Below are 53,335 nucleotides of genomic sequence, written 5' to 3'. Positions count from 1 at the left end.
CGGATTGTTCGAAAGCTTGTCCCGGGTCCCTTGACGAGGTCCATTAGAGTTCGGCATAGTCGTACGGCCCTCTTACTTCGTGATGGTTATAAAACGCACGTTCCGCCGTCGCGCCGGTTTCGAGCCGAGTCGGGCCGGCGAGAGCCCGGTGGCGCCCGCCGATCGTCACGGTTCCGAACGCGGGTTCGGCGGGACCTCGAGTCGTCGTCGCCGGATCGCCGAGCCGAACCCGGTCGCGCCTGCGACGAGCAGGACGCCGCCGACGCCCGCGAGAACGATCGTCTCGACCGGTGCCGACAGCAGCCCCGTCACGTAATAGCCTCCCAGAGATCCGACGAGGAACGCGAGGTGGATCGCGACGACGCTGGCGAGCACCCAGCCGTGACCGACGGCCGCGTACAGCCCGGCGACCGCGACGGTCTCTCCGACGGCGTGTCCCGTCAGCAACGCCAATCCGACCAGTCCGAGCGCGGCGCTCGCGGCGTATTCGTCAGTATAACCTACCTTCGCCGTGTCGGTCCGAGTATGGACGACGACCAATTCCGGTTCGAGACCCGATCGATCCACGCCGGGCAGGAACCCGACGCGGACACCGGCGCGCTGATGACGCCGATCCACGCCAACTCCACCTACGAGCAGGACGCCCCCGGCGAGCACCGCGGCTACGAATACTCCCGGACCGGCAACCCCACTCGGACGGACCTCGAGGAAAACCTCGCCTCACTCGAGAACGCCGACTACGGCCGGGCCTTCGCCAGCGGAATGGCCTCGATCAACACGGTGCTCAACCTGCTCGAGTCCGGCGACCACGTCGTGACGGGCAACGACGTCTACGGCGGCACCCACCGCATCTTTACCCAGGTGTACGAGGACTACGATATCGAGTTCTCGTTCGTCGACATGACCGACCTCGACGCGATCGAGGCGGCGTTCCAGGAGAACACGGAACTGCTGTGGCTCGAGACCCCGACCAACCCGCTCATGTCGATCGTCGACGTCGAGGGCGCTTCCGAGATCGCCCACGCCCACGACGCGCTGTGTGCGATCGACAACACGTTCGCGACGCCGTACCTCCAGCGGCCGCTGGAGCTGGGCGCCGATATCGTCTCGCACTCGCTGACGAAGTACCTCGGCGGCCACTCCGACGTCGTCGGGGGCGCTCTGCTGACGAACGACGAGGAACTGGACGAGCAGTTCGGCTTCTACCAGAACGCCGTGGGCGCCACACCCGGTCCCTTCGACTCCTTCCTCGTCCTCCGGGGGACGAAGACCCTCCCCGTCCGGATGGATCGCCACTGCGAGAACGCCCGCGCCATCGCGGAGTGGCTCGACGATCACCCGGACGTCGATCGGGTCTACTACCCCGGCCTCGAGTCCCATCCCGGCCACGAGATCGCCCGCGAGCAGATGGACGACTTCGGCGGCATGCTGAGCTTCGAACTCGACGCGAGCCTCGAGGAGACGAGCGAGGTCGTCTCGAACACCGAGGTCTTCACCCTCGCGGAGAGCCTGGGCGGCGTCGAGAGCCTGATCGAACAGCCCGCGCCGATGACCCACGCCGCCATCCCCCGCGAGGAGCGACTCGAGGCCGGGCTCACGGACGGGCTCGTCCGGGTCTCGGTGGGGATCGAGCACGCCGACGACCTGATCGCCGACCTCGAGACGGCGATCGAGTCGGCGCTGTCCTCGCAGTAGGGTGTAGGACACGTTCGTTGTCGCACGAAGTCGCTGTTAGTACAGGTGAAATACCCCTCACGCCAAGTTACCCCACTTTTTCTGCGGTGGCGCGCGCTGGTGAGCGGTTCGAGCAGCAGCGAGAACCGCTCACTGACGCTGCGCGAGGGACGAGCGAGCACAGCGAGTGAGTCGGCTGGGGAGGGCGTGGCGCTCCCCTGTGGTCGTGTGAGCAGGACCTGCTCCCGGAGCGAACACCCCGAAAGCCCCTGGTCCGCTCGAGGGCTGCGGCTCGCTGCGGGCCACCCTCGCTCCGCTCGGCCGGTGCTTACGTCGCCGCTCCTCGAGCGGACCTCCGTCTCGCTCCGCGAGACGTCTCGGCGGACGCAACGCTTTCCTATCGTCTCGCCGAACCGCGAGTTATGACAGACGAGGATCCCGGCGTCTCCCTCCTGCCGATCACCGTCGACTACGGCGGGCGCGAGCTGACGGTCATCCCGACGGCCGTCGAGACCGACCGCGGGCTGGTCCTGATCGACGTCGGTCCACCGGGGGCGGTCGACGGGCTCCGAACTCACCTCCGCGGGCTGGGGTTCGAACTCGAGGACGTCTGGCTCGTCCTCGTCACCCACCACGACGGCGACCACGTCGGCGGGCTCGCGGAGCTGCTCGAGCACACCGATGCGGTCGTCGCGACCCACCCCGAAGAGGCGCCGTACGTCCGCGGCGAGCGGGACCCGATCAAGGGCGACGGCGACGACTACCGCCCGGTCGGGGTCGACCTCGAGCTCGTCGGTGGCGCCCGCGTGCCCACCGTCGCCGGCCCGATGGAGCTCGTCGAGACCCCCGGACACGCGCCGGGCCACGTCTCCCTCTACTTCCCCGACCACGACCTGCTGCTGGCGGGCGACGCGCTCGTCGCGGACGGCGACGAACCGCTCTCCGGCCCGAAACCGGAATTCACGCCCGATATGGAACGGGCGACGGCGTCGGTCGGCCGGCTCGCCGACCTCGAGGTCGAACAGGTCGTCTGCTTCCACGGCGGTCACGCCGCGGCCGACGACGAGCGGATCGCGGAGATCCACGCCGCCCTTCGGGAGTGACGATCACTCCTGGACGACGTGACCCTCGAGGTAGTTTTCGATCCTGTCGTTGCTCGACTGCACTCGTTTACAGAAGGTGAGGACTCGGTCGCCGTCCTCCCGGCGATCGCTCTCGATCTCGAGGGTCAGCCCCTGATCGCGGAGGTGCTCGAGCAGGACCTCGACGGTCTCGTGGCTGGCGCGGACGGTGTGGTGCTCGCCGACCGAACCCCCGTTGTCGACTGTTTCGATGGCCTCGCGCATCGACAGCAGGATCGCCTCCCCGAGTTCGCGGGCGCGCTCGCGGGCGTCCTCGTCACCCTCGTCCACCTCGATCGTCCGGAACCCCTCTCGCAGCAGCCGCCGGAACATGAACGGCTGTCCGTAGTCGAACGGCAGCGAGAACGCGTACGCGAGGTCGCTCCGGGTCGAGGCCGACGTCGTGTACTTCAGCAGCGTCGTCGCGTCGGGCGAGCGTAACACGACGCCCTCCCGGCTCTCGGCCTCGAGTTCCTCGACGATCCCAAGAACGTCGCCCGCGGCCTCCTCGACGTCGTAGCTGCCGAACAGCCGGGTCTGGGGGACGTCGTACCGATCGTAGCGCTCGCGGCGCTCTCCGACGGGGAGGGGCTCGCCGGACTGTCGATCCCGCCAGTCGAACGCCCGGAACGCGAGCGAGTCGACGTCGGGGTAGTCGTGAGCGGTATAGGGGTTCTCCGGGCCGATTATCTCGCCACAGACCATCGCCTCGGGATGGTCGTCGAACAGCGCTTCGAGGTCGACCAGGCGCTCGAGGATCCGCGTAGTAAAGGGACAGACCATCCCGCTGCGGGTAAACGCCAGGCGCTCGCCCTCGAGGCGAACGACGCGGACGTTGTAGCCGTTGAGCTTCTCCTCGACGACGACTCGATCCTCGAACTGGGTCGGAATCCCGGTCTCGAGGACGAGGGTACGAGGAACCTTCGGGAACCCGCGGACGACCTCGCCGTCGATCAGGACGGTCCCCCGCTCGACCCCGCGGCGGTAGTCCGGGACGTGGCGGTACTCCCAACCCTCGTAGCTGCGGTCCTCGAGATGATCCTCGAGGCCCTCGAACGCGGAGTCGCCGATCCCGAGCTCCCTGTGGTACTCGGTGTCACCCATCACGAACGGCTACCACACCGAGGGGGATAACTGCCGGGGCGCTCGAGAGGTACGGCTGGCGTTCCGGGCGAGGGGCTCGAAGCGGAATTCTCATCGGCACGGGGCGACAACTCGCGGCCATGCGAATCGAACTCCGCGTCTGCCAGCACTGTCTCGAGGGCGACCACGGCAACGAACGGCGCACCGAGGTTATCAACGACATGGTCGCCTGCGCGGAGCGGATCCGCGAGCACAAGGACGTCATCGACCTCGAGGAGGTCGTCATCCGGAAGGTCACTGAGACGGACCCGGGAAAACCCGAGTCGCTACCGGTCGTCTCGGCGACGATCCAGGACGACCAGATCGTACTCAACGACCTTCAGCTCGTCACCGAGGGGCCCGACGGGAACATGCTCATCTACGTCGACCCTCAGGACATCATGACCGTCCTCGCGGGCAACGTCGACGAGATCAGCAAGGCCGTCCACGAGGACGTCACCGTCGACCTTTCCTCAACCAGCGCGGAGATGATCTCGGAGGCCGACCTCGGTGCGCGGGGTCCGAACGCCGACGAACCCTGATCCGGCTGCGAACCCAGCTATTTCTCCCTCGAGGACGTACCCCCGTTCATGTCCGTCGACGCGTTCAAGCAGCGGTTCGTCCTCGACACGTCACTGTTTCTCACCGAGGAGATCCGCCGCGACGGCGAGTCGCTCGAGGACGCAGTGCTCCGGCTGCTCGAGCTGATCGCGAACGCCCGCCTCAACCTCGGCATCTCCTGTTACGTCCCGCCGACGATCCACGACGAGCTGACGACGATGCTCGAGGCCCGCGACGTGAGCGAGGAGGTCTACTCGAAGCTCAACACCTGGGTGATCCGCAAACACCCAGACCGCTACGCCGTCTCGATTCCAGCAAACGTCGTCTACAGCTTCGTCGCCGAGATGAGCGGTCGGGTCGACCGCGGACTGCGGGTCTCCGAGAAGGCGGTTCGTCGCGCCGAGGACAGCGCCGACGAACTCCTCGAGGACCACGAGCACAAGACCGAGGTCGACGCGGTGATCTCCGAACTGCGCGAAAAGTACCGCAACGCGATGCGCACCGGCGTGCTCGATTCTCGCGAGGACTTCGACCTGCTGATCCTCGCCCGCGAACTCGAGGCCGGCGTCGTCACCGAGGACCGGGGGATCATCGACTGGACGGAGGACTTCGGGCTGCGGTACATCCGCGGGCGGGAGTTCCCGGCCCTGCTCGAGCAGTACCTCACGGCGGTCGATCCCGACTCGAAGCGGACGATCGATTGAGCGATCGGCCGTCGCGCTCGGTTGCGCTCACCCCGACCGGGACCGTTCCCGCACCAGCAACCAGCAGGCACAGCAGAAGCCGACGGCCACCGTGACCGCGAGAATGCCGAAGGCGATCCGGTAGCCGAACTCGGTGTAGGCGACGGTGCCCTCGACGGTCTCGCCGGTCTGGTAGGCGTCGAGCGCGATCCCCATCGCCGTCGGCAGGATCGTGCCGCCGACGAACCCCGCCGTGTTGACGGTCGCGGTCGCGATTCCGCTCGCGCTCGGGGGGTATCGTTCCTTGACGACCGACAGCGACAGCATCGCGGCGCCGAAGAGGAACCCGCAGGCCAGATAGGAGACGGCGACGACCGCCAGCGGCGGTCGACCGAAGACGGGGACGGCCGCGAGCGCGACCGCGAACAGCCCGATTCCGACGGTCATCGGCAGCAGCCGTTGCTCGATCCGATCCGAGAACCAGCCGATCGTCGTCGGGCCGAGCAACACGCCGACCGACGCGAGCAGGGTGAAGTAGGAGGCCGTCGTCACGTCGAGTTCGTAGACGACGACGATGTAGGGGACGCCCCACATCCCGACGAGGGTTAGCATCGCCCCGTTGCCGGCGAAAAAGACGATCGACAGCAGCCACTGGTCGAGATCCCGCGCGAGCGTCCGCAGATGGTCGCCCAGCTCCGCGAGCGTGATGTCGGGCTGTTCGGGGACGCCCTCGATCGGCTCGAGCCCCGCCGCGGCGGGAGACTGGCGGGCGAAGACGAAGACGGCGCCAGCCGCGACGATGCCGACGACCCCGAGCGAGAGGATCGTCGACCGCCAGCCGAACTGGCCGACGGTGACGGCCAGCGGTGTCGTCGCGAGGATCGCGCCGAGGCCGGCGATACTCCCCGTGAGTCCGGCCATCGTCGCGAACTCGTCCGGGCGGTACCAGTTGGCACAGAAACGAAGGATCGAGACGAAGATGACGCCGCTGCCGAGCCCGATGAGCGCCCGCGAGGCGAACGCCGCGAAGTAACTATCGCTCAGGGCGAAGCCGACCGCGCCCAGGCTCAGGACGACGCCGCCGACCGAGCCGACGTAGCGGGGGCCGAGCCGGTCGGCGAGGACACCCGTGGGAATCTGGATGGCCGCGTAGATGAGAAAGAACGAGGCGTGGAGGGTTCCCAGCTGGGCCGCGGTCGTCTCGAAGTCGACCGTCAGCTCCTCGGAGATGACGGCCGTCGAGAGCCGGTGGAGGTTGACCAGCAGGAAGACGGTCGCCAGCGCGGCCCACGCGAGCCACCGGCGTTTCGTCGGGTCCGACAGAACGTTCACGCCGGAGGGGTTTCTCGAGGGATGAAGTAAGCGTTCGGAGACCCGTCGATCTTGCCGATTCGCGAGCGCGGCCGCTCCCGGGTTTGCGGTCGAAAAACGACTCTCGCTCGAGCCCGATTAGATGCGGCCGACGTTCTCGACGCCGACGCTCTCGACGCCCTCGACGTCCGAGAAGTTCTCCTCGACGGCCTCCGTGCCGCCCGAGCCGTCGGGGACGATGACGGTCGGGTAGAGGGCGATGAGGCCGAACGCGACGTCCTCGCGCTCGACACCGTTGATCTTGGCGCCCTCGGGGAGGGCGCTCTCGAGGCGCTCCTGGAGCGCGTCCAGGTCGATCTCGGGGCTGTCCGGCATGACCTTGATTTTGGCAGCGACTTTTCCCATTGTTATGGTCCGGTGAATCCGCAGTCGGGACACTCGTAGAGGTTGCTCTGCTTGCGACATTTGGCACAGCGGAAGACGCGCGTGCCGCAGTCGGGACACTTGAACGCGGCGGCGTTCGTGCCCGCGATGTTGATTCCACAGGAGACACAGGAGCGTCTGTCCTGCCCGTCCGTCGTACTCATACCCCTCCCTTTTTGCCCGTCGTTTTTAACCCTTGCGAGGTCGAACTCGTCGGCGGAACCTCCGCACAGCGGGAGTGAATCGCCCGCTTCCGCCGAAAGTGGGCCCGTCGAACTCAACATTCAAATTCGTGTAGCTCCAACCCTCGTCGAATGCGCCTCGACGACTACATCGAGAGCTTAGAGCCCGACGAGGAGGCCGAGCGGCGGCGGCTCGCGAAGGAGAAATCCTACGCGATCACCGACCACCTCGAGGAGTTCGAGCGCAACTTCGAGCGGGCGCTGTCGGGCGATACGCTCGTGGGGTCGACCGCGCCCTCGATCTTCGTCGGGCGGTCGAACTACCCCGACATCCCGATCGGGGTGCTCTCGCCGGTCGGGGACGAGGCTGCGGCCGAGGAGTACGTCACCGACGGCGAGTGGTACCGACAGGGGTACGGCATCGACGACGTGCTCCAGCGCCGGACCGGCCTGCTGAACTCCAACAAGCGCGCGACCGTCGACTCCCCGAGCATCGCCAGTCGGCTGGCGCCGACCGTCCACGACAGCTGGGACGGGTTCGTCGGCGTGCAACGCGAGGTCGCCATCGCGGATCGGCCCGTCGACCTCGAGATCGGTCTCGACGACAAACCGGATCTCGGCCTCGAGCCGGGAACGGACGTCGCGACCCCGCGGGGTCCCCGAGCGAACGCTCGAAACGCCGAACTGCGGGAGAACCCCCACGTTCCGCGCCCGATCAAGAAGACCCTCGAGGACGACGACTGGCAGGCCCAGGGCGCGATGACCTACCTCTACCGGCGTGGGTTCGACGTCTACGAGATCAACTCGATCCTCTCGGCGGGCGCCCTCGGCGAGCGCGACCAGCGCCGGCTCGTCCCGACCCGGTGGTCGATCACGGCCGTCGACGACACGGTCGGACAGTTCCTGCGCGGTCGCATCCGGAACGAGCCGAGCGTCGACGAGGTGCAGGTCCGGGTCAACGAGTACATGGGGAACCGATACTGGATCGTCCTCGCTCCCGGAAGCTGGGAGTTCGAACTCGTCGAGATGAAGGCCCCGGGCAGCATCTGGAACCCCAACCCCGACGACGAGGTCTGGCTCCAGAGCGCCAGCGAGGGGTACGAGGGGCGGACGAGCTACGTCGAGGAGACCGCGGGCGCCTACTACGCCGCCCGGCTGGGCGTCCTCGAGTATCTCGAGTCGATCGGTCGCCAGGCGAAGTGTCTCGTCCTCCGGGAGGTCAGCGACGACTACTGGGCACCGGTCGGCGTCTGGCAGGTCCGGGAGAGCGTCCGCAACGCCTTCGACGGCGTTCCGGGGGAGGCCAGTGACCTGGCCCTCGAGGATCGGGAAGCCCTCGCCGGCGAGTACGGCGAGGCCGAGACGTTCCACGATGCGATCGCCGGCCTCGCCCCGCAGCTACCGATCTCCGCGGCTCGGCTCCGACGCAAGTCCGAACTCGCCGCGGGACTCCAGTCGAACCTGAGCGCCTTCTCGAGCACCGACGGCTGATCGGTGCGCCCGGCCCCCGACCGGATTCCGGAACCGTCCCTTCTAAACCGACACCGGACGTGGAGGAACTATGTGGCTCTCGCTGCTCGGTCTCGAGCTCCTCCCGATCCTGGCGGTTCTCGCTCTTCTCGTCGGGGTCCCCGCCTTCGTCGTCGTCGTCCTCGCGGTCGTCTCGGGGTACATCCGACACGACGCGGAGCGACGGCTGGCTGCCCTCGAGGACGGCGACACCGACGACTCCGGCGACGAGTCGGACGGCCGGGAGTGACGGCTGCCGGAACTCCGATCGCTCGCTCGTTTTCCGCGTGGTACCACCCCCTCGAGTCGCGCGTTGAGACTGTGTGATCCGATAGCTGATCGCATGCTTTACAGTAATGCTTCGGTCTGCTTTTATTCCCGGAGAGCATAACGCGGCCGATGCCACGCGACTTCACACCGACGACGATCGACGACCTCGATCCGGATCGACGGCCCTCCGCTCGACTCGCCCTCGTACCGGTGTTCGCGGTCGTCGCCTTCCTCGGAATCGGGTCGGCGCTGCTGGGACTGGATCCCCACGCGCCGCTGCTGTGGAGCATCGTCTTCGTCGGCGCCTTCGGCTACTACCTCGGTTACTCCTGGGACGACCTCTACGACGGGATCGCCAACGGACTCCTGATGGGACTGCAGGCGATCCTGATCATCTTCACGATCTACGCGCTGATCGCGACCTGGGTCGACGCCGGGACGATTCCGGCGATGATGTACTACGGCCTCGAGTTGCTGACGCCGACGGTGTTTCTCCCCGTTGCGGCCGCCCTCGCGGCCGTCGTCGCGTTCGCCATCGGCTCCTCCTGGACCACCGTCGGCACCCTCGGCGTCGCGTTCGTCGGGATCGGCTCCGGACTCGGGGTCCCCGCCCCGATGACCGTCGGCGCGGTCATCTCGGGCGCCTACGCGGGCGACAAGCAGTCGCCGCTGTCGGATACGACCAACCTCGCGGCCGGCGTGACCAACACGCCGCTGTACGACCACATCTACCGCATGCGGACCGGAACCGCGATCGCGTTCGGGATCGCCGTCCTCGCGTTCGCCGGCCTGGGCCTCCGCGCTGGCGGCGCGGTTCCCGAAGGCCAGATCGTCGAGATCCAGACCGCCCTCGTCGACACCTACGCGATCTCGCCGCTGGTCTTCCTTCCGCTGATCGTGACCTTCGGGCTCGCGCTGTACGGCTTCCCGGCGCTGCCGACTCTCGTCGTCGGCACGGTCGCCGGCGTCGTCACGTCGATCCTCGTCCAGGGTGCCGGGTTCGTTCCCGCCTGGGAGGTCTTCATGGGCGGGACCGCTCCGGAAACCGGCTCGGAACTCGTCGACGGCCTGCTCGAGACCGGCGGCCTCACTGGCTCAGCCTGGACGATCACGGTCGTCGTCGCTGCGCTCGCGCTGGGCGGCTTGCTCGAGAAGACCGGCGTCCTGGCGGTGCTGGCCCACCGACTCTCGCAGGGCGTCACGAGTTCCGGCAGCCTGATCGCCGGAACCGGCCTCTCCGCGATCCTGATCAACGGGCTCACCGCCCAGCAGTACATGAGCATCGTCCTGCCCGGCGTGACCCTCCGCAATCTCTACGAGGAGTTCGACCTCGACAGCGACGAACTCTCGCGGGCGATCGAGGCCGCCGGGACGCCGACCGGCGCCCTGATCCCGTGGCACGCCGGCGGCGTCTTCATGGCCGGTGCGACCGGCGTTCCGACCCTCGAGTACGCGCCGTACTACCTGTTCGGGCTGCTGTCGCCGCTCGTCCTGTTCGCGATGGCGACGACTGGCCTGGGGATTCCCACGACGGGGCGCTCGGAGTCAGCCCAGCCCGCCGACTGACCGTCGCACGGACTACTGTATACGTCGGTTCCGACGCAGCCACGACCGTCCTGCGGTTGCGCCGGGAATCGGTGCCGCAACCGTATCATACGGTTTACTGTACGTCATTTCCGGCGCAACCGCGACCCGGGCGGCGGTTGCGCCGGTAAATCGTTACAGGAATCCGTATCAGTCGTCTGCGGTGCCAGGATCGGTGGCTGGAACGTCACGTGGCGCCGACTCGAGGCGAACGTCGTCGGCCGTGAGCGCGGTCTCGTTGAAGACGTTCAGCCCGGCTTTGAAGACGGCGAGCAGGACGGGTCCGAGGAACAGTCCCATGATTCCGAGCAGGTAGATGCCGCCGACGACGCCGATCAGGACGACGGCGGGGTGGAGTCCGGTGCGGCGGTCGACGAAGATCGCTCGCAGGTAGTTGTCGACGACCGACAGCACGGCGAGTCCGTACAGCAACAACGCGACTGCGGGGAGGGGACCCGCCGTCATCATGAGGTAGGCGACGGCGGGACCCCAGACGAGCCAGACGCCGATCGCCGGGAGGAAGGAGACGACGATCATGACGATGGTCCAGAAGGCGACGTTCGGGACCCCGAGCAGGTAGAGGCCGAGCCCGCCGAGCAGCCCCTCGACGACGGCGACGAAGACGTGGCTCTTGATCACCGCCCAGGTGACGACGTCGACCTCCGCGAACAGTTCGTCGCGCACCTCGTCCTCGAGCGGGGCCACGTTCCCCAGCCAGCCGACGAACGTCCGGCCGTCCGCGAGCAGGTAGTACAGCAGGAACACGAGCACCAGCAGTCCGAGCCCGAGGCGAACGCTCGCGTCGAGCAGTCCGACCAGCTCCCCCAGCGCGACGTCGACGACGCTGTCGAACGCGCCGTTTACCTCGGCGAGGAGCTGCGCCCGGGTCGCCGCGACCAGTTCGGGATCGATCCCGAGTCCGACCGCCCACTCGCTGGCCGTCTCGATAGCCGCGGTCTCGTCGAACCGATTCAGGAAGGAAAACACCGTCTGGACGGTGACGATCGACAGATAGAGGATCGGGATGACGGCGGCGACGATGGCGACGCCGGTGAGGGCGAGCGCCGACGGTCGCGAACCGATCCGTCGCTCGAGACGCTCGTGGGCGGGGTAGAGCACGAACGCGAGCAGCCCGGCTGCCAGTACGTACTGCAACAGCGGCGCGAGGATGAGCGTCGTGACCGCCGCGAGGGCGAGAAGCAGGAGGGCGAAGAACGTGGTTCTGACGTCCATACCCTACACACACCACGAATGTATGTAAATCTTGACTTTTAAGAAAAACAATGTAATGTCCGACGGTCGTCGGACGCCGTCTGCGGTCTCGAGGCGGCTCAGTCCGTCGTCTCGGCGTCGACGGAGTCGAACTTCTCGAAGGCCTCCTCGGTGAGATCGCCCGTCGTGTCGACGATGTCGGCCCACTCCTCGTTGTCGGGGGCGATGTCGAGCAGGCGCGCGATCTTCATGATCGAGAGGTGGTACACTCGCTGGCGGCCCGGTTCCTCCTCCCAGACGATCATGTTACACGGGAAGAGGCCGCCCATCCGCATCGTCTGGTCGAGCGCCCGGTCGGCGATCTTGGGATTGCAGGCACCCAGCACGTAGTAGGGATCGCGGTCGGCGTCGACCTTCTCGTTCAGGAGTTCGGAGGGAGAGAACTCGACGGGGATGCCGAAGCCGACCTCCTCGCAGACCTCGCGGACGTGTTCGATCGCCTCCTCGTGGTCCATCTCGAGGACGGCCTGTTTCTCGCCGACGTCGTCGGGATCGATCTCGGACGGGTCGATTGGCAGACTCATACGCGGACAGTTGGACGGGAGTCACTAAAGCCCCACCGCCGCGGCTGCCGTGTCTCCCTCAGATCGGGACCGGCAGCCACTCGAGGTACTGTAGAAACCGCGTCGGATCGAACAGCGGATCGTGCAGAACCAGCCAGTCGAGCAGGACGAGTCCGGCGCCGTGGGCGATCACCGACGGGAGGATGGAGTTCGACTTGTAGTCGACGGCCCCGAAGAGGACGTCCGTCGGCCCCGAGAGCAGGAACTCCAGTGGCGGTTTCGACATGTGGTGGATCATGTAGACGACGGGGCTGATCAGGACGGCCTTGAACCCGATCTCCCGGACGCCGACGCAGAGCAGTCCCCGGTAGTAGGTCTCGGCGGCCAGCGCCAGCGCGAACAGCTGGATCGCGTGAGGGATGAACTCGCCGGGTGCGGCCGAGGTCTCCCACATCGGGTAGAACGCCCGGATGGTCGGGAGCGTCGATCCCACGAGATAGAACGGGAGGACGAAAAGCGAGAGCAAGACGGCGTTGCGAACGGCGGTCCGGTTGACGGTCCAGCCGATGTGGTTGCCGTGGGTGATTCCGAGGGCGAGCGGGCCCCCGATCAGCAGGAGGCCGTCGACGACGACGCGGCGCTCGAGCTCGCCGGGAACCAGCTGCATCCACAGCAGGGTGAGGATTGCCCCGGTCAGCAGCGACTTCTGGAACCAGCTGAGCCCGTCGAGCCGGTCCGGAAGCCAGTCGACCCCGCCCCGTTCGCCCTCGGCCGACACGGGTGTGGTTACTCCTCGGCGGTCGGGACCGGACCGGTGCCGATGACCGCCCGGACGTGACGTTCGAACTCCTGGTGGCGCTGGAAGTAGGTCTCCTCGACCTCCTCGAGTATCGTCGAGAGCTCCCGCGGACCGTCGGGCGTTCGGATGACGCTGTCGCCCTCGAGGCGGTCGATCTCGCTCTTTTCTCTGGGCCAGAAGAGCCGCGAACTGATGCGGGCCAGCGGCGCTCCCTCGACGGGCGTTCGGTCGCCGAGTTCGACGGCGGGCTCGTCTTCTTCCTCGTCGTCGCTCATGACCGGGAGTTTTCGAGCCCGGCGATTCAACCTTTCGCTTCCGCGGGTCGCAACCACCCTAGTATCTGACTTATGTCTGACGTTATTGTTTTGTAGATGAAGTTCAAATATACATTCATGAACAGCTTGACGGAAGTGTATCGGGGCGACGCGCGGGCGGGGCCGGGTCGCCGCCGGCGGTACGCGGGGACGGCCCTCGTCGCCGTCGGCGCCGCCCTCGCCGTCCTCGGGGTCGTCGTCGCGGCGACCGAACTCCTCGACGGGATCGTCGCCGCGCTCACCGACTGGGAGATGGCGATCCAGTACGCGACCGTCCGGATCGCGGGCGCCCTCGCCGGGATCGGCGTTCCGGTCGCCCTCGTCGGCCTCTTTCTCGTCCTGCCGGCGAGCCGTCGCGTCCGGGCGACCGGTGGGGTCGGCGCCGGGCTCTGCCTGCTCGGCGTCGCGCTGTTCTGGCTCGCCTACCCCTACCACTGGCGCGGATTCGGCGCGGACCTGACCCTCGAGGTCGCCGTCGTCTACCTGCTCGGACTGTTCGCCGCGGTGTGGTGTCTGTTCGTCGGCGTGGTCACCTTCAAGACCCGCAACGACCCCGGCGGGGCCCTCGAGCTGAACGTCACCCGCCACAACCGAACGATCGTAAAGCGGCCCGACGACGATGCCGCGGGCGGACTCGGCGGGATCGGCGTTCTCGGCGCCGAACCCGACGGGGAGATCGAGCCCCGGACCGATGCACGTCGGGACGGCGGTCCGGCCGAGACCGCCTCGGCGGCGGCCGCTACCGAGGGAACCGACGCCGAACTGATCGATAGCGGGGACGACCGATCCCGGTCGCCGACGGACCGCTACTGCGGGAACTGCGGCGACTTCGAGTACGCCCGCGAACGGTCGACGGGGGAGATGGTCCCCTACTGCACCCGCCACGAGGGGGCGATGACGGGAATGGACGCCTGCGAGGAGTGGACGCCGAACCGCCGGTAATTCTCACAGCCAGATGCCGAGTTCCGCGACGTCGAACCCGCGACGGGGCAGTTCGTAGAGCAGGAGGACGGCGACCGCGAGCTCGAGCCCCGTCACGAACAGCGTTACCAGATCGGTTCGTCCGCTGCTGACCGGGACCCCGGTCGGCAGGTCGAACTCCCGGCTCGAGAGCGGGTAAAACAGCGCGATACCGCGCCTGCTTCCCGTGACGTCGAGGACGTAGTGGGTCAGGACGCCGATCCAGACGTACTCGAGGTTCCCGAAGACGAACGGGAAGGCGACGAACAGCGCCAGCACGGGGAGGTTGTGCAGCGTCTTGCGGTGGCGGCCGAAGGCGGTGTCGACGTCCGGAAAGAGCGCGCCCAGCGTCACCGGGACCGTGATCGCGACGACCGACTCGAGGGTCCCCAGATCCCCCGCCGGCTCGAGCAGGATTCCGAGCCCGACGCTCAGCAGGACGGCGTTGAGAACGTGTCCCCGTTTGTTCATTAGGGGGACGTCGCGGGGGGACCCTCGAATAGTTTTCTCTCGCGGACGGTCAGCGTCGGCGACGGGTCGCTACTCCCGACCCTCCGAAACGGCGGCGAGCAGGTCCTCGAGCGCCCGGTCGACGGTCTTTGCCCGCACCTCCGCGCGGTCGCCGTCGAACTCGTACCGGGAGACCGTCGCGAACGAGGACTGGGTTCCCCAGGGTCCGGCGTAGGAGACGCCGATGTAGACCGTGCCGACCGGATCGTCCTCGGTACCGCCGGTGGGGCCGGCGACACCGGTGGTCGCGACCCCCCAGGTCGTATCGGCCACGTCGCGGATTCCCTGGGCCATCTCGCGGGCGACCGGCTCCGAGACGGCGCCGTGCTCGTCCAAGGCCTCGCGGCTGACCCCGAGGTGGCGGCGCTTGGCGTCGTAGGCATAAGTCGTCAGCCCCGAGTCGAAGTAGTCGCTGGCCCCCGGAACCGCGGTGATCGCCGCGCCGATCAGCCCGCCCGTACAGGACTCGGCGACGGCGAGGCTGTCGCCGGCGTCCCGCATCGCGTCGGCGACGTCCATCGGCAGCTCGCGGTCGATGTCGTCGTTCATACTCGACTCGAGGCGTCCGGCGGGTTTCAAATCCCGGGTTGCGTCGGCGCGGGTCCCCTCGAGGTCGGCTCGAGCGCGCGACGAAAGAACGACGATGTGCGAGCACCCAGTGGGCCGCATGGAGTACGAGACGCCGCTGTTCTTTCGCGTGATGCAGTACGCCGACCGGGCCGACCGGGACGTCATCGACATGGTCAGCGGGAACCCCGACTGGGAGCCCCCGGGGGCGCTGCGCGAGGGACTGCGCGACTACGCCGACCTCGAGCCCGACCAGTTTCAGTATCCGCCCAGCGAGGGGTTACGAGAGCTGCGCGAGGAGATCGCCGCCCGACGGAACGTCGACGCAGAGCAGGTCGTCGTCACCAACGGCGCGGGCGAGGCGAACTACCTCGCGATGGCGCGGGCCCTCGAGCGCGACCGCGGCGACGAGGTCGTGCTGACCGATCCCGTCTACCCCTACTACCCCGGAAAGACGACGATGCTCGGCGGCCGTCAGCGGTTCGTCGCCGCCGCCGAGGACGGCCAGCTCGATCCGGCCGACGTCCGCGAAGCCGCCAGCGGGGAAACGGCCGCGATCGTCGTCAACTCGCCGAACAACCCGACGGGGGCGGTTTACCCCGAGGAGACGATTCGGGAACTCGTCGGAATCGCCGAGGAGTACGACGCCCTGTTGATCAGCGACGAGGTGTACGACCACTTCGACCTCTCGGGGCGATTTGCGAGCGCGCTCGAGATCGACTCCGATCACCGGATCGTCACCAACGCCTTCTCGAAGTCGATGGCGATCACCGGGTTCCGGGTGGGGTACGCGATCTTTCCGCCCCACCTCGTCGAGAACGCCAAGAGCCGCCACATGCTGGTCAACGTCGCCGGCAGCCGCCCCTCGCAGTACGCGGTGCTGCGGGCGCTCCGGGAGACCGAACCCGAGTACTACGAGGAGAGTCGTGAACTGCTCGCCGAGCGCGTCGAAACCTTTACCGACGCGCTCGAGGCCGCGGGCGCCGAGTACACCACGCCCCAGGGGTCGTTCTACGTGATGGCTCGCTTCGACGACTATCCGGGAACCCTCGAGAACGTCGAGCGACTGATCGACGAGGCCGGCGTCGCGGGGATGCCCGGCGAGGCGTTCGGCGACTCTCGATCCGAGTGGCTCCGCTTCGCCCTCGTCACGCCCCGCGTCTCGGAAGCCGCGGATCGGCTGGCGGCGTACTTCGAGTAGCCACCTGACCTAACTTATCCACCTATTGGAGAATAGCTACGGTAGTCACATCTCGAGGCTGCCGCTCCGAGGGCTCGAGTACCGCGGAGAAAACTCGGTCGTCTACCGCAGGACGCCGCTCCAGGAGCAGTCCGCACACGCGAACAGCCCCGCGCCGTTGACGGTCTCGGCGCCGCAGTCGGGACAGGTCGTCGAACCGGCGGCGCCGACCGCGCCGGTCGGGTCGTCGGGTCGGAGCACGCCGCGGGCGTTCGCTCGCGGGAGGGGCAGGCCCGGCTCGTCACCGTCGTAGGGAAACGGGACGTCGTTCGTGGTCGATTCGTCGGATCGTGGTTCGGCGAGTTGGGCGTTCATGATCGGGACGTTCGAAGCGCCACCACCAGCTTCGGACACGTGTCTCGACGCTGTCATCGGCATTAAATCCTGCTACTAATATGAATATACAGATAAGGATACTCTCAACACCTTATATCTAGAGCCGTATGTTAGTATATTCCACGGGTGGTCGACCCACGTCGCTCCCCGCTCGAGACCGACGGGTACTCGTGTGCGGGCCGGAAACCGGACCGCATGAGCGGAATCGACGTCGAACCGGTCGACGAGGCGGGCGAGGACGATGCGGGGGGTACCGACGACGGGGACCACACGATCGAGGTGACGCCGACGGAGTCGGTCGGCGAGCGGGAGACGGTCTCCGTTCGTCCGTCCGACGAGGACATCGAGGGACCGGACTACGTCCTCTACGGCGGGAAGGGCGGGGTCGGCAAGACGACGATGGCGGCCGCGACAGCGCTCGACAGCGCCCGCGGGGGCGTCTCGACGCTCGTGGTCTCGACCGATCCGGCCCACTCGCTGTCGGACACCTACGAGACCGACATCCCATCGGAGCCGGCCCGGATCCGCGAGGATATCCCGCTGTACGCCGCCGAGATCGATCCCGAGGCCGCGGTCGAGGACGCCGGCTTCGCCGCCCAGGCGCAGGCACAGGGGGAGGGCGGCATGTTCGGCGGTCTCGAGGGGATGTTCGGCGAGGACTCCCCGATGGAGTCGCTGCTGGGCGGACCGATGCCGGGTTCCGACGAGGCTGCGGCGATGCAGCTCCTGCTCGAGTACCTGGACGACGAGCGCTTCGACCGCGTCGTCGTCGACACGGCCCCGACGGGCCACACCCTCCGGCTGCTCCAGCTCCCCGAACTCATGGACACGATGATGGGTCGGATCATGACGTTCCGCCAGCGGATCGGCGGGATGCTCGACGGGATGAAGGGGATGTTCGGCGGCGAGGAGATGCCCCAGGAGGAGCCCGACCTCGAGAACTTAGAGGAACTCCGCGAGCGCATCGAGCGACTCCGGGCCGCCCTGCGAGATCCCGCTCGAACGGACTTCCGGATCGTGCTCGTGCCCGAGGAGATGAGCGTCCTCGAGTCCAAACGGCTGCGCGAACAGCTCGACGAGTTCGGGATTCCGGTCGGTACCGTCGTCGTCAACCGCGTCATGGAGCCCCTATCGGACGTCACCGACGACGTCGAGGGCGACTTTCTGCAGCCCGACCTCGAGCGCTGCGAGTTCTGCCAGCGCCGCTGGGACGTCCAGCAGTCGGCGCTGGCGGAGGCCCAGGAGCTGTTCCGGGGGACCGACGTCCGGCGGGTGCCGCTGTTCGCCGACGAGGTGCAAGGCGAGGGGATGCTCGAGGTCGTCGCGGCCTGCCTGCGGTAGCTACTGTTCTTCTTCGGCCGCGGGAACGGTCGTCACCGGCCGATCGCTGTCGAGAATGACTCCCTGAGCGACGCTGCCGAACAGCACCTTCCCGACGGGCGAGCGCTTCTGGATCCCGATGACGATTGCGTCGCTGTCGCGCTCGCCCGCGGCCGCGAGGATCGTCTCGGCGGGCTCGCCGACCGACTCGTGAACTTCGTAGCCGACGCCGCCCTCCTCGAGCAGCGCGACGACGGTTTCGGCGGCGTCGGGCAGACTCCGGTTTCGGAGGTTCTCGTTCATCTGCTCGGCGTACTCCTCGGAGAACCCGCCCGCGGCCCACTCGGCGTCGGGGCCCGACACTCCCTCGTGGACGTGGAGGACGTCGACCGTGAGCTCGTCGCCGGCGCGGGGTAACTCGAGGACGGCCTCGGCCTGTGCGCGAGCGCGGGCCTCGCTGTCGTCGATCGGCAGCAGAACGCGGTACATGATCGGGGGTTCGCCCGCCGAGCCCATAGTGGTTCGTTCTTCGACTCGGATTATACGGACTCCCGTCCGTCAGTTCCCGGAGCGACCGCGAACCGTCCTGCGGTCGCTCCGGGAACTCGGTACGGCAGCCCGTATCAATCGTCCATCGCGGGGTCGTCGACGGGCGGATCGCTCCGGACCGCGACGACCAGCAGCCCCGCGGCGACGACGCAACCGGCCCCCAGCAGCCACCACGAGGCCCGGTAGCCGACGACGTCGGCGAGGTAGCCGAACGCGGGCGGGGCGACGATCGAGCCGGCGACCAGCGCGAGCTGTCCGCCCGCGGTCGCTCCGCCCATCTCCTCGCTGCCGACCAGCGTCGACATACAGGAGTAGTAGACGCCCGTGTTCCCGAGGACGAAAAAGCCCAGCGCCGCGAAGGCGACGGCGGCCCCGATCGGGCTCGAGGTCGCGGCGACGACCCCGAACAGGACGGCGCTGGCGAGCGCCTGGGCGATCAGGATCGACCCGATCCGCCGCTGGGGATCGCCCGGCAAGGCGTCGCTCAGCCAGCCCGTCGCGAGCCGGCCCGCGCTACCGAACAGCTGGACCGTCGCGAGGACGACCCCGCCGAAGGCGACCGAGGCGCCGACCTCCTCCTGGACGAACAGGACGGTGTAGCCGGTCGTCGTGAACAGCGCCGCGCCGAGGAAAAACCCCGCCGCGACCAGCCAGCGGTACGGTCGGTTCCTCGAGAGCGACCGAAAGTCGGGGTACTCGGCGGTGCCGCCGCCGCCGGAGCCGTCGTACAGCACCGCGAAGAGGGCGGCAACGGCCAGCCCGAAGCCGGCGGCGACGAGGAAGCCGGCCTGCCAGAACAGCACGCCGGCGAGCCCGGTCACGAGCAGGGCGCTGATCCCGCTGCCGGCGGTGACCCCGACCTGCTTGATCCCGACCGCGAGGTTCTGTCGGCCCGCGGCGACGTTGTCGTAGACGGCCTTGTTCGTCCCCGGGATCGCGCTGGCGTACGTCGAACCTAGGAAGAAGGCGGCGACGAGCAACAGGGCGACCGACGGCGCGCCCGCGACGAACGTCGCGCCCGCGGCGAGCCCGACGAGGCCGAGCACGAGCGAGCGGTACTCGCCGAAGCGATCGATCAGCGCGCCGACCGGAAGCAAGAAGATCGCGTAGCCAAGCGTCAGGGCGGTGACGACGAACCCGACCTGGAATCGGGAGAGGCCGAACTCCGCGCGGAAGAACGGCGTCGCCGCGAAGACGGTGTAGTAACAGATGCTCGCGGCGACCTGCCAGAGCGCGATCAGCGAGACCGTCCGCCAGGAGGACCGATCCATCGACCGCGCCTTTCCGACGGGAGCGCTTTACCGTGACGGAACCGGCGGCGGGCGCGGGGTTCTCGATTCGTTACTCCTTGCCCTCCCACTCGCCGCCGACCCGATCGACGCCCATCATCGCCTCGCCCTCGTGTTCGGTGAACACGACCTTCATGTTCGGATCGGGGATCTCGAGGGCGTCGCCGGCGTAGGCCATCGTCTCGAGCGCGAACGCCCGCTTGCGCTCGAACGGACGCCCGCGGCGGATCTCGGCGTCGAGAAAGAGCAGCGGGCCCTCGACTTCGCGGCCGAGGTGCATCGCCGAGGGTTCGTGCTCGCGGATCGTCACCGCGACGTGGCCTGCGGTCGTCTCCATCTCCTCGGTGTAGATCGCCGTCACCCGCTCTGCGAACGCCGACCGTTCGTCGGCCGACAGCGATCGGGTCGTATCGAACTGTAACAGGGGCACGCCCCGAGTTCCGCCGCCTCGGAAATGTAGGTTTCGGCGCGCGCCGACCGACCCGCGAACGGTCGTCCGTCCACGTTCGACCGGAATTGTGCGGTGGTAACACCCCGACGACCGAATCTCGGCGTTTTTTAATCCCGCATTGGAAACGCTCGGGCAGATGGTCTCGAACTCCTTCGACAGGTGTCAGCTCGCTATACAGCGGCTCTGGACGTACCTGTGGTTTCTCAACGAACAGACGAAGGCGTACCTCCGACTCGACGGACGGGCGATCGCCGCGGATCTGGACGGGCTCTCGGCGGCGGAACGACGCGTCGCCGAGGAGGCGTTTACCGACGGCGGCCGCGACCCGAACGACGATCCCGGGGACGGCGAGCTCGGCGGCGGAGACGACGGTGACGGCTCCGGCGACGACGATCGGTCGCCGTTCGACGTCGGCGGCACCTACGAACTGCGACAGAAGATCGGGTTCGTTCTCGGCCCGCTGCTCTTCGCGGCCATCTTCCTGTCGCCGACGCCGGAGGGACTGACCCCGGAGGGACAGGCGGTCGCCGCCGTCACCGCGTGGGTCGCCGTCTGGTGGATGTCCGAAGCGATCCCGATCCCGGCGACGTCGCTGCTCCCGATCGTCCTCTTCCCGCTGACGGGCGCGTTGCCGGTCGCGGACACGACACCCTCCTACGCCAGCCCGCTGATCTTCCTCTTCATGGGTGGCTTTTTCCTCGCGATGGCGATGCAGCGCTGGGGGCTGCACCGACGGATCGCCCTGCGGACGATCAAGGCCGTCGGCACCGAACCCTCGCGGCTCATCCTCGGGTTCATGCTCGCGACGGCGTTCCTCTCGATGTGGGTCTCCAACAGCGCGACGGTGATGATGATGGTGCCGATCGCGCTGGCGGTCATCTACCAGACCGCGGATCTCGTCGACGAGACGGGCCTCGACATCGACACCAGCGAAGGGAACTTCTCCTTCGGCGTCGCGCTGATGCTGTGTATCGCCTACGGCGCCTCGGTCGGCGGCGTCGCGACGCTGATCGGCACCCCGCCGAACATCCTCTTTGCGGGCCAGGCCGGCGAGCTGTTCGGGACGACGATCGGCTTCGCCGAGTGGATGCTCTACGGCGTCCCCATCTCGATCGTCGGACTCGCGACGGTTTACGTCTACGTGACCCGGCTCGCGATGTCGCCGCAGTTCGACGAGCTGCCGATCGGCGCCGAGACGATCGATCGCGAACTCGAGCGACTCGGCGCGATGAGCAGCCAGGAACGGATGGTTCTCGTCGTCTTCGTCGGGATGGCGCTGTCCTGGATCGGCGCCAGCCTGCTCGAGCCGACCCTCGGGATCGTGCCGCCGGAGGACGCCGACACGATCGTCGCGATCGGCGGCGCGCTCGTCCTCTTTACCCTGCCGACGAAGACCGAGGACGGCGACCACACGTTCCTGCTCGACTGGACCAACGGCGTCGACATCCCCTGGGGGGTCATCCTCCTGTTCGGCGGCGGGCTCGCCATCGCCTCCGGCTTCGGCGACACCGGGCTCGCGGCCTGGACCGGCGAACAGCTCGCGGCCCTCGAGGGCGTCTCGATGGTCCTCATCCTGCTTGCGGTCGTCTCGATGACGATCTTCCTGACCGAGGTCACCTCGAACACGGCGACGACGGCGATGCTCATGCCGATTCTCGCGGGCGTCGCAGTCGGGATCGGCGTCCACCCCTACGGGCTGATGATCGCCGGCGCGACCGCCGCGTCGTTCGCGTTCATGCTCCCGGTCGCGACGCCGCCGAACGCCATCGTCTTCGGCAGCGGCTATATCTCCCTGCCCCAGATGGCCCGGGTCGGCGTCGGGCTCAACGTCATCGGCATCGTCCTGATCACAATCGTCGCGCTTCTGTGGCTCCCGATGGCCTGGGGGATCGACATCGGGACGCTGCCGACCGACTTCGCCGAAGCGTTCGACGGCTGAGGTCAGCTAGTTTTCACCCGAGCCGTACCGATCGACTGACGGCGTGCTCGAGCGCTCGATATCCAGATCGAGCGAGCCGTTCGAAGCTGTTCTCACCGACTGGGAACCGGAGCGCCATTCATCTCTCGATCGGCCAATATGGAGGTATACCGATGCCGACGGACGAATCGCCTTCCGGCCGGTGTGAGCGCGAGATCCTCGAGCAACTGACCGACGACGGCCCGATGACGGTTTCCCAGCTGGCCGATCGCCTCGCCGCGCACCCGGTAACGATCGAGCGTCGGTGTCGCGAGCTTCAGCGAACGGGACGCGTCCGTCGGTGTCCGGGCGGGGCGTTCGCCGTTGACGACTCCGGGGACGCAACTCGAGCGATCGGCGACTGACTATCGCTGCTCGCGCTCGAGAACGCGGTCGGCTCGCTCGTCCCCGGCGTCGGCCGCCGAATCCGATCCCCGCAGTCGACGCAACGCTCGAGGCAGCCCTCCTCGGGCCGAACGACCCGCCGATCGACGGACCGGACCCGCCCGAACCGGGAGAGTCTGTGGCGTCGGTCGAGGCGGCGCCGAAAACGGGGATTGACGAAGAGTCCCAGCGCGACGGTCACGAGCCCCGCCAGGAGCAAGAAGAGCGCGAACAGGCCGGCGCCGACGACGGCGTCGACCCGGGCCGTGCCGGCCGCGACGCTGTAGCCGAACGTGAGCGCGGCGCCGGTCATCAGCAGGCCGAATCCGACGGTCAGCCAGCCGGCGATTCCGTACAGCAGCGCGGAGATCCTGTCGGCGAGTTCGACCACGCCGACGGGAGAATTCGACATCGATGTGGGAATCGTCTCCGCGGCGAAGTATAAGTATTCTGTAACGACCGGTTACGGCGTCAGACGAGCTTCCGAACGACGCCGTAGAGGGCGTCCTGGAGCCGGTCTGGGAGGAACCGCGCGTAGACGCCGAACTGCCCGATCGGGCCGACGGGGTAGCGGGCCGGCGGCTCCGAGCGGATCGCCGACTCGACGATCGCCGTCGCGACCTCCGCGGGCGTGGAGGCGAAGGGGCCGCCCTGTCCGCCGCCGATCAGCTGGGCCTCGTCGTAGATCTCGTACAGCGACTCGTAGGCCGGCGTGCGCCGTTCGTCGGGGAGCTCCTCGTCGACCCGGTCGGCGAACTCGCTCTCGATCGGGCCAGGCTCGATCAACACGACCTCGATCCCGAACTCCTCGACCTCGCCCCGCAAGGCGTCGGTCATCGCCTCGAGGGCGTGTTTCGAGCCCGAGTAGGCGCCGTAGCCGGGGAAGGATACCCGGCCCGCGACGCTCGAGACGTTGATGATCCGGCCCTCGCCCTGGGCGCGCATGTGCGGCAGGGCGGCCCGCGCGAGGCGGTGAGGGCCGTAGACGTTGACGTCGAACTGGCGGTGGAGGTCGACCGTCGAGACGTCCTCGATCGGCCCCATCTGGGCGTAGCCCGCGTTGTTGACGAGACAGTCGATCGCCCCGCCGATCTCGACGGTGCGCTCGACGGCGTCGGCGACCTGGTCGGGATCGGTGACGTCCAGCTCGAGGGTCGTACAGCCCAGCTCCTCGAGGTCCGCGATGTCGTCGACGTTCCGGGCCGTCGCGATCACCTGCCAGTCTCTCTCGAGGAACGCCCGCGCGGTCGCGTGGCCGACCCCCGACGAGCAGCCGGTGATCAGCACGCACTGCTTGCGCGTGTAGCGATCTTCGGTCGCATCGGTCGTCGCGGTTTCGTCCGCCGGTTCCCGTCGAGCGTCGTCCGCGACGGTCGCGTCGTCCCCCGCATCATCGTCGGCTTCCTCAGCGATGGCCATGCGTGACCGTTTCGAGAGTGGATACCTAAGTATCGACGGTTTATCGTGCCGGTCTGAAAGTCACCTCGAGCGAAGCGGATACCGGCGCTGCTGGCTCGAGGACTCGCGACGAGGCATGCAGCGCCGTCGTTCGGGTTCGGACTCGCGCCCGAGGGACCGAACGACGTGGCACGCGCTGAACCGCGACGAGCGCAGCGAGGGGCGGTTCGATATCGTGTGAGGGACGAGCGACTGCAGGGAGCGAGTCGGCTGGGGAGGATGTGGTAATTCCCCGTGTTCAGGTCGTCAGGACGCTGTTCTCGCTCGTGGAGACGGGTTCAGAAACGAACCGCCACCGAGCCCTTTCGATGCGCTCGAGCCGCCCTCTCGCTCCCGTCCGAGCGACGATCACCCCGAACTGTTCTCGTCGAACTCGCCAGTCCTCGAGATTCGGATTGCAGCCCCGTACTCGCCGGGATGCTGACGAACGCGGTCACGTCGCGACACTCGTTCCCGTCGCCTACTCCTCGAGCCCCCGCTTGGCCTCGTCGGCGTAGCTGTCGGCCAACCGGACGGGATCCGGAAGTTTGTACGACGACGACAGCGCGAGCGCGACGTCGGCCGCGGTCTCGGGACCGACGCGGTGTCCCGGGCTGACGTACAGCGGGTTGATGTACCGATCCGGCGAGTCGTACTGGCGGGTCTGGACCGCGTACCCGAGTAAGGTGCCGTCCTCGGCGTCGACCCTCGAGTTGGCCTCGATCCCGACCCGCGTCCCCTCGGGGAGGTCCTCGAGGTCTTCGCGCGGGCTGCCACAGAGGAGGCTCTTCGCGATCCCGATACTCGGCGCGTCCAGCACGACGCCCATGTGGGTCGCGATCCCGGCCTGCCGGAAGTGGATACGGCCGCTGCCGTCGAACAGGAGAAGATCGGGCTCGACGGACAACTCCTCGAGGGCATCGATGATCGGCGCGCCCTCGCGAAACGAGAGCAGGCCGGGGATGTAGGGAATCTCGAGAGGAGTCACCGCGTGGACCCGTTCGATCACCTCGCCGCCCTGCACGGCGACGACGGCCGACAGCGCCCGATCCTGGTCGCCTGCCTCGTTCGTGAGAAACGACTGATCGACGCCCGCGACGATCGGGGGCTCGCCCTCGCTCGACGAGGCCGCCAGCGGATCGCCGAGGACGGCGGGATCGAACTCGAGGTCGTCCTCGAAGACCGCGGCCTCGGCGATTTCGCGCTGGAGGGCTTCCATCTCCGAACGGTCGAGCGAGGCGTCGGGAACGAGGTCGGGGCGGGAGACGTGCATCGGTAAACCGAGATTGACGGCGCGGGAAAATCAGTGCGTGGGCTTTCGGCTGCGCGCTCAGAAGCGACGGCGACCGCCCGGGCCGCCGGGGCCACCGGGACCGCCGGGGCCGCCCGGTCCGCCACCGCCGAGCTGGAACTGGTCGGGCGTTCGCACGTTCTGGGTGCGCTTGATGTACTCGCCGTAGGCCAGTCCGACGACGAGCCCGACGAGGTGTGCGCCGTGAGCGATCGTTCCGCCGCCGCCGGTGCCGATGAAGAAGACGCTCGCCACCGCCGTCAGGGCCGCGAGCGCCCAGATCGGGACGGGGAGGATGAAGTAGAGGTAGACCTTGAGGTGGGGGTTCAGGATCGTCAGCACGCCCATGATCGCCAGCGCGGCGCCGCTGGCGCCGAGCACGCTCGAGGGAACCCCCTGTGCGGCCGAGATGCCGACCTGGCCGAGTCCCGCGAGCGCGCCGCTGATGACGAACAGGATCGCGAACTTCTTCGAGCCGACGTAGCGCTCGACCAGCGGGCCGAAGAAGAAGATCACGATGCTGTTAAAGACGATGTGGAAGATGTTGAGCGGGCTGTGTGCGAACACGGAGGTAACCCACGTCCAGACGTACTCGGGATGGGCAGTCGAGAGCGTAAACAGCGCGTTGTGCAGCGGTTGTCCGCCGACCAGCAGCGCGATCCACTGGAGTGCGAACGTGATCCACATCAGCGCCAGCACCGTGTAGGTCATGTTCCCGCGGAAGTACGCCAGCGGACCGCCGGGACCGGTGTCGATCGGGATTTTGTCGGACAGACTCGAACTCTTCGCCGTCCCCCCGTTGTCGACGCTCTCGTCGAATCCGCTGTCGAAGACCCCCTGGGGATCGTTCCAGTTGTTGAGACTCGTACAGTCGTGGTTCTCCGGCAACCGGTGTTCCGAGCAGTACGTGCCCCCACAGTGCCGGCAGTTGTAGGGCATGCTCTCTTCTCTCCCACACACGTCGCACGTGGCCATTGGGCCGAGATAGGGGTGGCACTGTCAAGGGATTTGGGGTTCAGCTCCGACGCTGGCGGGCGAATCCGCCGGAACCGGCGGCCGAGAGCGCCTCGGCTCCTCGAGCGGAGCCCTGCTGCACCCGCCTCGAGCGACCCGACGGTCGGCAAGCTCGTGACGTACACTTTTGCCGTTCAGCCCCCAACGGAGGGGTGTGCAAGAGTACGAGCGCAAGCAGCTGCTCGAGCGCGTCGAGCGCGAGGGCGCCACCGTCGGCGCGGATATCCCGGAGACGATCACCGTCCAGGGCGAGGAGATCGACCTGCGAACGTTCGTCTTCGAGATCAAGCGCCGCGACACGGTGCCCCCTGGCGAGCGCGACCGCGTCGAGCAGGCCAAACGGAACCTGCGACGGGAACGCCTCGAGCGCCTCGAGGCGATCGAGGAGGGCGCAGTCTCCCGCGAGGAGGGCGAGGAACTCGTCCGGGGGATCATCGGGATCGACCGGGCGCTGAACGCCCTCGAGAACCTCGGGTCGACGAACCTCGAACAGGAACAGAAGGCCCAGCAGGCCGCCGACAAGAAGCGCTGGATGTCGTTCCTGAAGAAGGCGCTGGGCCACGAGGACGCGAACAGTCAGGGGCGTGGCCGATGACGACCAACGCCGAACTCGCGGGGCGGCTCGAGGAGTTCGCCAACCTGCTCGAGGCCGACGACGTCGAGTACAAACCGCGGGCCTACCGGCGGGCAGCCGAGAGCGTCCGCGCCCACCCGACGCCGATCGCCGACTACGTCGCCGCCGACGATCGGGAGTCGATCGAGACGATCGACCACGTCGGCGACGCCATCGCCTCGAAGATCGTCGAGTACGTCGAGACCGGCGAGATCGAGGAGCACGAGGAGCTGCGCGCGGAGCTGCCGATCGACATCGCCGACCTCACCCGCATCGAGGGCGTCGGCCCCAAAACGGCGGGCAAGCTCTACCGCGAACTCGGGATCCAGAGCCTCGACGACCTCGAGGAGGCCGCCGAGGCCGGCGAGATCCAGGCGGTCAAGGGCTTCGGCCCGAAGACGGAGGAGAATATCAGGGAGAACCTCGAGTTCGCCCGCACGATCGGCCAGCGCCAGCTCCTGGGTGAGGCCCGGCCGCTGGCCGACGACGTGCTCGCCTTCCTCGAGTCCGTCGACGCGGTCGAACGCTGCGAGGTCGCCGGCTCGATCCGGCGCTGGCGCGAGACGATCGGCGACGTGGACGTGCTCGTGGCGACCGAGGATGCGGAGGCGGTCATCGAGGCGTTCGTCGGCTGGGACTCCGTCGACAGCGAGATCGAGTCCGGTCCCGCGAAGGCCAGCGTCCGCGTCGGCGAGATTCGCGTCGACCTGCGGACCGTGGTCCCCGAGGAGTTCGGCTCCGCGCTGCAGTACTTCACGGGGAGCAAGGACCACAACATCACGCTTCGTAACTACGCGATCGACCGCGACGTCAAACTGAACGAGTACGGCGCCTTCGACGTCTCAGAGATCGACGATCCCGACGCCGGCCAGCGCGTCGGCGAGCGGGTCGCCGGCGAGGACGAGGCGGGGATGTACGAGGCGCTCGGCCTCGAGTGGATCCCGCCCGAACTCCGCGAGGACCGCGGCGAGATCGACGCCGCGGCGAACGGCGAACTCCCCGACCTGCTCACCCGCGACGATATTCGGGGCGATCTGCACTGTCACACTCAGTGGTCCGACGGCAACACGTCGATCGACGCGATGGTCGAGGCCGCCGAGGAGCGGGGCTACGACTTCCTCGGGATCGCCGATCACGCCGAGGGACCGGGCATCGTCGCCGACATGGGCCTCACCGACACGGAGATCCTCGAGCAGGTCGAGGCGATCCGCGAGGTCGCGGCCGCGGCCGACGTCGAGGTCTTCGCGGGCATCGAGGCCAACGTCGACGCCGACGGCGGGATCGGGCTCGGCGAGGAAGTCATCGAGGAACTCGACGTGATCGTCGCCTCGCCCCACAGCGGGCTCGGCCAGGACGCCGAGACGGCCACGGACCGACTCGTCACAGCGATCGAGAACCCCGCCGTCGACGTGCTCGGTCACCCCAGCGGCCGACTACTCAACGAGCGCTCCGGGCTCGAGTTCGACGCGACCGCGCTGGGCGAGGCCGCCGCCGAACACGACACCGCCCTCGAGGTCAACGCCAACCCCCGACGGCTCGATCTCTGGGGTAGCGCAGTCCAGGCGGCGATCGAGGCGGGCGCCCCCATCTCGGTCAACACCGACGCCCACCAGCCCGCGACCCTCGAGTACATGCGCTGGGGGGTCCACACCGCCCGACGGGGGTGGGCCGAGCCCGCCGACGTGATCAACACCTGGGAGCTCGAGGACTTACGGGAGTTCCTCCACTGAATGCGGCTCCTCCTCGACGTCATGTGCGGCGGCCTGCCCGCCTACCTGCGGATGTGCGGCCACGACGCCGTCTACGCCGGCGATCGGGGGCTCGAGGCCGACGACGCCCTGCTCGCGGTCGCGGCGGACGAGGACCGAACGCTCGTCACGCGGGACGTCCAGCTCGCGAGTCGCGCCGAGGAGTCGATTCTCCTCGAGTGTCGCGAGGTCGAGGCCCAGCTTGCAGAGCTCTCGGCGGCGGGACTCGAGCTCACCCTCGAGGACGAGCCCCGTTTCTGCGGGCGCTGTAACGGGCCGCTCGAGGCCGTCGAGCCCGGTCGCTCGACCCCCGAGTACGCGCCCGATCCCGCCGAAACGGCGATCTGGGGCTGTACCGACTGCGGGCAGTTCTTCTGGCGGGGGAGTCACTGGAACCGCGTCGAACGAACCCTCGAGCGGATTCGTGCCGACGAGTGCCGGGAGTAAGGCTGCGAAAGCCGCTTCTCGCGGAGTGCCTCGATCCGAAACCCTTCCGGGATCGACGACGTAGCCGACACTGATGCCAAACGATACCACACAGCTCGACCGAGCCGGAAAGCAGGCCGCCTACATCACCGACGAGTGGACGACCGATCCGGCGATCATGCAGACCCAGGCGCTTTGTTACGTGGGGCTGCAGCTCGAGCGCATCGCGGACGCCCTCGAGGAAGAGTCGGATCAGTAGAGCGCGACGTCGTCGAACCGGCCGTCGTAGGCGATGTGGCCGGGGTGGGTCGGCTCGATTCCCGAGAGGAAGAGTCGGTCGGCCTTCTTCCAGGTGTTCTCGTAACAGAGGTGGGCGAGTTCGCCCGCCGTCGTTCGGACCCGTCTGGGACCGTTGTCGTGGACGACCCGCCGGGCGACGCGGTTCTCGAGGGCCTCGACCAGGTCCGCCTCGGTGTCGATCGACGTCTCGAAGGCGGTGTAGGCGACGCCGACCGAACTCGGCAGGTGGGCGTAGGAGGACGCAAACGGCGGATAGGAGAGCATGTCACACAGCTCTCGGGCGCGGCGGTTGTGCGACGGGAGGTGTTTCGGGTTGAAGATCTCGACCGCGTCGATCGTCTTCGCGTACGTTCGCAGTTCGGGCTCGCCGAGGCTCACGGTCGCGAACTCGGGATGGGGAGCCAGCACCGCCGCCCCCTGGCGGTCGAACTCGGCCATCGCCACCTCGAGGGGGATGAAGTCCGGAACGGGCTCCTCGAGACCGATCGCGAGGACGTGTTTGCGGTCCCGCCAGGAGCCCGTAAAGACCTCTCTGGCCGGGACGACGAGCAGGTCGTCGCTCGAGTAGGCCGCCGCGCGCTCGCGGATCTCCGGCAGGCGGGTAAAGTGCGGTGCGTAGACGATTGCGTCGAGGCCGGCACGCGTCGCGCGCTCGACGACGTCGTCGTTGAGCACCTTCACGTGGCAGTCGACCCGAACTTCCTCTCCGTCGCTCACGAGTATGCGAGGCCTTTCGCGGGGGTCGAGTTATGAATTCTGATTCGATCGCCGCCTGACGGCGCGGTGACGAGTTCCGAAGACCGGGCAATGCTCGAGGCTGGCCGCGACGAGCCACAACAGAAGGATTGTTTTCGAGCGAACCGGCTCGCTATCGCTCGTCGGAGTCCAGCACCCGGATCTGGTCTCCGCGAACTGTCACCGGGATCGGAACCGTCGCCTCGTACAGTTCGACCGTCACCTGATCCTTGCCCTCGTCGATGCGCTGGACCTGGGCCTTCTCGCCCTTGAACGGGCCGGCGATGAGCTCGACGATGTCGCCCTCGGCGATCCCCTCGACGTCCGGCTTCGGCGAGAGGAAGTGTTCGACCTCCGAGATGTCGGACCTCCCGGGGACCATGCTTCGCGCGTGCGGGATGTCCTCAAGCACGCGGGTGATCACGGCGTCGTCGTCGGCCTCGACCATCACGTAGGAGGTCAGCGAGTCCGGCGCGAGCGCGGCGTGGATCTCGGGCTCCTCGCGGTTGATGATCATGTCGGCGACGGTGCGCTCCTGACTGGCCGTCGTCTTGACCGCGTAGATGCCCATTAGAAGGCACCACCGGCGTCGCCGGTCAACAGCAGCATGATTCCGCCGATGATGAAGCCGAGGAATCCGACGAGCAGGATTCCGGCCCCGGCGATCTTCGATACTTGGAGGAACTCCTCGGTAGTGGGTGTCGTCGCCATCTTCAACACCCGAACGTACGAGGTGAGGTCGTACGGAACGTCCATATCTATCCGTTCACAGTGCGGGCTCTTTTATCTGTCTTTCGTGTCAGCTGTCCTGTTGTTGAAACGAAACGAGAGATCGGGTCGCGATCGACGTTGCAGTCGACGGCCCGAGGACCAAACCGTTCGGACCCGAAGCGAAAGTCGTTATGGCCGAAGACGACACCGACCGCGCCGACGAGTACGAGGCTGAACGAGAGGCAGAGGTCGAGGAGGAACTCGAGCGCGTCGACCGCGACCCCGACGAGGTCGACGACGGCGACGACGATCTGGGCACCCAGAACGCCCCCCGATCCGACGAGCAGCCCGACGACCTCGAGGAAGCGGAAGGCGAAACCGACTCCTGACGCTCGAGTGCTCGCGCGGACGCTCGAGTCGTCCGTCGGCTACTGCACCGCCGGCAGCACCTCCTCCTCGTAGAACTCGACGAACTCGGCCTGGTTCGAGCCGATATTGTGGACCGCGACGTGGTCAAAGCCGCCATCGACGTACTCCCGGATCCCCTCGATGTGCGCCTCGGGATCCGAGCCGCAGACGACGACCTCCGCGACGTCCTCCTTCGAGACCGCCTCGGTCGCCTGCTCGAAGTGCGCGGGCGTCCGCAGCTCCCAGAGCAGTTCGCCCGGTAGCGCCGCCTGTGGCCAGATCTCGTGGGCCGTCTCGATCGCCTCCTGTTCGTCCTCGGCGTAGCAGACGTCGATCTCGGCGTACCGCGGTTTGTCCTCGCCGCCGCCCTCTTCGAACGCCTCGATCAGCTCCGGATCGGGCGCGACCGCGACGAGGCCGTCGCCGATCTCCCCCGCTTTGCGCGCCGTCTTCGGCCCGTCCGCGGCGATCGGGATCGGCGGCAGTTCCTCGGGCAGCGTGTAGATTTTGGCGTTCTCGACGGTGTAGTACTCGCCCCGGTAGCTCGTCGTCTCGCCCTCCCACAGGGTTCGGATGAGGTCGACCGCCTCCTCGAGCATCTCGAGGCGAACCCGGTGTTCGGGCCACCGATCGCCCAGCACGTGCTCGCTCAGGTTCTCGCCGGTGCCGACGCCGAGGAAGAACCGACCGGGGAGCTGTACTCCTGCGGTCGCGGCCGCCTGGGCGATGATCGCGGGATGGTATCGCAAAATGGGACAGGTGATGCTCGTTCCCAGAGTGAGGTCGTCGGTCGCCTGCGAGATCGCCCCGATCACGTTCCAGACCAGCGGGCTCTCGCCCTGCGTCGACGTCCAGGGGTGGAAGTGATCGGAGATCATCGCGAAGTCGAACGCCGACCGGTCGGCGAGCCGGGCGTAGTCGGCGAGGTCGTTCGGGCCGTGCTCCTCGCAGATGAGTTTGTGACCGAGTTCCGTCATACCTCACTCGAGGACGGTTTCGTCCCTAATCGGCACACCTGCGTGCGCCTGTCCGGGCCGTCCCGCGCCGATCAGGGGAGGTCGACGTCCGGCCGGGGCTCGAGGGTCAATTCGACCGTCTCCGGCTCGCCCGCGCGGACGACCTCGATCTCGACGGTGTCGCCGGGCGAGGTTTCGAGCGCGAGCACGGAGGACAGCCGCTCCTGGTTGGGGATCTCCTCGCCGTCGATCTCGATGATCACGTCGCCGCCGACCGGAATGGGATCGCCGTCGACGGACTCGACCCCGTCGGCCGGCTCGAGGATGCCCTCCGCGGGTGCGTCCGAGGAGATGCCCGCGACGAGGACGCCGCGGGACTCCTCGAGGTCGTTCGCCTCGGCCAGCAGCGGGCCGACGGGAACGACGCTGACGCCCAGGTAGGCGTGTTCGTACTCCCCCTCTTCCGCCAGGGCGGGGACGACTCGATTCGCGAGCGCCGCCGAGATCGCGAAGCCGATCGTCTGGCCCGCGCCGGCGAAGACGACGCCCAGGGCGTCGCCCTCGAGGTCGACCAGGGGACCGCCGCTGTTACCGGGGTTGACCGGAGCGTCGGTCTGGATCGCCGCGGGGATCGAGAAGCCGGTCGGGCTCGGCAGCGAGCGGTCGATTCCGCTGACCAGTCCCTGCGAGATCGAGGCGTCGAGCCCCAGCGGGTTGCCCAGGGCGAGCACCTCCTGGCCGACGGTCGGCTCCGCCTCCGCAAACGACAGCGCCGAGGCGGCCTCGGGGACGTCGCCGACCTCGAGGACGGCCAGATCGCTGTGGACGTCCGAGCCGACGACCGAGGCCGAGCGCCACTGCTCGTCGCGAAACTGGACCTCGACCTCGCTCGCCTCGCCCGCGACGTGGTCGTTCGTCACGACGTAGTCGTCGTCGACGACGAACCCGGAGCCCAGTCCCGCGGGGATCTCGTCGCCGAACACGTTGACGAGCACGACGGCGTCGATCGTCCCGTCGTAGACCTCGGTGTACCGTTCGTCGACCTGCGTCCGTACCGCGCGCTCGAGGCGTTCGGAGCGCCGACGGTCGCGGTCGTCGCCCGCGACGTTGCCGGTGCCGACGGCGAGAGAGCCGACGGCGGCGCCGAGCAGCCGCCTGCGCGTGATTGGTGAACTCACGGGGTGTGCCACCTCGAGCAGGAAAATAAAACGCTCACCCGCGGTCGCGAGTACCCGGCGCCTGCCGGCGTACGCTTTTGCCGTCTACCGCTCGTATTCCGCCACATTCCCGCTTGCGGAACGGATCACGATCACGAGAACCTCTGACTCATCATGGACCACCTCCCACTTCGCGACTACGGCGTCATCGGCAACGACGACCGCTGCGCGCTCGTCAGCCGCCGCGGTTCGATCGACTGGTGTTGTTTCCCGCACCTCGAGGACGCGAGCGTCTTCGCTCGAATCCTCGATCTCGACCGGGGCGGTCAGTTCGCCGTCCACCCGGAGGCGAACTACGAGTCCCACCACCGGTACGCCGATCGGACGAACGTCCTCGAGACCGTCTTCGAGACGGCCGACGGCCAGGCGACCGTTACCGACTTCATGCCGATCGAGGACGACGACACGGAGGACGAGGCCTTCCAGCAGGCGATCTACCGCCGACTCGAGTGCGACCGCGGCAAGGTCGAGTTCGCCGTCGAGTTCGAGCCCCGGTTCGACTACGCCCGCGTCGACCCGGTCCTCGAGCGAACCGACGACGGTGTGGCGGCTCGAAGCGACGACGAGCAGCTCCACCTCGTCGTCGGCGAGCGGCTCGAACCCGAACTCGAGCTAGCCGAGTCGGAGCCGACCGCGACCGGGACGGTCTCGCTCGAGGAGGGCGAGACGTGCTGGCTCGGGGTCCAGTACGGCGGCGCCGAACCGCTCGCGTCGAACGATCCGGAGACGGTCCTCGACGAGACCAAACGCTACTGGCGGTCGTGGCTCAGCGCCCGCGAGGAGACGCCCGACTCGATGCCCGAGCGGTGGTACGAGATGGTCATTCGTTCGGAGCTCGTCCTCAAACTCCTGATCCACCACGAGACGGGGGCGATCCCCGCCGCGGCGACGACCTCGATTCCCGAGAAGATCGGCTCGGATCGGACCTGGGACTACCGATACAACTGGATCCGGGACGCGAAGTTCACCGTCCAGGCCCTCCACGACACCGGCCACCGCCAGGAGGCCCGCGAGTACTTCGACTGGTTCGTCGACGTGATGCAGAACGACCCCGCGGAGATCCAGCCGCTGTACGGGCTCCACGGCGAGACCGACCTCGAGGAGGAGATCCTCGAGCACCTCTCGGGGTATCGGGACACCGGTCCCGTCAGAATCGGCAACGGCGCGGCTCCCCAGCGCCAGCTCGACGCCTACGGGACGATCGTCCAGGCGGTCTACGAGACGATCCAGTACGACGACGAGATCTCGCTGACGGGCGAGCAGTGGGATGCGATCTGCGATCTGATCGATTACGTCTGCACCCACTGGTCCGAGCGCGACCCCGGCATCTGGGAGTTCCGCGAGGAACACCGCCACTTCCTGCACTCGAAGCTGCTGTGCTGGGTCGCGCTTGACCGCGGGATCTCGATCGCCGAGGAAAACGGGTTCGAGGCGCCCCTCGAGCGCTGGCGCGAGGAGCGCGAGGCGCTCCGCGAGGCGATCGAACAGCGCGGGTACAGCGAGGAAGCCGGTAGCTTCGTCCAGCACTTCGAGACCGACGAGGCGATCGACGCCACCGCCCTGTTGCTGCCGATCTACGAGTTCCTCCCGCCCGAGGACGAACGGGTTCAGAACACGATCGACACCGTCCTCGAGGAGCTGACGACCGACGAGGGGCTCGTCGTTCGGTTCGTCGGCAGCGACGTCCGCGAGGACGAGACGGAGGCGTTCGTCCTCTGTTCGTTCTGGCTGATCGACGCCCTGGTCCTCTCGAACCGCCTCGAGCTCGCCGAGGAGTACTTCGAGTCGCTCGTCGAGTACGCCAGTCCGCTCGGGCTCTACTCCGAGAAGATCGACCCCGACAGCGGCCGGCTGCTGGGGAACTTCCCGCAGGCGTTCAGCCACCTCGGGCTGCTCAACAGCGCCTCGTACCTGACGCGGGCGCTCGAGGCTGAGGGGGAGGTCTCGCCGGAGGACTTCGACCCCGACGGGATCGAAACGCTGTTTCGGTCGGGATCGTAGGTCGAATCAGGAATTGCAGCGATCGTTACGGGATTCGCTCGAGAGACCGCTTTGCCCGATCTTGTCCGTGAATCCGGATCGGCCGATTCGGTACATGGTGAGTGCAAACTGCTCGCTTCGCTCGCAGTTTCTACTGGTCGAACGGTCGTTCGAGACGCGCGACAGCGCGTCTCTCTGCGGGACGACGATCGAACCGCGAGCGAAGCGAGCGGTGAGTGAGTCGTCTATACTGAGCACGAGGTTCGCGCTCTACTCCGAACAACGAAACCGTACGCCGATCCGCTGTTACGCTTCGTCGAAGAGTTCCTCGCCCTCGACCATGTGCTCCTCGACGACGTCCATGTCGAGGGTTACGCCGAGACCGGGCTCCTCGGGGATGTCGATGTAGCCGTCTTCGATGACGTCCTCCTGGACGAGATCCTCCCACCAGTCGAGTTCGTAGGAGTGGTACTCGACGGCCAGCGAGTTCGAGATGGCGGCGCCGACGTGGGCGCTGCCCATCGTCGCGACCGGCGAGGAGACGTTGTGCATCGCGACCGGGATGTAGTACATGTCCGCGAGGTCGGCGATCTTCCGGGTCTCGCGCATCCCGCCGACCTTGGGCATGTCGGGCGCGATGATGTCGACGGCCTGGTTCTCAATGAGGCTGCGCTGGCCGTGCTTGCGGTAGACGTTCTCGCCGACCGTGATCGGGGTCGACGTCGACTGGGTGACCTCCCGTTGGACGTCGTGGTTCTCCGGCGGGACGGGATCCTCGAGCCACCAGACGTCGTACTCCTCGAGACGCTGGGCCAGGCGCTTGCCGCTGCCGCCCGAGAACGTCCAGTGGCAGTCGAAGGCGACGTCGGCGCGGTGGCCGACGCGCTCGGTGATCGCCTCGACGATGCTGGCCTTGTGCTCGACCTCGACGCCGCGCAGGTGGCGGTTGGCGCGGTCCTTCTCGTGGCCCGACGGAACGTCGAGGTCGAACTTCAGGGCGTCGTACCCCAGCTCCTCGACGACGCGTTCGGCCTCGTCGGCGCAGGCGACGGGGTCGGCCTCCTCCTCGGTGTGACAGTCGCAGTAGACCCGGACCTCGTCGCGGTACTTCCCGCCCAGCAGCTGGTAGGCCGGCACCTCGAGGATCTTGCCCGCCAGATCGTGCAGGGCGACCTCGATGCCCGAGATCGCGGTGACGGTGACGCCGCCGAGCGAGCCCTCGCCGGACATTTTCTGCACCAGATGTTCGGTGAGCCGGTCGATGTCGAGCGGGTTCTCGCCCCGCAGGAACGGCTTCATCCGCTCGATGAGCTCCGGTGCGCCGGCACCCCAGTAGGCCTCGCCGGTGCCGACGATGCCGGCGTCGGTGTAGATCCGGACGAGCGTCCACGGGAAGTTGCCGTCGATCATCGTCGTCTGGACGTCCGTGATCTCGACGTCGCGGCCGTTACCGCGCTCGCCGGTGACGCCCATCGTCTCCGCGGAGAGCTCCCGCATCGTGTACTCCGCGTTCGGATCGTGTAGCTTCGAGTAGTCGACTCCCATAGAGGGCAGTACTCACTCGTGATCGGGTAATTGTTTCTATTTCGGGACACACTCTCAGGCATACGAGTACGACTGTCGGCACTACGCGCCGATAGCCGGCGAATCGCACGCGGCGTCCGAACTACGTGAACCGTCCCCGAGGCCTTACTCGAGGGACGAGAACTCGACGGCCGTCTTCACGACGTCGTCGCCGGTCTCGAACGCCCGCTCGTACTCGTCGAGCCCGTAGACGCCCGTGACGAGGTCGTCGAACAGCCAGTCGGGCAGCCCCTCGAGCGTGTCGGTGGCGGCCTCGAAGTGGCCGCGGTGGGAGTTGACCGATCCCACGAGCGCCTTGTTCTGCAGGACGAACTCCCGGTGGAGCCGTCCGCCGTCGATCTCGAACGACCAGGACTCGGGGACGCCCAGTAGGGCGCCGACGCCGTTGGGCGCCAGCGCCTCGATCGTCTCGAAGGCGTGTTTCGCGTAGCCGGTCGCCTCGTAGACGAAGTCGACCGACTCGTAGGCGTCGGGGATCTCGGGAACCGGCGTCTCCCGCGAGTCGACGTAGGTCGCACCGAGCTTCTCGACGATGTCGATCGTCGGGTCGGGCCGGTCCCGCCGGCCGAGGCAGTACGTCCGATCGAAGCCCAGCGTCGTCTCGCACATCGCGAGCGTCAGGAGCCCGAGCGAACCGTTCCCCAGGACGAGCGCGGTCTCGGGCTCCCACTCGAACGCCGAGCGGGAGGCGACGGCGTGTTCGACCGCCTTCTCGGAGACGCTGATCGGCTCGACCAGGAATCCGAGGTGGGCGAGCCGTTCGGGGATCGGAACCAGCGTCTCGGCGGGGCTCGTGAAGTACTCCGCCATGAAGCCGTGGGCGCCGACGATGCCCCGCTCGAGGTACTCTCCCTCGCGAGCCATGTCGGGCTCGCCGCGCTCGAAGTACTCGTTGGTGCCGTTGGGCGGTCGACGCACCGTCGGAACGACGTACTCGCCCTCCTCGAGGTCGGTGCCGTTCGGATCCTCGACGACGCCGACGGCCTCGTGACCCAGCACGAGCCGATCCTCGCCGGGGGGCACCTCGCCGTGGTGTCCCGCGATGACCTCGTGGTCGGTGCCGTCGACGCCGACGCGGAGCGTTCGGACGAGCGCCTCGCCGTCGCTCGGTTCGGGGAGCGGGCGCTCGACGACGGTCGGTTCGCCGGCACCCGGTTCGACTGCGATCGCCTTCATGGGTCGACGTACGGGCCCGGCGAATAAAAGATTACGCTATCTGTAGTAAATATTTGAACGGCGGTCGGGGGAGCGACGGTACCGATTCGCGGACGGGAGGACGTCGTCGACGCGCTCGAGAGCCCCCGCTGCTCCGCCTCGAGTGCCGTCGCTACTCTCGTCTCGAGTTCGCGCCAAAACCGTCCACCGGACTCGCTACTCGCTGCGTGCGTCCTCGACCGCCTCGACGAACGCGGCGGCCGTCTCGCGGACCTGCTCCATGTCGCCGTCGGCGATGGCGTCGTAGTCGACGATCGCGCTCCCGGCGCCGACGGCGACCGCGCCGGCCTCGAGGTAGTCGGCGAGGTTGTCGGTCCCGATCCCGCCGGTCGGGATCACGTCGACGTCGCCCAGCGGACCCTGCAGGGCGCCGATGTGTCCGGGACCGACGGTCGAGGCGGGGAACATCTTCAGTACGTCCGCGCCCGCGTCGATCGCGGTGACGGCCTCGGTCGGCGTCATGACGCCGGGCGCCGAGAGTACGCCGTGGCGATTGCAGACTTTCACGACCTCGGGGTCGACGTGGGGCGAGACGACGAACTCCGCGCCCGCGTCGATCACCGACTGGGCGCTGGCGGCGTCGAGAACGGTGCCCGCGCCGACGACGGTGTCCGTGTCGGCGAGTTCGCGGTCGATCGCCGCGAGCTTCTCGTACGTTCGCGTCCCGTCCGCGGTTACCTCGAGCGCGCCCACGCCGGCCTCCGACATCGCGCGGGCGACCGGAACGACGTCGTCCTCGTCGACCCCGCGAAGGACGGCCAGCGCGCCGCTCTCGACGATTCGTTCCTTGACGGTCGTCGGCGAACTCATCGCCGCCCTCCGTCGACGCTCGCTCGGGCAGTCGTCTGCTCTGCGCTCGTCGAACGTTCACTCGGTCGCGAAAGAGCGTTCATCACGACCCGGTTCGCGGTCCCCGGTCAAGAAAGTTGTCGAGCCGGCTACTCCGCCTCGAGCCGGCGGATCGTCACCGAGTCGGCCTCGAACTCCTCGAGGAAGGCGCCCGAGCCGCCGATCGCGTACCGTTCCCCGTCGACCTCGAGGCGAACGGCGTTCTCGATCGGCAGCGTCGAGGTGGCGGGGCGAACGAGGCTCTGACGCACGTCGACGACTTCTCCGGTTAGTGTCGTGGGCAGCTCCCGGTCACCGATGGGGGAGCCGGTAACGGTCGCCTCGAGCCGGGTGTCGGCCGCCCGGTGGAGCGCGATCTGGAACACCGCGTTTCGAAACCCCTCGTAGGTCCGGGGGAGCTCGCCGGGCGTAGTGACGTAGCGCTCCTCGGCGGTCGGCCAGTAGTTCGCCAGGAACGAACCCGCGAGCACGGGTGCGAGCTGTTCCTGGGTGAGCGAGATCGCCCGGGTTTCGCTCGTCGAGTCGGTCAGCAACTCGCTGGGCGCGAGCAGCCCGTGTCGTCGGTCGACCGTCAGCATCGTCGGCACCAGCGCGTTCCAGGTCCGAACCGTACTCGCGGTGCCGGCCAGCGAGGCGATGTCTTGCCGGTCGCTCTCGGCGCCCCCGAGCAACAGCAGGACGAGCACGTCGCGGTCGACGGTCTCCTCGAGGGTCCCGCGGACGTGAGGTAACACCTCGGCGGGTAGCGACAGCGTCACCTCGTTCTCGGCGTCGGCGAGCAGGCTTCGGATCCGCTTGAGAACCGTCTGCCGGGACTTGATCACCTCGAACTGCTCGCCCGCTCGCTCGGTTTCGGTGTAGCGGGATCTGATCTCGGGTTCGATCTCCTCGACGCTGCGCGTGAGCCGATCGACGACCGTCTCGGGCGCCACCGGCCTGATCAGCGTCGGTACCGCGTGATCGTCGACCTCGACGAACCCCCGCTCCTCGAGTTCCTCGCTGATGCTGTAGACGTACCGCTTGGAGACGTCGGCGGCGTCGGCGATCGTACTCGCCTTCGACTCCCCGTGCTCGAGGATCGCGAGGTAGGTGTCGATCTCCTTCGCCGAGAGGCCGAACCGCTCGAGCAACCCGGCGAGATCGTCGTCGTCCATGTATTTCTCACCCCAACGGTCGATCGGTCGCTGTAAAAGATTCCCGATCGATCCGGCAGTCGGACGGCTCCGCTCTCACCCCTCTCTACAAAGTAAGAATACATTTTTCAACAAATTTTAACCGGCGGAGCGCGAACGACGGACACGATGGAACTGTACGACGCCCTCGACGACGTCAAGCGCTCTCGCGGCGATCCCCGCCGGTTCTCCGGCGAGCACCGCTCGACCGCGGGGCTGTTCTCCGGGCTCGACGATCGGCTCGTCCACGTCGCCCCGAACGGCTCGCTGAGAGACTACTCCTACCCGCTGTCCGGACTCGCGGGGATCGAACGCTCCCGCTTCGGCCTCGAGATCGACGGCGACGTCTCCTGGTTCGACGACGGCACCCAGCGGTACGTCGGCGACACCGCGGTCGTCGAGACCGTCCACGAGGTCGGCGAGCAAACCTGCCGGCAGTACGACCTGACGCTCGGTCGGCTCCACCTTACGGGGTTCTCCCTCGAGGGGCCGGACGACGTCGAGGCGACGATCCGGGCCTGCGTCGGGTTCGCTCCCGACAACCAGACGGGCCGGATCGGGCAGCTCCGCCACGGCGACGCCGTCGAGGTCCACCACCGCGACGAGCGGGACTTCCTCGCGGCCTCGACCGATCTCTCGGTCATCGGCCATCCCTCGATCCGGTTCGAGGAGGTTCTCGACGACGACCCCGTTCCGTTTCCGCGACCCGGAAGCGACGATCGGTACGAGGAGGATCGTCTGAGCCCCATCGTGATGGCCGACGTCGAGCTCTCGGGGTCGGAGTCGACCGCGACGATCGGGACCCTGCTCTCGACGGACGACCGCGCGGACGCCCTCGAGCGCGTTCGGACGGACGTCGACGCACACGGCGATCCCGAGGCGCTGCTCGAGGCGGGCCGACGGCAGGCCGGCGACCGACTCCCCGAGACGACGCCCGGTCTCGACGGCGGCTTTGCGGATCTCCGTGCGCTCTCCCTGCTTCGGGCGCCGTCGGGCGCGCGAATCGCCGGTCCCGAGTTCGACCCGTTCTACCGGCACTCGGGCGGGTACGGCTACACCTGGTTTCGCGACGACGCCGAGATCGCCGGCTTCCTGCTCGAGGCCGATCGACGAACGGGGCTCGGACTCGACGAGTGGCACGCCGCCAGCGCCCGCTTCTACGTCGAGACCCAGCTTGAGGACGGCACCTGGCCCCACCGGGTCTGGCCCGACGACGGGAGCCTCGCCCCCGGCTGGGCCCACGGCCGACTCGAGGGGGCCGACTCGGTCGACTACCAGGCCGACCAGACCGCAAGCGTCGCGGCCTACCTCGCGACGTACCTCCGGGTGATCGACGACGACGAGCGCGTCCGCGAGGGCGTCGTCGCCGCGCTCGAGGGACTGGACGACACCCTCGAGGCCGACGGCCTCCCCGGCCGGGTCCAGAACGCCTGGGAGAACATGACCGGACGATTCACCCACACCGCCGCGACCTATCTCGAGGCGTACGCGTCGATCGCCCGGGCCCCATTGCCGGACGACGTCACGGCGCGCGCACGCGAGAGCGCGCGAACGGTCTACGAGGGGCTCGACGCGCTGTGGGTGCCCGACCGGGGCTGTTACGCGCTCCGGCTCGAGGACGGCGACCTCGACGATCGGCTCGACGGAAGCACGCTCGCGCTGGCCGCCGCCCACCGCGAGTACGCCGCGATCGGAACGGTCGACGACGAGCGACTCGAGCGCCTCGTCACCCACCTCGAGACGACGACCGACGGGCTCTACCGCGACCCCGAGGGCCCGATCGAGGGCCTCGCCCGGTTCGAGGGCGATCCCTGGCGGGTCGCCGACCAGGCGGAGCCGAAGGTCTGGACCGTGACGACCGCGTGGGGCGCCCACGCGTCGGCGGAGCTCCACGAACTGCTCGCCGAGTCGGGTCACGACGCGGCCCCGGAGTTCGACGCTCGGGCCCGGGCGCTGCTGGAACTCGTCGCTCCCGGCGGACCGCTGCGAGTCGAGGGCGAGTACCTTCCCGAACAGTTCTTCGACGACGGAACGCCCGACAGCGCGACGCCGCTGGGGTGGCCCCACGCGATCCGGCTCGCGACGGCGACGGCGCTCGAGGGGAGCGACGTCCCGAACGCTACTGACGAGCGTGCGCTCGATCCGCAGTAGTCCGACCGGAAAACGAGCGAGAAGCCGACGTTCTCCCGGCGCTACTCCGCCAGCGAGACGTCGAGGGTCTCCTCGAGGGCGTCGATCAGGCCGCCGCCGACGCCGGCCTGGGTCGCCCGCCCCTGTTCGATCGCCAGCAGGTCCTTCTCGGGGACGCCGAGCTCCTCGGCGAGCTCCTCGCGCTGGTAGCCGGCATCGCGGCGCGCCTCGACGAGCACCGAGCCGTAGTCGGAGACGAGGTAGGGCAACGGATCGTCGTCGTAGTTCGTCCCCTCCTTCTCCCAGTGTTCGGAGTCGCCGTCCCAGACGGGGTTGGCCTTCGCGACGTTCTGGGCCGCTTTCTGTTTCCGGCTGGGCCCGTCGTCCTGCCCGCCTCCCTGTGAACTGGAGCCGCCGCGACCCCCGCGTCCCCCGCTGCGTTTCTGTGCGTCGTCGTGTGGCGCACAATCCGGACAGACCTCAAGTTCGGCACCGGCGACCTGCGCGCGCCGAAGCGAGTTGCTCTCGGCCCCACAGAGTTCGCAGTTCGTCCCGCCGCCGCCACCGGACGAACCGGTCGAGTACTTAGCCATACGAAACATTGGGCTTTGCCACGTTTTAACTTTTACAGCCGTCGCCGTCCTCGAGCGATTTCCTGGCCGGCGAGCGACCGGGAAACCCGGGCGCGTCGATCCGCCTCCCGCGTCCGCGCCGGCACCCACGCCGTCCCGCGATTCCGTGTGACCTCTCCGCAGGGGCCGACCCAAAGGAAAGGGCTTTTATAATCACGCTGGATACGATTGAGTGCAGAAAGAGAACGCGAGCGTGGGTAGCCAAGCTAGGCCAACGGCGCAGCGTTGAGGGCGCTGTCCCGTAGGGGTCCGCCGGTTCAAATCCGGTCCCACGCATCGCACGCGCGGTCCCTTGGGACCGCGATACGCGAGGCGGCCGCGCCGCCGAGCGAGTCGATGCAGGTGATCTCCCTTCGCGGACATCACCCACGCATAACTTCTGACGAACGCTACGCTCGAGAGCGACGGCGCTCGGTACTCGAGCCACGCCGCGAGACAACAACCGCTTTCTTTGCCCAGTCGAACCCCCTGACATGGAGTACGTTCCTCGAGAGCGGGTCCGCTCGCTCACGGCCGTTCTGAGCCTCGTCTCGCTGGCGGTTGTCTTCGCGGCTGCAGGCGGTCGGATCCCGCAATCGACGGTTCCCGGCGCGCCCGAGTGGTTCCTCGAGATCATTCCGCACGTCAACGTCGCGATCAGCGCGACGGCCATCGCGACGATCGCGGTCGGCTGGCGGGCGATCAGGCGCGGACGGATCGATCGCCACCGGATCGCGATGCTCGCCTCGTTCGGCCTGTTCGCGGCGTTTCTCACCCTCTACCTCTTCCGGCTGGTCGCGACGGGCGGCCCGCAGCCGTTTCCGGGCCCGGACGCGGTCTACCAGTTCGTCTACCTGCCGATCCTGGCGATCCACATCCTGCTCGCCGTGGTCTGCATCCCGCTCGTCTACCACGCGCTCCTGCTGGCGGGGGCGTACTCTCCCGGGGAGCTGGCGCGGACGAACCATGCTCGAGTCGGTCGCGTCGCGGCGACGCTGTGGCTGATCTCCTTCTCGCTGGGGATCGTCGTCTACGGGCTCCTGCACGTCGGGTACTGACTCGAACCGACGACTTTTCGTTCCGCCGTTCGAACGATCGGTCGTGCAACCGAATCGGACGGCCGTTCGAAACGGGATTCTCGTCGGCGGCGCGTTCTTCGTCTTGACCGGCGTCGTCACCGGGCTCGTTCCGACGCCGATCTTCGACCGGATGGTTCCCCGGACGCCACTCGACTACGGGTTTCTGCTGCTGACGACCGCTCTCGCGGGCGCCTACGCCGCACAGCGGACGGCGATCGACGACTGCTCCGGCGACGCCTGCGCGTACGGCGGCGCCGCGGGCGGCTTCTTCGCCGTCGCCTGCCCCCACTGTAACGCCGTCCTCGTCGCACTGTTCGGGAGTTCCTGGCTCGCGACCTATGTCGATCCGATTCGACCGCTGTTCGGCCTGTTCGCGGTCGCCCTCCTCGCGGGGATCCTCTACGCGCGCCGGAGCGGAGGCCGGTGAGGGTCCCGCGGAGATGATCGAGGACGAGGGTCAGGAGAGCCTGACCATCTCGGGCGACGTCCGCGACAGCGCGTTCTGCCAGGCGGCGGTCGAGGAGGTCGTCGACGAGTTCGGCGATCTCAACGTCCTCGTGAACAACGCGGCCGCCCAGATCGTCAAGACCGACCTCACCGACATCACCGACGAGCAGTGGGAGGAGACGTTCGAGACGAACATCCACGGCTACTTCTACCTGACCCGGGAGGCGCTGCCCCACCTCGAGGACGGCGATACGATCGTCAACACGACCTCGGTGAACGCGTTCGCGGGTAACGATCTGCTGGTCGACTACTCCACGACGAAGGGTGCGATCGTCGCCTTCACCCGCTCGCTGTCCCAGCAGCTCGCCCCCGAGGGGATCCGCGTCAACCAGGTCGCCCCCGGCCCGATCTGGACGCCGCTGATCCCCGCGACGATCGGCGACTACGACCCCGAGGCCGTCGAGGAGTTCGGCCAGGACGTCCCGATGGGGCGGCCGGGCCAGCCCAGCGAACTCGGGCCGGCGTACGTCTACCTGGCCTGTGCGGACTCCTCGTACGTGAGCGGACAGACGCTGCACGTCAACGGCGGCTCGATCGTGGGCGGGTAGCCGCTGAATTCGCGTCGTCGTGCGTCGCTTCCCGGCTCACTGTCCCTCGAGCCCGTCGACCAGCGCCGCGTAGTCGACGTGGTCGGTCCGCCGTTCGTACTCACAGGCCACAGCGAGTAACGTCGGTTCCACCCACGCGCGGCCGACGAACTCGACGGCCGTCGGGAGGCCGCGTTCGCCGAAGCCGTTCGGAATCGTCACACCCGGCAGCCCGGTCACGTTCGCGGCGGCGTTGACGGGCGGCGTCTCGAACTGGCCGAAGAACTCCGCGAGCGACTCCTCGATCGGATTCGCCACGGACTCCCGGGCCGGGGAGACGAGCGCGTCGTACTCGGCGAGGAGCTCGTCGAGCTGGCGCTGTGCCTTCGTCCGGACGCGGTTGGCGTTGACGTAGTCCTTCGCGAGCACGGTGCTCGCCCGGTAGCTGCCGAGCTGGTGGATTTCGTCGTCGAGTTCGTGGACATCTCCGCTCTCGACGAGCGTCTCGAACGCCGCCGCGGCCTCGGCGTCGATGATCGTCCCCGCCATCGCGGCGTAGGGCAGGTCGGGCAGCGAGACGCGGTCGACCGTCGCGAACTCGGCGAGCGTCTCGAGCGTTCGCTTGAAGTTCTCGCGGACTCCCTCCTGTTCGCCCTCGCCCGCGCCCTCGGGAACGGCGATCGCGAACTCGCCTTTTCGGCGGTCGCCCCGAGACGCGCCTCCGCCCTTCCCCTTCGGCGGCCCACGACCGGGCCGATCCCCGGAACGGGGCTCCGCGATCGCCTCGAGAACGCGCCGACAGCCGCCGACGGATCGACACATCGGGCCGACCTTGTCCATCGTCCACGACAGCGCCATGACACCGTCGCGACTCACCAGGTCGTAGGTCGGACGAACCGCGTTGATCCCCGAAAAGGCCGCCGGCGTGTTGAGCGAGCCCCACGTCTCCGTGCCGATCGCGAAGCCGACGAGGCCGGCCGCGACCGCCGACGCGGAGCCGCTCGAGGAGCCGCCGGCCCAGGCCTCGACGTCCCACGGGTTCCGTCCCGGGCCGGAGAAGGTGGCGTCCGCGCTGTCGTAGCCGAAGCCGCCGGCGAGTTCGACCATCGCGAGTTTCCCGACCAGCACGCCGCCGGCTTCCTCGAGTCGCCGGACCACGGTAGCGTCCTCGTCGAACGCCTGATCCCGGTACGGCTCCGCGCCCCAGGTCGTCGGCGCGTCCTCGGTGGCGACGAGATCCTTCACGCCGTAGGGGATACCGTGTAGGGGACCGCGGTCCTCGCCGGCCTCGAGTTCCTCGTCGAGTCGGTCGGCCGCTTCCAGCGCCCGCTCGTCGGTGACCGTCACGACGGCGGTGAGTTCGGGGCCGACCCGCTCGAGCCGATCGAGGTAGGCCTCCGTCAGTTCTCGGACGGTGAACTCGCCGTCGCGAAGCCGTCCGCCGAGTTCGCCGATCGGTTCGACGAGCACTTCGTCGGGAATCACGACCAGTCACCCCGGTACGCGCTGAACCCGTAGGCCGGCTCGTCCGCGTTCTCGAGTCCGACGTCTCCGAACGCGTCGGCGGAGGCGAGCGAGCCCTCGATCCCCTCGCGGATCACCTCGCGGTCCTCGTCGTCGAGTCGGTCGCCGTAGTTCGCGACGACGTACGCGAGCAGCGCCTCGGCGGGCTCGAGTTCTTCGATCGATTCCGCCGGGGCCGTCTCCCCTTCTTCGCCGGTCTCGTCCGCCGTTCCTGCGCTCGTCGTGCTCGCCGCCGTCGCCGCGCCGAGGAGCGCGAGAAACGTCCGACGGCGAGTCATAGCGATCCCTCAGTTCCGAACAGGTTGCCTCGTGACACCATACAGCATGCCCAACCTCCACGGTTGCTGGAATAAGTATTGCTACAAGTTACAGATTTCCCAAAGCCGAAATTATTGGGCCGGACGGCCGGTCCTGACCGGCGTCAGTCGTCGGCGTGCATCGTCCGCCCCTCGAGTTCGGGCCTGACGACGTCGCGATCGCTCTCTTCATCCTCGATGTCGTAGGGGTACTCGCCGGTGACACAGCCCAGACAGAGGTCGTCGCGCTCGGCCTCGAGCACGTCGGCGACCGAGTCGGTCGAGAGGTAGGCGAGGCTGTCGGCGTCGATGGCCTCGCGGATCTCGTCGGTGTCCTTGTCGGCGGCGATCAGTTCCTCGCGGGTGGCCATGTCGATCCCCATGTAGCAGGGGGCGACGATCGGCGGCGCGCCGATGCGGACGTGGACCTCCTCGGCGCCGCAGTCTTTGAGCAGCTGGACGAGCTGGGTCGAGGTCGTTCCGCGGACGATCGAGTCGTCGATGACGGTGACGGTCTTGCCCTCGATCGTGGACTTGATCGGGTTGAGTTTCAGCCGAACCGCGCGCTCGCGTTCGTCCTGGGTCGGCATGATGAACGTACGGCCGACGTAGCGGTTTTTCATCAATCCCTCCGCGAACTCGACGCCGTCGTCGTCCTCCGGGCGGGCCTCGCCGTCGGGAGTCGTCTCGCCCGCGGCCTCGGCGTACCCCGAGGCGAACGCGCGTCCCGAGTCGGGCACCGGCATCACGACGTCGGTCTCGACGCCGCTTTCCGTCCAGAGCTTCCGGCCGAGTTCGCGGCGGGCCTCGTAGACGAGCGTGTCGTCGATGACGCTGTCCGGTCGGGCGAAGTAAACGTGTTCGAAAAAGCAGTGAGCAGTGTTGTCCTCGTCGACGAGCTGATAGGAGTCGAACCCGCCGCCGTCCGCATCGAGGACGACCAGCTCGCCCGGCCTGACGTCCCGGACCAGCTCCCCGTCTAAGGTGTCGATCGCGGCCGACTCGGAGGCGAGGATGTAGCCGTCCTCGAGCTTCCCGATACACAACGGGCGGTTCCCCTGGGGATCCCGAACGCCGAGGACCGTCTCGTCGTGGCTGATCGTCAGCGCGTAGGAGCCGTGGATCCGCCCCATCGTGCGCTTGACCGCGCGGATCAGATCCTCCTCGAGCAGGTTGCGCGCGAGATCGTGGGCGATGACCTCGGTGTCGCCGTCGCTGGTGAAGGCGTGGCCGAGGGCGGCGAGTTCGTCGCGGATCTCGTCGGCATTGACGAGGTTGCCGTTGTGCGAGAGACCGAGCGAGCCGCTCTTGAACGAGACCGAGAACGGCTGTGCACAGGAGGTATCGAGCGAGCCCGCCGTCGGATAGCGGACGTGACCGATCCCCGCCGAGCCGGTCAGTCCCTCGAGGTCGCCCTCGTCGAAGACGTCGCCGACCAGCCCCCTGTCGACGTGGCTGTGTTGCTGGAAGCCGTCGTGGGTGACGATCCCCGCGGACTCCTGGCCGCGATGCTGGAGCGCGTAGAGCGCGTAGTACAACGGTCGGGCCGCGTCGCGACCGTCGAGCGCGACGCCGACGACGCCGCACTTTTCGGTCATTCCTGTTCGCCGGGGAGTCTCGCCCCGCCCATCAGTCATGGTCGTCTGTAGGGTCCCGCACGGACAAAAATCCCCGTGTTTGTGCCTTCAGTACGGTCTGGATGGCCGATCGATACACACGATCGTGAATACGCCCGTCGGATCGAACGACGGTGTCGCCGCGAACGAACGCCGGTCTACGACTCCGGTTTCCGCGCGAAGACGACGATCGCCGTGCTCTCTTCGAGCGCGTGCGGGGAAACCTCCTGGTCGCCGTCGAACCGAACGAGGTCCCCCGCCTCGAGTTCGTGGGTCTGCCCGTCTACCGAGAGTTCGAGGGATCCCGACAGGAGGTGGAAGACCACGTGTGACTCCGGGTGGCGGTGTTCCGGGATCCGTTCGTCGGTCTCGAGTTGCAGCCGGACCGCTCGAGGTTCGCCGTCGTCGAACACCTCGGCGTGGGGCGTCTCGGTCAGATCGGAAAGCGACGTCAGTTCGGGCATACCCGATCGTTTCTCGCTCGCCTACTTGGGGATGGCGTCGAACCCGTTCGCAGATTCCGACCCGCCGGATCCGACCGAAAGGTGTTAACGGGTCGCTCCCCCAAACGAGAGCACGCACGCCAGCGCCGTCGAGGGATTCGATCGTCGGGTTCGATCCTCGAGACGGCTGGCACTCGCCGACATCCAACGATGGTATCCGAGATCCCACCCGAAGACGTCAAGGAAAAGCTCGAGGACGACGACGTCCAGATCGTCGACATTCGATCGGAATCCGAGTACGAGCGGGGTCACATCCCCGGTGCGATCAACGTGCCGATGGCCAGGCTCGCGACGTCGATCGACGAGTACGACTGGGGCGACGACGTGATCGTCGCCTGTCCGATCGGACAGAGTTCGATCCAGGCCGCCCGGCTGATCGGAAGTTACGAGGACGTCGACAGTGACGCCGTCGCGAGCATGGAGGGCGGCTACCGGGAGTGGGAGTACGACCTCGAGACCGGGTCGGACGGCGCCGAGGACTGATCCGGGAGATCACTCCTCGACGATTTCGACGGGATCGCCGACCTCGAGGGGCCGATCCCGGTATCGCTCGGGAATGTTCCCGATGAGCATCAGCGTGTAGTAGTGGTCGAAGGCGTTCGCGTCGGCCCACTCCGGAAACGTCTCCCGGCGCTTCTCGACGAATCGCCGCTGGAACTCCGGAAGCTCCTCGCCGGTATCGGGGTCACGTTTCGGGACGATACAGCGCCCGCAAGGGGTGACACCGTCGAACCGGACGTCGCCGGCGACGAACGACGGCGCCCCGGAGCCGACGAAGCGATCCTCCCAGAACGGCTCGACGCCACCTATCTCGACGTTCGCTCGCATCCGACGGCGGACGTTCTCGACGGTCAGCCCGTCGAACCAGCCCGCGACGGTCTCGAGGGTGGCCGTACTGATAACCGACGGCCCCATCTCGCGTCGGTCGACGAATCCGAGCGATCGGTCGCGCTCGAGGGAGAGTTCGAGGTCGAAAACGTCACCGAACCAGTCCTCCGCCTGCTCGCGCTCGTTCTCGAGGTCGAACCGCCGACGGTCGCCGTCGTCGGTCTCGACCGCGAGTTCCCCGGCTTCGGGATCGAACTCGGTCTCGAGGTCGTGAACGCGGGTCGTTCGCTTTCCGTTTACCACGTCCCCGCTCGCGTCGACGAGCGCGAACTCCCTGTCGCGGGCGAGGGTGCCGCCCGCGACGAACTCGGCTCGCTCGAGGTCGATCCCGTCGAGCCCCTTGATCGGGTACACACGGAGCCGGTCGACTCGTGCCATCGCTTCCTCCTGGGGGAGGATACCGTATAACACCCCCGTTTGACCTCGGGCGTCGGCTTTCGCCAGTACGGGCGTCGACTCGGCGCGTCTACGTGCCGCGATACGTGTACGGAATCCCGTCATACTCCTCGACGACCCGCGCCTCGAGGTACGTCCGTGCCGCGTGTCGGGGAAACTGGCCCATCTCGACGACGTCGGCGAGCACCGTCTTCGTCGCCCGGAACCAGAGTCGAAACTCGCGGTCGGCCTCGCCGGGCTCGAGTTCGACGATAGCGCCGCGGTCGCCTCCGCGGTGCTCGTCGAACTCGAGCCAGGGAACGCGGTAGGCGTCGACCCCGTCATCGCGGACGAGATACAGCGCCTCGTACCGACAGGGATCGAGAAAGTCGGCGAGAATCCGCTCTCCGGCGACCGCCTCGGCGACCGGCGACTCGTCGACGGCGCCGTCCGCGAGCGGGGTTCCCTCGTCGATTCGCTCGCCGAGATCCAGTTTCGTGGCGCCCCAGTGGCTGTATCGCAGGTCGTAGAGCCGATCCGGTCGTTCGTCGGCGACGAGGGCCCTATGTCCCATCGGCTCCCCTCCGCGGTCGGCTCCGAATCGTCCTCGCGTACGAACCCTCGGTCTCCATCGGTGGTGCTGGTCGCTCCCTCGCACTTCAATCCGTGGACGAGATCGGGGAATCGGAGGAACCGAACACAACCGAGAAAACCCTACAACCCCTACACGCTCGAACGGATGGCCTACGACGCGTTCCTCTTCGACAACGACGGCGTGCTGACGAGACCGACCGATCGCGAGGTCCTGATCGAGGCGATCCGTACCGCCTTCGACGAGGTCGGCGTCGCGGAGCCGACGACCGACGAGGTCGAGACGTTGCTCCGTCCGGACGTTCCCTCCCTCCGAACGGTCGCTATCGATCGAGGTCTCGAGCCCGAGACGCTCTGGGCGGCCCGCGAGCGCGCGGCGATCGAGGCCCAGCTCGAGGAACTCAGGGCGGGTCGGAAACGACCCTACGAGGACGTTACGGCACTCGAGCGCCTCGAGGAGCCGACGGCGATCGTCAGCAACAACCAACACGAGACGATCGGGAACATCCTCGACCACTGCTCGCTCGCCCCGTTCGACGTCTGGTACGGACGGGAGCCGACGCTCGAGGGGGTCGAACGAAAGAAACCTGAGCCGTACTACCTCGAGCGCGCGGTCGACGACCTCGGGGTCGAGAATCCGATCTACGTCGGCGACAGCCACGTCGACGTCGCCGCGGCCGACGCCCTCGGGATCGACGCGGCGTTCGTTCGCCGGGACCACCGTCGCGGGTACGACCTTCCGACGGAGCCGACCTACGAGATCGACTCGCTCGCGGAGCTGCGGGAACTGCCCCGGTAATCGATTCATACGGTTTACTGTAAGTCATTACCGGCGCAACCGCGACCCGTGCGGCGGTTGCGCCGGTAAATCGTTACAGCAATCCGTATCAGGCTCTCGCTCGCGACTCGGCTCGTTCCTTGATCGTTCGATTTCGCTCCCCGAACTCCCGCTCGAGCCGTCGCTCGTCGAACAGGAGCGGAACGAGCGCACCTCGAGCCGTCTCGCGCTGGAGGAGCCGGGTTCGCCTCCCGCCGTCGATCGGCTCGAGGTGAAACTCGTGGTAGCTGTCGAAGGCGAACGGCACGCCGACCCGATCGAGGCGGACGAGCCGGCGGTTCTCCTCGGCGATGAGGATCTCGGGCTCGAGAAACCTGATTCGACCGTCAGCCGCCGGTCGATCCGATCCGACGCGGGTTCCCACGACCGGGATCGCGTCGATCGATCGTTCGATCGCCGTTCGTCCCGCTCCCTCCTCGAGTTCTCCCAGCACGCTCCAGACCACCTCGGGGGGTGCGTCGATCTCCTCGAACAGCTCGATCTGGTTCATGCTACCATGTCTCTCGCACGAAACGATTACTGTGTCGGTTTCCCGCACCCGGTTCCTGTCGGAGCGAGCGCGGTTCGGAACGAACGGAGTGAGTGAGAACCGCGGAAAGCGAACGGGGAGGGACGACCCGTGAGCGAACGGAGTGAGTGAGAACCGCGCATGTAAACGGGAAACAGAGTGTCCCGTAAGCCGTACGCTCGGTATTCAAACCGTTGCAGTTGCTCCTCTATCGGTCACCGAACGCGGCGTATCGCCGGATTCGTTCCGAACGAAGCGGCCAGCACAGGCACCCTCGCCGCCGTATTCTGCGAGATTCGCCCGTCCAGACGGGGTCGCAGCGATGTGTTCGGCCGCCACCGACTGCCCCTTGAAGGTCGGCTCTCGAGCGGGCCACCACGAGCGCCCGCGGGGTCGCCGTCGACGGCTTCGGGGACGAACGCGATTTCGCCCCGTCGAGGACCCGCTGCGACCGTCCCGGGCACCACAGGGCTGGAACACTGACCTGAGCGACCGGACTCGGAGACGGTCCGATACCGATGACTGTTGGAAATAGGATTTAAAAGTAGAACGGCTCGAGCGGTCGACGTCCTGAATCCCGCGTTTCAGGCTCCCGTCACGTGTTTGTGAGTGACTCTCGGCGGCGGTGACGTTCGAAGGCCTTATGTAGTGGTCGGGCACTTCGATATAGTACGAAGAAGATGAGGAGTTCACCCCTGCGGTCCGCCGCAAGATGAGTTCTGATGTGAGCCTTGGTAGTTCGGTGACGCCCGATCGGTCCACGATCGCGGTCGAACCGAACTGGACCCATTCAAG

60 protein-coding genes and 1 tRNA gene (1 of these 61 cut by a window edge) are annotated in these 53,335 nt (G+C 67.7%); 24 read left to right on the top strand and 37 right to left on the bottom strand.

Annotated features, from left to right (window positions below):
* Together ACNA7R_RS00305 and ACNA7R_RS00300 are read right to left on the bottom strand one after the other, a co-directional pair.
* On the bottom strand, window positions 1–57 hold the beginning of the coding sequence (locus tag ACNA7R_RS00305) for a 50S ribosomal protein L21e (RefSeq protein WP_416281523.1). It extends 252 nt beyond the left edge of the window; only the first 57 of its 309 coding nucleotides appear in the window; its start codon is at window positions 55–57; the stop codon falls past the left edge of the window.
* Between the two features lie 108 nt (window positions 58–165).
* A complete protein-coding gene (locus ACNA7R_RS00300) occupies window positions 166–447 on the bottom strand; it encodes a hypothetical protein (RefSeq protein ID WP_416281522.1) in 282 nt (93 codons plus the stop codon).
* Window positions 448–525: 78 nt separating this feature from the next.
* Between ACNA7R_RS00300 and ACNA7R_RS00295 the strand changes: the two genes are divergently transcribed.
* Both ACNA7R_RS00295 and ACNA7R_RS00290 read left to right on the top strand, forming a co-directional pair.
* Window positions 526–1,695, top strand: a complete 1,170-nt coding sequence (locus ACNA7R_RS00295; protein WP_416281521.1) for a cystathionine gamma-synthase — start codon at window positions 526–528, stop codon at window positions 1,693–1,695.
* 401 nt (window positions 1,696–2,096) lie between these two features.
* Window positions 2,097–2,777: an MBL fold metallo-hydrolase gene (locus ACNA7R_RS00290; protein WP_416281520.1), complete on the top strand. Its 681-nt coding sequence runs from the start codon at window positions 2,097–2,099 to the stop codon at window positions 2,775–2,777.
* Window positions 2,778–2,780: 3 nt separating this feature from the next.
* Here the strand turns inward: ACNA7R_RS00290 and ACNA7R_RS00285 are convergent, their stop codons facing one another.
* Window positions 2,781–3,899 carry an RNA ligase gene (locus tag ACNA7R_RS00285; protein WP_416281519.1) on the bottom strand — a complete coding sequence of 373 codons (1,119 nt, stop codon included), beginning with the start codon at window positions 3,897–3,899 and terminating at the stop codon, window positions 2,781–2,783.
* Window positions 3,900–4,018: 119 nt separating this feature from the next.
* Here ACNA7R_RS00285 and ACNA7R_RS00280 point away from each other — a divergent pair, with 119 nt between their 5' ends.
* Both ACNA7R_RS00280 and ACNA7R_RS00275 read left to right on the top strand, forming a co-directional pair.
* Window positions 4,019–4,459: a hypothetical protein gene (locus ACNA7R_RS00280; protein WP_416281518.1), complete on the top strand. Its 441-nt coding sequence runs from the start codon at window positions 4,019–4,021 to the stop codon at window positions 4,457–4,459.
* Between the two features lie 48 nt (window positions 4,460–4,507).
* Window positions 4,508–5,182: an RNA ligase partner protein gene (locus tag ACNA7R_RS00275; protein ID WP_416281517.1), complete on the top strand. Its 675-nt coding sequence runs from the start codon at window positions 4,508–4,510 to the stop codon at window positions 5,180–5,182.
* A gap of 27 nt (window positions 5,183–5,209) precedes the next feature.
* Here ACNA7R_RS00275 and ACNA7R_RS00270 read toward each other — a convergent pair whose 3' ends face one another.
* From ACNA7R_RS00270 to ACNA7R_RS00260, 3 genes are all read right to left on the bottom strand, one after another.
* Window positions 5,210–6,493: an MFS transporter gene (locus tag ACNA7R_RS00270; protein ID WP_416281516.1), complete on the bottom strand. Its 1,284-nt coding sequence runs from the start codon at window positions 6,491–6,493 to the stop codon at window positions 5,210–5,212.
* 117 nt (window positions 6,494–6,610) lie between these two features.
* Window positions 6,611–6,877, bottom strand: coding sequence for an elongation factor 1-beta (locus ACNA7R_RS00265; protein WP_416281515.1), 267 nt, complete (start codon window positions 6,875–6,877; stop codon window positions 6,611–6,613).
* 2 nt (window positions 6,878–6,879) lie between these two features.
* On the bottom strand, window positions 6,880–7,059 hold the full coding sequence (locus ACNA7R_RS00260; RefSeq protein ID WP_005560033.1) for an HVO_2753 family zinc finger protein: 180 nt from the start codon (window positions 7,057–7,059) through the stop codon (window positions 6,880–6,882).
* Window positions 7,060–7,209: 150 nt separating this feature from the next.
* Here ACNA7R_RS00260 and ACNA7R_RS00255 point away from each other — a divergent pair, with 150 nt between their 5' ends.
* The 3 genes from ACNA7R_RS00255 (at window position 7,210) to nhaC (ending at window position 10,422) form a co-directional block, all read left to right on the top strand.
* Window positions 7,210–8,568 (top strand): hypothetical protein, encoded by a 1,359-nt coding sequence (locus ACNA7R_RS00255; RefSeq protein ID WP_416281514.1) that lies wholly within the window; start codon window positions 7,210–7,212, stop codon window positions 8,566–8,568.
* 70 nt (window positions 8,569–8,638) lie between these two features.
* The gene (locus tag ACNA7R_RS00250; RefSeq protein ID WP_416281513.1) at window positions 8,639–8,836 is read left to right on the top strand and encodes a hypothetical protein; all 198 of its coding nucleotides are present in this window, start codon (window positions 8,639–8,641) and stop codon (window positions 8,834–8,836) included.
* Window positions 8,837–8,985: 149 nt separating this feature from the next.
* Window positions 8,986–10,422 (top strand): Na+/H+ antiporter NhaC, encoded by a 1,437-nt coding sequence (gene nhaC / locus ACNA7R_RS00245; protein ID WP_416281512.1) that lies wholly within the window; start codon window positions 8,986–8,988, stop codon window positions 10,420–10,422.
* Between the two features lie 168 nt (window positions 10,423–10,590).
* Here nhaC and ACNA7R_RS00240 read toward each other — a convergent pair whose 3' ends face one another.
* The 4 genes from ACNA7R_RS00240 to ACNA7R_RS00225 form a co-directional block, all read right to left on the bottom strand.
* Window positions 10,591–11,673, bottom strand: coding sequence for an AI-2E family transporter (locus ACNA7R_RS00240; RefSeq protein WP_416281511.1), 1,083 nt, complete (start codon window positions 11,671–11,673; stop codon window positions 10,591–10,593).
* 98 nt (window positions 11,674–11,771) lie between these two features.
* On the bottom strand, window positions 11,772–12,236 hold the full coding sequence (locus tag ACNA7R_RS00235; protein ID WP_416281510.1) for a DUF302 domain-containing protein: 465 nt from the start codon (window positions 12,234–12,236) through the stop codon (window positions 11,772–11,774).
* Between the two features lie 58 nt (window positions 12,237–12,294).
* On the bottom strand, window positions 12,295–12,993 hold the full coding sequence (locus ACNA7R_RS00230; protein ID WP_416281509.1) for a type II CAAX prenyl endopeptidase Rce1 family protein: 699 nt from the start codon (window positions 12,991–12,993) through the stop codon (window positions 12,295–12,297).
* A gap of 8 nt (window positions 12,994–13,001) precedes the next feature.
* On the bottom strand, window positions 13,002–13,289 hold the full coding sequence (locus tag ACNA7R_RS00225) for a DUF5789 family protein (protein ID WP_416281508.1): 288 nt from the start codon (window positions 13,287–13,289) through the stop codon (window positions 13,002–13,004).
* A 117-nt stretch (window positions 13,290–13,406) separates the two neighbouring features.
* Between ACNA7R_RS00225 and ACNA7R_RS00220 the strand changes: the two genes are divergently transcribed.
* The gene (locus ACNA7R_RS00220) at window positions 13,407–14,270 is read left to right on the top strand and encodes a hypothetical protein (protein WP_416281507.1); all 864 of its coding nucleotides are present in this window, start codon (window positions 13,407–13,409) and stop codon (window positions 14,268–14,270) included.
* Window positions 14,271–14,273: 3 nt separating this feature from the next.
* Here ACNA7R_RS00220 and ACNA7R_RS00215 read toward each other — a convergent pair whose 3' ends face one another.
* Window positions 14,274–14,759 (bottom strand): metal-dependent hydrolase, encoded by a 486-nt coding sequence (locus tag ACNA7R_RS00215; RefSeq protein WP_416281506.1) that lies wholly within the window; start codon window positions 14,757–14,759, stop codon window positions 14,274–14,276.
* A gap of 69 nt (window positions 14,760–14,828) precedes the next feature.
* Window positions 14,829–15,347: a CinA family protein gene (locus ACNA7R_RS00210; protein ID WP_416281505.1), complete on the bottom strand. Its 519-nt coding sequence runs from the start codon at window positions 15,345–15,347 to the stop codon at window positions 14,829–14,831.
* A 118-nt stretch (window positions 15,348–15,465) separates the two neighbouring features.
* Between ACNA7R_RS00210 and ACNA7R_RS00205 the strand changes: the two genes are divergently transcribed.
* Window positions 15,466–16,566, top strand: a complete 1,101-nt coding sequence (locus ACNA7R_RS00205) for a pyridoxal phosphate-dependent aminotransferase (protein WP_416281504.1) — start codon at window positions 15,466–15,468, stop codon at window positions 16,564–16,566.
* A 102-nt stretch (window positions 16,567–16,668) separates the two neighbouring features.
* Here the strand turns inward: ACNA7R_RS00205 and ACNA7R_RS00200 are convergent, their stop codons facing one another.
* Window positions 16,669–16,959 carry a hypothetical protein gene (locus tag ACNA7R_RS00200; protein ID WP_416281503.1) on the bottom strand — a complete coding sequence of 97 codons (291 nt, stop codon included), beginning with the start codon at window positions 16,957–16,959 and terminating at the stop codon, window positions 16,669–16,671.
* Window positions 16,960–17,136: 177 nt separating this feature from the next.
* Here ACNA7R_RS00200 and ACNA7R_RS00195 point away from each other — a divergent pair, with 177 nt between their 5' ends.
* Entirely contained in the window at window positions 17,137–18,282 is a 1,146-nt protein-coding gene (locus ACNA7R_RS00195) for an ArsA family ATPase (protein WP_416281502.1), read from the top strand.
* Here ACNA7R_RS00195 and ACNA7R_RS00190 read toward each other — a convergent pair whose 3' ends face one another.
* The 3 genes from ACNA7R_RS00190 to ACNA7R_RS00180 form a co-directional block, all read right to left on the bottom strand.
* Complete coding sequence (locus ACNA7R_RS00190; RefSeq protein WP_416281501.1) at window positions 18,283–18,750, bottom strand: universal stress protein; 468 nt, start codon at window positions 18,748–18,750, stop codon at window positions 18,283–18,285.
* 134 nt (window positions 18,751–18,884) lie between these two features.
* A complete protein-coding gene (locus ACNA7R_RS00185; RefSeq protein ID WP_416281500.1) occupies window positions 18,885–20,081 on the bottom strand; it encodes an MFS transporter in 1,197 nt (398 codons plus the stop codon).
* Window positions 20,082–20,151: 70 nt separating this feature from the next.
* The gene (locus ACNA7R_RS00180) at window positions 20,152–20,529 is read right to left on the bottom strand and encodes a tautomerase family protein (protein WP_416281499.1); all 378 of its coding nucleotides are present in this window, start codon (window positions 20,527–20,529) and stop codon (window positions 20,152–20,154) included.
* A 157-nt stretch (window positions 20,530–20,686) separates the two neighbouring features.
* Here ACNA7R_RS00180 and ACNA7R_RS00175 point away from each other — a divergent pair, with 157 nt between their 5' ends.
* Window positions 20,687–22,489, top strand: a complete 1,803-nt coding sequence (locus ACNA7R_RS00175; protein ID WP_416281498.1) for an SLC13 family permease — start codon at window positions 20,687–20,689, stop codon at window positions 22,487–22,489.
* Between the two features lie 295 nt (window positions 22,490–22,784).
* On the opposite strand, the gene ACNA7R_RS00170 is transcribed toward ACNA7R_RS00175, so the two are convergent.
* The 4 genes from ACNA7R_RS00170 to ACNA7R_RS00155 all read right to left on the bottom strand — a co-directional run bounded on the left by ACNA7R_RS00170 (window position 22,785) and on the right by ACNA7R_RS00155 (window position 26,594).
* Complete coding sequence (locus tag ACNA7R_RS00170; protein ID WP_416281497.1) at window positions 22,785–23,303, bottom strand: hypothetical protein; 519 nt, start codon at window positions 23,301–23,303, stop codon at window positions 22,785–22,787.
* 59 nt (window positions 23,304–23,362) lie between these two features.
* A complete protein-coding gene (locus ACNA7R_RS00165) occupies window positions 23,363–24,310 on the bottom strand; it encodes an SDR family oxidoreductase (RefSeq protein ID WP_416281496.1) in 948 nt (315 codons plus the stop codon).
* Between the two features lie 499 nt (window positions 24,311–24,809).
* On the bottom strand, window positions 24,810–25,601 hold the full coding sequence (locus ACNA7R_RS00160; RefSeq protein WP_416281495.1) for an endonuclease V: 792 nt from the start codon (window positions 25,599–25,601) through the stop codon (window positions 24,810–24,812).
* A 57-nt stretch (window positions 25,602–25,658) separates the two neighbouring features.
* Window positions 25,659–26,594: a rhomboid family intramembrane serine protease gene (locus tag ACNA7R_RS00155; RefSeq protein WP_416281494.1), complete on the bottom strand. Its 936-nt coding sequence runs from the start codon at window positions 26,592–26,594 to the stop codon at window positions 25,659–25,661.
* Between the two features lie 193 nt (window positions 26,595–26,787).
* Between ACNA7R_RS00155 and ACNA7R_RS00150 the strand changes: the two genes are divergently transcribed.
* The 4 genes from ACNA7R_RS00150 to ACNA7R_RS00135 all read left to right on the top strand — a co-directional run bounded on the left by ACNA7R_RS00150 (window position 26,788) and on the right by ACNA7R_RS00135 (window position 29,679).
* Complete coding sequence (locus tag ACNA7R_RS00150) at window positions 26,788–27,228, top strand: DUF5788 family protein (protein WP_416281493.1); 441 nt, start codon at window positions 26,788–26,790, stop codon at window positions 27,226–27,228.
* Window positions 27,225–28,976: a DNA polymerase/3'-5' exonuclease PolX gene (gene polX, locus ACNA7R_RS00145; RefSeq protein ID WP_416281492.1), complete on the top strand. Its 1,752-nt coding sequence runs from the start codon at window positions 27,225–27,227 to the stop codon at window positions 28,974–28,976. Before ACNA7R_RS00150 ends, polX begins: the two co-directional genes overlap by 4 nt.
* Window positions 28,977–29,441: a Mut7-C RNAse domain-containing protein gene (locus ACNA7R_RS00140; protein ID WP_416281491.1), complete on the top strand. Its 465-nt coding sequence runs from the start codon at window positions 28,977–28,979 to the stop codon at window positions 29,439–29,441.
* 73 nt (window positions 29,442–29,514) lie between these two features.
* Window positions 29,515–29,679, top strand: coding sequence for a hypothetical protein (locus tag ACNA7R_RS00135; RefSeq protein WP_416281490.1), 165 nt, complete (start codon window positions 29,515–29,517; stop codon window positions 29,677–29,679).
* On the opposite strand, the gene ACNA7R_RS00130 is transcribed toward ACNA7R_RS00135, so the two are convergent.
* From ACNA7R_RS00130 to ACNA7R_RS00120, 3 genes are all read right to left on the bottom strand, one after another.
* Window positions 29,673–30,437: a PHP-associated domain-containing protein gene (locus ACNA7R_RS00130; RefSeq protein WP_416281489.1), complete on the bottom strand. Its 765-nt coding sequence runs from the start codon at window positions 30,435–30,437 to the stop codon at window positions 29,673–29,675. The genes ACNA7R_RS00135 and ACNA7R_RS00130 overlap by 7 nt on opposite strands.
* A gap of 151 nt (window positions 30,438–30,588) precedes the next feature.
* Window positions 30,589–31,026 (bottom strand): transcription elongation factor Spt5, encoded by a 438-nt coding sequence (locus tag ACNA7R_RS00125; RefSeq protein WP_005560082.1) that lies wholly within the window; start codon window positions 31,024–31,026, stop codon window positions 30,589–30,591.
* Window positions 31,026–31,211, bottom strand: coding sequence for a protein translocase SEC61 complex subunit gamma (locus ACNA7R_RS00120; RefSeq protein WP_278302067.1), 186 nt, complete (start codon window positions 31,209–31,211; stop codon window positions 31,026–31,028). The genes ACNA7R_RS00125 and ACNA7R_RS00120 overlap by 1 nt, the downstream gene beginning before the upstream one ends.
* A 146-nt stretch (window positions 31,212–31,357) precedes the next feature.
* On the opposite strand from ACNA7R_RS00120, the gene ACNA7R_RS00115 reads away from it, so the two are divergent.
* Window positions 31,358–31,555, top strand: a complete 198-nt coding sequence (locus tag ACNA7R_RS00115) for a hypothetical protein (RefSeq protein ID WP_005560086.1) — start codon at window positions 31,358–31,360, stop codon at window positions 31,553–31,555.
* A 39-nt stretch (window positions 31,556–31,594) separates the two neighbouring features.
* Here the strand turns inward: ACNA7R_RS00115 and ACNA7R_RS00110 are convergent, their stop codons facing one another.
* On the bottom strand, window positions 31,595–32,551 hold the full coding sequence (locus ACNA7R_RS00110) for a TIGR03557 family F420-dependent LLM class oxidoreductase (protein WP_416281488.1): 957 nt from the start codon (window positions 32,549–32,551) through the stop codon (window positions 31,595–31,597).
* A gap of 71 nt (window positions 32,552–32,622) precedes the next feature.
* Complete coding sequence (locus ACNA7R_RS00105) at window positions 32,623–33,708, bottom strand: S1C family serine protease (RefSeq protein WP_416281487.1); 1,086 nt, start codon at window positions 33,706–33,708, stop codon at window positions 32,623–32,625.
* 153 nt (window positions 33,709–33,861) lie between these two features.
* Between ACNA7R_RS00105 and ACNA7R_RS00100 the strand changes: the two genes are divergently transcribed.
* A complete protein-coding gene (locus ACNA7R_RS00100; protein WP_416281486.1) occupies window positions 33,862–35,748 on the top strand; it encodes a glycoside hydrolase family 15 protein in 1,887 nt (628 codons plus the stop codon).
* A gap of 285 nt (window positions 35,749–36,033) precedes the next feature.
* Here the strand turns inward: ACNA7R_RS00100 and ACNA7R_RS00095 are convergent, their stop codons facing one another.
* The 4 genes from ACNA7R_RS00095 to ACNA7R_RS00080 form a co-directional block, all read right to left on the bottom strand.
* Window positions 36,034–37,272 carry a mandelate racemase/muconate lactonizing enzyme family protein gene (locus ACNA7R_RS00095; protein WP_416281485.1) on the bottom strand — a complete coding sequence of 413 codons (1,239 nt, stop codon included), beginning with the start codon at window positions 37,270–37,272 and terminating at the stop codon, window positions 36,034–36,036.
* A 144-nt stretch (window positions 37,273–37,416) separates the two neighbouring features.
* A complete protein-coding gene (locus ACNA7R_RS00090; RefSeq protein ID WP_416281484.1) occupies window positions 37,417–38,487 on the bottom strand; it encodes a glucose 1-dehydrogenase in 1,071 nt (356 codons plus the stop codon).
* Between the two features lie 195 nt (window positions 38,488–38,682).
* A complete protein-coding gene (locus tag ACNA7R_RS00085; protein ID WP_416281483.1) occupies window positions 38,683–39,336 on the bottom strand; it encodes a bifunctional 4-hydroxy-2-oxoglutarate aldolase/2-dehydro-3-deoxy-phosphogluconate aldolase in 654 nt (217 codons plus the stop codon).
* A 128-nt stretch (window positions 39,337–39,464) separates the two neighbouring features.
* Window positions 39,465–40,529, bottom strand: coding sequence for a TrmB family transcriptional regulator (locus tag ACNA7R_RS00080; protein WP_416281482.1), 1,065 nt, complete (start codon window positions 40,527–40,529; stop codon window positions 39,465–39,467).
* Between the two features lie 147 nt (window positions 40,530–40,676).
* Here ACNA7R_RS00080 and ACNA7R_RS00075 point away from each other — a divergent pair, with 147 nt between their 5' ends.
* Window positions 40,677–42,698 (top strand): glucan 1,4-alpha-glucosidase, encoded by a 2,022-nt coding sequence (locus tag ACNA7R_RS00075; protein WP_416281481.1) that lies wholly within the window; start codon window positions 40,677–40,679, stop codon window positions 42,696–42,698.
* 41 nt (window positions 42,699–42,739) lie between these two features.
* On the opposite strand, the gene ACNA7R_RS00070 is transcribed toward ACNA7R_RS00075, so the two are convergent.
* Window positions 42,740–43,270 (bottom strand): helix-turn-helix domain-containing protein, encoded by a 531-nt coding sequence (locus tag ACNA7R_RS00070; RefSeq protein WP_416281480.1) that lies wholly within the window; start codon window positions 43,268–43,270, stop codon window positions 42,740–42,742.
* A 230-nt stretch (window positions 43,271–43,500) separates the two neighbouring features.
* Here ACNA7R_RS00070 and ACNA7R_RS00065 point away from each other — a divergent pair.
* The 4 genes from ACNA7R_RS00065 to ACNA7R_RS00050 all read left to right on the top strand — a co-directional run bounded on the left by ACNA7R_RS00065 (window position 43,501) and on the right by ACNA7R_RS00050 (window position 45,422).
* Window positions 43,501–43,585: transfer RNA gene (locus ACNA7R_RS00065), tRNA-Leu, on the top strand.
* Between the two features lie 197 nt (window positions 43,586–43,782).
* Entirely contained in the window at window positions 43,783–44,346 is a 564-nt protein-coding gene (locus tag ACNA7R_RS00060; protein ID WP_416281479.1) for a DUF420 domain-containing protein, read from the top strand.
* A 43-nt stretch (window positions 44,347–44,389) separates the two neighbouring features.
* Complete coding sequence (locus tag ACNA7R_RS00055) at window positions 44,390–44,794, top strand: hypothetical protein (RefSeq protein ID WP_416281478.1); 405 nt, start codon at window positions 44,390–44,392, stop codon at window positions 44,792–44,794.
* Window positions 44,795–44,807: 13 nt separating this feature from the next.
* A complete protein-coding gene (locus tag ACNA7R_RS00050) occupies window positions 44,808–45,422 on the top strand; it encodes an SDR family oxidoreductase (protein WP_416281477.1) in 615 nt (204 codons plus the stop codon).
* Window positions 45,423–45,458: 36 nt separating this feature from the next.
* On the opposite strand, the gene ACNA7R_RS00045 is transcribed toward ACNA7R_RS00050, so the two are convergent.
* The 4 genes from ACNA7R_RS00045 to ACNA7R_RS00030 form a co-directional block, all read right to left on the bottom strand.
* A complete protein-coding gene (locus tag ACNA7R_RS00045; RefSeq protein ID WP_416281476.1) occupies window positions 45,459–46,886 on the bottom strand; it encodes an amidase in 1,428 nt (475 codons plus the stop codon).
* The gene (locus ACNA7R_RS00040) at window positions 46,883–47,203 is read right to left on the bottom strand and encodes a hypothetical protein (protein ID WP_416281475.1); all 321 of its coding nucleotides are present in this window, start codon (window positions 47,201–47,203) and stop codon (window positions 46,883–46,885) included. The genes ACNA7R_RS00045 and ACNA7R_RS00040 overlap by 4 nt, the downstream gene beginning before the upstream one ends.
* A 143-nt stretch (window positions 47,204–47,346) precedes the next feature.
* Window positions 47,347–48,819, bottom strand: a complete 1,473-nt coding sequence (gene purF / locus ACNA7R_RS00035) for an amidophosphoribosyltransferase (protein ID WP_416281593.1) — start codon at window positions 48,817–48,819, stop codon at window positions 47,347–47,349.
* 176 nt (window positions 48,820–48,995) lie between these two features.
* On the bottom strand, window positions 48,996–49,301 hold the full coding sequence (locus ACNA7R_RS00030) for a cupin domain-containing protein (RefSeq protein WP_416281474.1): 306 nt from the start codon (window positions 49,299–49,301) through the stop codon (window positions 48,996–48,998).
* A 189-nt stretch (window positions 49,302–49,490) separates the two neighbouring features.
* Here ACNA7R_RS00030 and ACNA7R_RS00025 point away from each other — a divergent pair, with 189 nt between their 5' ends.
* Window positions 49,491–49,823 carry a rhodanese-like domain-containing protein gene (locus tag ACNA7R_RS00025; RefSeq protein WP_416281473.1) on the top strand — a complete coding sequence of 111 codons (333 nt, stop codon included), beginning with the start codon at window positions 49,491–49,493 and terminating at the stop codon, window positions 49,821–49,823.
* Between the two features lie 9 nt (window positions 49,824–49,832).
* Here ACNA7R_RS00025 and ACNA7R_RS00020 read toward each other — a convergent pair whose 3' ends face one another.
* Together ACNA7R_RS00020 and ACNA7R_RS00015 are read right to left on the bottom strand one after the other, a co-directional pair.
* Window positions 49,833–50,606, bottom strand: a complete 774-nt coding sequence (locus tag ACNA7R_RS00020; protein WP_416281472.1) for an MOSC domain-containing protein — start codon at window positions 50,604–50,606, stop codon at window positions 49,833–49,835.
* A gap of 88 nt (window positions 50,607–50,694) precedes the next feature.
* On the bottom strand, window positions 50,695–51,177 hold the full coding sequence (locus tag ACNA7R_RS00015) for a DUF6735 family protein (RefSeq protein WP_416281471.1): 483 nt from the start codon (window positions 51,175–51,177) through the stop codon (window positions 50,695–50,697).
* A 165-nt stretch (window positions 51,178–51,342) separates the two neighbouring features.
* On the opposite strand from ACNA7R_RS00015, the gene ACNA7R_RS00010 reads away from it, so the two are divergent.
* Window positions 51,343–51,993: an HAD family hydrolase gene (locus tag ACNA7R_RS00010; RefSeq protein ID WP_416281470.1), complete on the top strand. Its 651-nt coding sequence runs from the start codon at window positions 51,343–51,345 to the stop codon at window positions 51,991–51,993.
* Window positions 51,994–52,081: 88 nt separating this feature from the next.
* On the opposite strand, the gene ACNA7R_RS00005 is transcribed toward ACNA7R_RS00010, so the two are convergent.
* Window positions 52,082–52,522: a polyketide cyclase/dehydrase gene (locus tag ACNA7R_RS00005; protein ID WP_416281469.1), complete on the bottom strand. Its 441-nt coding sequence runs from the start codon at window positions 52,520–52,522 to the stop codon at window positions 52,082–52,084.
* Window positions 52,523–53,335: the final 813 nt, after the last annotated feature.

It is taken from the genome of Natronococcus sp., from assembly GCF_047921035.1.
Lineage (GTDB): Archaea > Halobacteriota > Halobacteria > Halobacteriales > Natrialbaceae > Natronococcus.
The sequence above is the reverse complement of the archived record's forward strand: the minus strand, read 5'-3'. Positions and strand labels throughout refer to the sequence as shown.

What these genes read in the sequence shown, in the direction of transcription:
- ACNA7R_RS00275 (WP_416281517.1), top strand. Translation starts at nt 4,508, where the DNA reads ATGTCCGTCGACGCGTTCAAGCAGCGGTTCGTCCTCGACACGTCACTG.
- ACNA7R_RS00115 (WP_005560086.1), top strand. Translation starts at nt 31,358, where the DNA reads ATGGCCGAAGACGACACCGACCGCGCCGACGAGTACGAGGCTGAACGA.
- ACNA7R_RS00165 (WP_416281496.1), bottom strand. Translation starts at nt 24,310, where the DNA reads ATGGCCATCGCTGAGGAAGCCGACGATGATGCGGGGGACGACGCGACC.
- ACNA7R_RS00085 (WP_416281483.1), bottom strand. Translation starts at nt 39,336, where the DNA reads ATGAGTTCGCCGACGACCGTCAAGGAACGAATCGTCGAGAGCGGCGCG.
- polX (WP_416281492.1), top strand. Translation starts at nt 27,225, where the DNA reads ATGACGACCAACGCCGAACTCGCGGGGCGGCTCGAGGAGTTCGCCAAC.
- ACNA7R_RS00110 (WP_416281488.1), bottom strand. Translation starts at nt 32,551, where the DNA reads ATGACGGAACTCGGTCACAAACTCATCTGCGAGGAGCACGGCCCGAAC.
- ACNA7R_RS00005 (WP_416281469.1), bottom strand. Translation starts at nt 52,522, where the DNA reads ATGAACCAGATCGAGCTGTTCGAGGAGATCGACGCACCCCCCGAGGTG.
- ACNA7R_RS00170 (WP_416281497.1), bottom strand. Translation starts at nt 23,303, where the DNA reads ATGTCGAATTCTCCCGTCGGCGTGGTCGAACTCGCCGACAGGATCTCC.
- ACNA7R_RS00195 (WP_416281502.1), top strand. Translation starts at nt 17,137, where the DNA reads ATGAGCGGAATCGACGTCGAACCGGTCGACGAGGCGGGCGAGGACGAT.
- ACNA7R_RS00030 (WP_416281474.1), bottom strand. Translation starts at nt 49,301, where the DNA reads ATGCCCGAACTGACGTCGCTTTCCGATCTGACCGAGACGCCCCACGCC.
- ACNA7R_RS00185 (WP_416281500.1), bottom strand. Translation starts at nt 20,081, where the DNA reads ATGGATCGGTCCTCCTGGCGGACGGTCTCGCTGATCGCGCTCTGGCAG.
- ACNA7R_RS00090 (WP_416281484.1), bottom strand. Translation starts at nt 38,487, where the DNA reads ATGAAGGCGATCGCAGTCGAACCGGGTGCCGGCGAACCGACCGTCGTC.
- ACNA7R_RS00285 (WP_416281519.1), bottom strand. Translation starts at nt 3,899, where the DNA reads ATGGGTGACACCGAGTACCACAGGGAGCTCGGGATCGGCGACTCCGCG.
- ACNA7R_RS00070 (WP_416281480.1), bottom strand. Translation starts at nt 43,270, where the DNA reads ATGGCTAAGTACTCGACCGGTTCGTCCGGTGGCGGCGGCGGGACGAAC.
- ACNA7R_RS00040 (WP_416281475.1), bottom strand. Translation starts at nt 47,203, where the DNA reads ATGACTCGCCGTCGGACGTTTCTCGCGCTCCTCGGCGCGGCGACGGCG.
- ACNA7R_RS00160 (WP_416281495.1), bottom strand. Translation starts at nt 25,601, where the DNA reads ATGCACGTCTCCCGCCCCGACCTCGTTCCCGACGCCTCGCTCGACCGT.
- ACNA7R_RS00250 (WP_416281513.1), top strand. Translation starts at nt 8,639, where the DNA reads ATGTGGCTCTCGCTGCTCGGTCTCGAGCTCCTCCCGATCCTGGCGGTT.
- ACNA7R_RS00140 (WP_416281491.1), top strand. Translation starts at nt 28,977, where the DNA reads ATGCGGCTCCTCCTCGACGTCATGTGCGGCGGCCTGCCCGCCTACCTG.
- ACNA7R_RS00025 (WP_416281473.1), top strand. Translation starts at nt 49,491, where the DNA reads ATGGTATCCGAGATCCCACCCGAAGACGTCAAGGAAAAGCTCGAGGAC.
- ACNA7R_RS00235 (WP_416281510.1), bottom strand. Translation starts at nt 12,236, where the DNA reads ATGAGTCTGCCAATCGACCCGTCCGAGATCGATCCCGACGACGTCGGC.
- ACNA7R_RS00095 (WP_416281485.1), bottom strand. Translation starts at nt 37,272, where the DNA reads ATGGGAGTCGACTACTCGAAGCTACACGATCCGAACGCGGAGTACACG.
- ACNA7R_RS00265 (WP_416281515.1), bottom strand. Translation starts at nt 6,877, where the DNA reads ATGGGAAAAGTCGCTGCCAAAATCAAGGTCATGCCGGACAGCCCCGAG.
- ACNA7R_RS00050 (WP_416281477.1), top strand. Translation starts at nt 44,808, where the DNA reads ATGATCGAGGACGAGGGTCAGGAGAGCCTGACCATCTCGGGCGACGTC.
- purF (WP_416281593.1), bottom strand. Translation starts at nt 48,819, where the DNA reads ATGACCGAAAAGTGCGGCGTCGTCGGCGTCGCGCTCGACGGTCGCGAC.
- ACNA7R_RS00255 (WP_416281514.1), top strand. Translation starts at nt 7,210, where the DNA reads ATGCGCCTCGACGACTACATCGAGAGCTTAGAGCCCGACGAGGAGGCC.
- ACNA7R_RS00100 (WP_416281486.1), top strand. Translation starts at nt 33,862, where the DNA reads ATGGACCACCTCCCACTTCGCGACTACGGCGTCATCGGCAACGACGAC.
- ACNA7R_RS00260 (WP_005560033.1), bottom strand. Translation starts at nt 7,059, where the DNA reads ATGAGTACGACGGACGGGCAGGACAGACGCTCCTGTGTCTCCTGTGGA.
- ACNA7R_RS00210 (WP_416281505.1), bottom strand. Translation starts at nt 15,347, where the DNA reads ATGAACGACGACATCGACCGCGAGCTGCCGATGGACGTCGCCGACGCG.
- ACNA7R_RS00120 (WP_278302067.1), bottom strand. Translation starts at nt 31,211, where the DNA reads ATGGACGTTCCGTACGACCTCACCTCGTACGTTCGGGTGTTGAAGATG.
- ACNA7R_RS00190 (WP_416281501.1), bottom strand. Translation starts at nt 18,750, where the DNA reads ATGTACCGCGTTCTGCTGCCGATCGACGACAGCGAGGCCCGCGCTCGC.
- ACNA7R_RS00280 (WP_416281518.1), top strand. Translation starts at nt 4,019, where the DNA reads ATGCGAATCGAACTCCGCGTCTGCCAGCACTGTCTCGAGGGCGACCAC.
- ACNA7R_RS00175 (WP_416281498.1), top strand. Translation starts at nt 20,687, where the DNA reads ATGGTCTCGAACTCCTTCGACAGGTGTCAGCTCGCTATACAGCGGCTC.
- ACNA7R_RS00080 (WP_416281482.1), bottom strand. Translation starts at nt 40,529, where the DNA reads ATGGACGACGACGATCTCGCCGGGTTGCTCGAGCGGTTCGGCCTCTCG.
- ACNA7R_RS00010 (WP_416281470.1), top strand. Translation starts at nt 51,343, where the DNA reads ATGGCCTACGACGCGTTCCTCTTCGACAACGACGGCGTGCTGACGAGA.
- ACNA7R_RS00240 (WP_416281511.1), bottom strand. Translation starts at nt 11,673, where the DNA reads ATGGACGTCAGAACCACGTTCTTCGCCCTCCTGCTTCTCGCCCTCGCG.
- ACNA7R_RS00135 (WP_416281490.1), top strand. Translation starts at nt 29,515, where the DNA reads ATGCCAAACGATACCACACAGCTCGACCGAGCCGGAAAGCAGGCCGCC.
- ACNA7R_RS00215 (WP_416281506.1), bottom strand. Translation starts at nt 14,759, where the DNA reads ATGAACAAACGGGGACACGTTCTCAACGCCGTCCTGCTGAGCGTCGGG.
- ACNA7R_RS00290 (WP_416281520.1), top strand. Translation starts at nt 2,097, where the DNA reads ATGACAGACGAGGATCCCGGCGTCTCCCTCCTGCCGATCACCGTCGAC.
- ACNA7R_RS00295 (WP_416281521.1), top strand. Translation starts at nt 526, where the DNA reads ATGGACGACGACCAATTCCGGTTCGAGACCCGATCGATCCACGCCGGG.
- ACNA7R_RS00060 (WP_416281479.1), top strand. Translation starts at nt 43,783, where the DNA reads ATGGAGTACGTTCCTCGAGAGCGGGTCCGCTCGCTCACGGCCGTTCTG.
- ACNA7R_RS00205 (WP_416281504.1), top strand. Translation starts at nt 15,466, where the DNA reads ATGGAGTACGAGACGCCGCTGTTCTTTCGCGTGATGCAGTACGCCGAC.
- ACNA7R_RS00125 (WP_005560082.1), bottom strand. Translation starts at nt 31,026, where the DNA reads ATGGGCATCTACGCGGTCAAGACGACGGCCAGTCAGGAGCGCACCGTC.
- ACNA7R_RS00155 (WP_416281494.1), bottom strand. Translation starts at nt 26,594, where the DNA reads ATGGCCACGTGCGACGTGTGTGGGAGAGAAGAGAGCATGCCCTACAAC.
- ACNA7R_RS00220 (WP_416281507.1), top strand. Translation starts at nt 13,407, where the DNA reads ATGAACAGCTTGACGGAAGTGTATCGGGGCGACGCGCGGGCGGGGCCG.
- nhaC (WP_416281512.1), top strand. Translation starts at nt 8,986, where the DNA reads ATGCCACGCGACTTCACACCGACGACGATCGACGACCTCGATCCGGAT.
- ACNA7R_RS00075 (WP_416281481.1), top strand. Translation starts at nt 40,677, where the DNA reads ATGGAACTGTACGACGCCCTCGACGACGTCAAGCGCTCTCGCGGCGAT.
- ACNA7R_RS00020 (WP_416281472.1), bottom strand. Translation starts at nt 50,606, where the DNA reads ATGGCACGAGTCGACCGGCTCCGTGTGTACCCGATCAAGGGGCTCGAC.
- ACNA7R_RS00225 (WP_416281508.1), bottom strand. Translation starts at nt 13,289, where the DNA reads ATGAGCGACGACGAGGAAGAAGACGAGCCCGCCGTCGAACTCGGCGAC.
- ACNA7R_RS00015 (WP_416281471.1), bottom strand. Translation starts at nt 51,177, where the DNA reads ATGGGACATAGGGCCCTCGTCGCCGACGAACGACCGGATCGGCTCTAC.